At 52.0% G+C, this 57,671-nt stretch carries 29 protein-coding genes (1 of these 29 running past the window's edge); 11 read left to right on the forward strand and 18 right to left on the reverse strand.

The window, feature by feature from the left end; genetic code table 11:
- Window positions 1-792: 792 nt before the first annotated feature.
- The 8 genes from MXE39_RS07670 to MXE39_RS07705 all read right to left on the reverse strand — a co-directional run bounded on the left by MXE39_RS07670 (window position 793) and on the right by MXE39_RS07705 (window position 20,095).
- The gene (locus MXE39_RS07670; protein WP_247073913.1) at window positions 793-4,284 is read right to left on the reverse strand and encodes an AAA family ATPase; all 3,492 of its coding nucleotides are present in this window, start codon (window positions 4,282-4,284) and stop codon (window positions 793-795) included.
- A gap of 129 nt (window positions 4,285-4,413) precedes the next feature.
- Window positions 4,414-9,837: a UvrD-helicase domain-containing protein gene (locus tag MXE39_RS07675; RefSeq protein WP_246978801.1), complete on the reverse strand. Its 5,424-nt coding sequence runs from the start codon at window positions 9,835-9,837 to the stop codon at window positions 4,414-4,416.
- A gap of 206 nt (window positions 9,838-10,043) precedes the next feature.
- A complete protein-coding gene (locus MXE39_RS07680) occupies window positions 10,044-14,336 on the reverse strand; it encodes an exodeoxyribonuclease V subunit gamma (protein WP_246978802.1) in 4,293 nt (1,430 codons plus the stop codon).
- A gap of 1,807 nt (window positions 14,337-16,143) precedes the next feature.
- A complete protein-coding gene (locus tag MXE39_RS07685; RefSeq protein ID WP_246914325.1) occupies window positions 16,144-16,377 on the reverse strand; it encodes an LPP leucine zipper domain-containing protein in 234 nt (77 codons plus the stop codon).
- A gap of 254 nt (window positions 16,378-16,631) precedes the next feature.
- Window positions 16,632-17,201 (reverse strand): hypothetical protein, encoded by a 570-nt coding sequence (locus tag MXE39_RS07690; protein WP_246978803.1) that lies wholly within the window; start codon window positions 17,199-17,201, stop codon window positions 16,632-16,634.
- A 371-nt stretch (window positions 17,202-17,572) separates the two neighbouring features.
- Window positions 17,573-18,127 carry a D-glycero-beta-D-manno-heptose 1,7-bisphosphate 7-phosphatase gene (gene gmhB, locus MXE39_RS07695; protein WP_246978804.1) on the reverse strand — a complete coding sequence of 185 codons (555 nt, stop codon included), beginning with the start codon at window positions 18,125-18,127 and terminating at the stop codon, window positions 17,573-17,575.
- Window positions 18,128-18,433: 306 nt separating this feature from the next.
- Window positions 18,434-19,042 (reverse strand): transglycosylase SLT domain-containing protein, encoded by a 609-nt coding sequence (locus MXE39_RS07700; protein WP_246978805.1) that lies wholly within the window; start codon window positions 19,040-19,042, stop codon window positions 18,434-18,436.
- A gap of 714 nt (window positions 19,043-19,756) precedes the next feature.
- On the reverse strand, window positions 19,757-20,095 hold the full coding sequence (locus MXE39_RS07705; protein WP_246978806.1) for a P-II family nitrogen regulator: 339 nt from the start codon (window positions 20,093-20,095) through the stop codon (window positions 19,757-19,759).
- A gap of 1,082 nt (window positions 20,096-21,177) precedes the next feature.
- Here MXE39_RS07705 and MXE39_RS07710 point away from each other — a divergent pair.
- The gene (locus MXE39_RS07710) at window positions 21,178-21,780 is read left to right on the forward strand and encodes a super-infection exclusion protein B (protein ID WP_246978807.1); all 603 of its coding nucleotides are present in this window, start codon (window positions 21,178-21,180) and stop codon (window positions 21,778-21,780) included.
- 1,062 nt (window positions 21,781-22,842) lie between these two features.
- On the opposite strand, the gene MXE39_RS07715 is transcribed toward MXE39_RS07710, so the two are convergent.
- Window positions 22,843-23,874, reverse strand: a complete 1,032-nt coding sequence (locus tag MXE39_RS07715; RefSeq protein WP_246978808.1) for a ubiquinol-cytochrome C chaperone family protein — start codon at window positions 23,872-23,874, stop codon at window positions 22,843-22,845.
- Between the two features lie 640 nt (window positions 23,875-24,514).
- On the opposite strand from MXE39_RS07715, the gene MXE39_RS07720 reads away from it, so the two are divergent.
- On the forward strand, window positions 24,515-25,429 hold the full coding sequence (locus tag MXE39_RS07720) for a flagellin (protein WP_246978809.1): 915 nt from the start codon (window positions 24,515-24,517) through the stop codon (window positions 25,427-25,429).
- Window positions 25,430-25,845: 416 nt separating this feature from the next.
- Complete coding sequence (locus MXE39_RS07725) at window positions 25,846-26,760, forward strand: flagellin (RefSeq protein WP_246978810.1); 915 nt, start codon at window positions 25,846-25,848, stop codon at window positions 26,758-26,760.
- A gap of 215 nt (window positions 26,761-26,975) precedes the next feature.
- Here the strand turns inward: MXE39_RS07725 and glpX are convergent, their stop codons facing one another.
- From glpX to rpsL, 5 genes are all read right to left on the reverse strand, one after another.
- A complete protein-coding gene (gene glpX, locus MXE39_RS07730; protein WP_246978811.1) occupies window positions 26,976-27,968 on the reverse strand; it encodes a class II fructose-bisphosphatase in 993 nt (330 codons plus the stop codon).
- A gap of 733 nt (window positions 27,969-28,701) precedes the next feature.
- On the reverse strand, window positions 28,702-29,886 hold the full coding sequence (gene tuf, locus MXE39_RS07735) for an elongation factor Tu (protein ID WP_247073915.1): 1,185 nt from the start codon (window positions 29,884-29,886) through the stop codon (window positions 28,702-28,704).
- Between the two features lie 328 nt (window positions 29,887-30,214).
- Window positions 30,215-32,317, reverse strand: coding sequence for an elongation factor G (fusA, locus tag MXE39_RS07740; protein WP_246978976.1), 2,103 nt, complete (start codon window positions 32,315-32,317; stop codon window positions 30,215-30,217).
- Between the two features lie 21 nt (window positions 32,318-32,338).
- The gene (rpsG, locus tag MXE39_RS07745) at window positions 32,339-32,809 is read right to left on the reverse strand and encodes a 30S ribosomal protein S7 (protein WP_246913508.1); all 471 of its coding nucleotides are present in this window, start codon (window positions 32,807-32,809) and stop codon (window positions 32,339-32,341) included.
- A gap of 167 nt (window positions 32,810-32,976) precedes the next feature.
- A complete protein-coding gene (rpsL, locus tag MXE39_RS07750; protein WP_246913506.1) occupies window positions 32,977-33,351 on the reverse strand; it encodes a 30S ribosomal protein S12 in 375 nt (124 codons plus the stop codon).
- 1,405 nt (window positions 33,352-34,756) lie between these two features.
- Here rpsL and MXE39_RS07755 point away from each other — a divergent pair.
- The 8 genes from MXE39_RS07755 to MXE39_RS07790 all read left to right on the forward strand — a co-directional run bounded on the left by MXE39_RS07755 (window position 34,757) and on the right by MXE39_RS07790 (window position 47,048).
- On the forward strand, window positions 34,757-35,023 hold the full coding sequence (locus tag MXE39_RS07755) for a hypothetical protein (protein ID WP_246978975.1): 267 nt from the start codon (window positions 34,757-34,759) through the stop codon (window positions 35,021-35,023).
- 1,048 nt (window positions 35,024-36,071) lie between these two features.
- Window positions 36,072-36,275 (forward strand): hypothetical protein, encoded by a 204-nt coding sequence (locus MXE39_RS07760; protein ID WP_247073917.1) that lies wholly within the window; start codon window positions 36,072-36,074, stop codon window positions 36,273-36,275.
- Window positions 36,276-37,121: 846 nt separating this feature from the next.
- Window positions 37,122-38,867, forward strand: a complete 1,746-nt coding sequence (gene glpA, locus MXE39_RS07765) for an anaerobic glycerol-3-phosphate dehydrogenase subunit GlpA (RefSeq protein WP_246978974.1) — start codon at window positions 37,122-37,124, stop codon at window positions 38,865-38,867.
- Window positions 38,867-40,207, forward strand: a complete 1,341-nt coding sequence (glpB, locus tag MXE39_RS07770; RefSeq protein WP_246978973.1) for an anaerobic glycerol-3-phosphate dehydrogenase subunit GlpB — start codon at window positions 38,867-38,869, stop codon at window positions 40,205-40,207. The genes glpA and glpB overlap by 1 nt, the downstream gene beginning before the upstream one ends.
- Window positions 40,208-40,221: 14 nt before the next feature.
- Window positions 40,222-41,448 carry an anaerobic glycerol-3-phosphate dehydrogenase subunit C gene (locus MXE39_RS07775; RefSeq protein ID WP_246978972.1) on the forward strand — a complete coding sequence of 409 codons (1,227 nt, stop codon included), beginning with the start codon at window positions 40,222-40,224 and terminating at the stop codon, window positions 41,446-41,448.
- 980 nt (window positions 41,449-42,428) lie between these two features.
- A complete protein-coding gene (glpT, locus tag MXE39_RS07780; RefSeq protein WP_246978971.1) occupies window positions 42,429-43,805 on the forward strand; it encodes a glycerol-3-phosphate transporter in 1,377 nt (458 codons plus the stop codon).
- Window positions 43,806-44,828: 1,023 nt separating this feature from the next.
- Window positions 44,829-46,322 (forward strand): glycerol kinase GlpK, encoded by a 1,494-nt coding sequence (gene glpK, locus MXE39_RS07785; protein WP_247073919.1) that lies wholly within the window; start codon window positions 44,829-44,831, stop codon window positions 46,320-46,322.
- 3 nt (window positions 46,323-46,325) lie between these two features.
- Complete coding sequence (locus MXE39_RS07790) at window positions 46,326-47,048, forward strand: MIP/aquaporin family protein (RefSeq protein WP_246978783.1); 723 nt, start codon at window positions 46,326-46,328, stop codon at window positions 47,046-47,048.
- 730 nt (window positions 47,049-47,778) lie between these two features.
- Here MXE39_RS07790 and MXE39_RS07795 read toward each other — a convergent pair.
- The 4 genes from MXE39_RS07795 to rpoB all read right to left on the reverse strand — a co-directional run.
- Window positions 47,779-48,444 carry a hypothetical protein gene (locus MXE39_RS07795; protein ID WP_246978784.1) on the reverse strand — a complete coding sequence of 222 codons (666 nt, stop codon included), beginning with the start codon at window positions 48,442-48,444 and terminating at the stop codon, window positions 47,779-47,781.
- On the reverse strand, window positions 48,438-48,887 hold the full coding sequence (locus tag MXE39_RS07800; RefSeq protein WP_246978785.1) for a DsrE family protein: 450 nt from the start codon (window positions 48,885-48,887) through the stop codon (window positions 48,438-48,440). The genes MXE39_RS07795 and MXE39_RS07800 overlap by 7 nt, the downstream gene beginning before the upstream one ends.
- Before the next feature lie 239 nt (window positions 48,888-49,126).
- Window positions 49,127-53,485, reverse strand: a complete 4,359-nt coding sequence (gene rpoC / locus MXE39_RS07805) for a DNA-directed RNA polymerase subunit beta' (protein ID WP_246978798.1) — start codon at window positions 53,483-53,485, stop codon at window positions 49,127-49,129.
- 300 nt (window positions 53,486-53,785) lie between these two features.
- On the reverse strand, window positions 53,786-57,671 hold the 3' portion of the coding sequence (rpoB, locus tag MXE39_RS07810; RefSeq protein WP_246978786.1) for a DNA-directed RNA polymerase subunit beta. It continues 596 nt past the right edge of the window; only the last 3,886 of its 4,482 coding nucleotides appear in the window; the start codon falls outside the window, past its right edge; its stop codon occupies window positions 53,786-53,788.

The raw sequence follows: 57,671 nt of genomic DNA on the forward strand, positions 1-57,671 counted from the left end.
AATCTGAGCCATGATCAAACTCTTCACTTTAATGATTCGTTTGAAGTGCAACTGTAACCAGTTGCCAGTTTGTTGGCAAAACTCAAAGTTCTTAACTTAAAGAACCCACACAGATTGTCTGTACTTATCTGATTTTTAAAGAACTTCAAAGCGCTGGGCTTTTGCAGCTGATTCGCTCAGTGCGTCACAGCGGAAACGTATTTTAATGATTTTCACCACAGGGTCAACACTTTTTTCACAAAAAATTTAAAAAAATTTTAACTTTCTTCTAAAAATGCGATTTATATCGACTTTTGCAGCTTAACTTTTCTTCCCCTGGGCGTTACGATCAAAAGTTTAAATATGGCATTTTCACCATTTTCTGCCCCCTTAATCCTCTCAGCCTCTCTTTTTTCCCCTCATCTGCCCCTCCTGTTCTTCCTCCTCAACTGGTTTCGTTTTGTTTTCCTCACCTTTCCTCTGTTCTGGTGTCATGCCCATACCTTAACGCTGCGTCGTGCCTCTTCAGCGGCTGGTGTTGTCGCCCAGGTGCCTCTTCAGCGGCTGGTGTTGTCGCCCAGGTGCCTCTTCAGCGGCTGGTGCTGTCGCCCAGGTGCCTCTTCAGCAGCTGGTACTGCTGCACAGATGGCTCTTCTGCTGTAGGGGCTGCTGCACAGATGGCTCTTACACTTCGTGGCTGCTGATAGCAGCCCGGCAGACCTCAATGACCGAAGGCAGCCTTGCGGCTGCCTTCGGTCACTGGTTGCCAGATCAGCGGTGAAGCTGAGCCGGTTTAAGGTATGAAGATGGAGGTCAGTTGCGCAGACGCAGGGCAAGACCGCTGGCGCGCTCAACTGATCTCGCCAGAGAGCTGGACAGAGAGGCCTTTGGACCGAGCAACTGTACAGACTTCTTGGCACGGGTTATGGCTGTATAGACAAGTTCACGGGTCAGAACACGGTTTGGACGATCTGAGAGCATGATGCAAACGCGGTCATACTCAGAGCCCTGAGACTTGTGAACTGACATGGCAAAACCGGACTCGCAGCTGGTAAGCAGCATAGGGCTGATGATGTTCACGTCGAGCACGCTGCGACCATCCCTTTCTACAATACCCATTGGAATGAATCCTCTCAGACGTCGGCCGCCATCATCAAGCCTGATCTTCTGGCGACGGCTCCGGCCGGTTGCGGCTGCGGAGGCAGCTGTGGACGGTGCGGAGGCAGCTGCACCTGATGATGCGGTGGCAGTGTCTTCTGGTGCACTGCCACCGGCGCCGGCCGACGGGGCTGCGCCAGTGGCAGTGGTGGCGTCATCCTTGAGAAAGGCGCAGAAACCTACGTAGCCATTTACCAGGTTGAGGACATTATCGTTTTTAGTGATGAGCACAATCTGTCCCGGGAAGAAGCGCTCTTCATTACCAATGGCGTACTCGCGCAGATAGGTGTTCTTAACCTCATGCTCAATGTGGCGGTTTACCCTGATGTCACCAAAGTGACCGCTGTGGTTGGAGCACAGCACACGGAACTGATCCATGAGTCTGAAAATGCCCTCAAGTTCCTCAGGATCTGAAGAGACCGTGAAGTTGCGGCTCTGCAGATACTCAAGGAAAGGAGCATAGTTGTCGCTGCAGCCTGGACGTACGCAGTTGCGGGCAAAGTGAATACAGAACTCCTCGGCTGCATGGTCGTGACTCAGGCCTGCTGAGGTCCTGATGCCGGCAGCAGCTGCAGCAGCCTGCATAAGAGGATCAGCGCTCTCCCCCTGAGAAAGCAGAGGTACAAAATCAACAGCATGAAGCTTGTCCTGAGCAATAAGATCGAGCACTTCCTGAGTGCGCAGCTGAACAGCATCGCTCTCCTTATCCGCCCCCTCCAGATCAAGAATCCCCTGTACCAGGCTCTCGCGCTTTCTCTCCTCAGCCTCAAGATAATCAAGAATGGTACCTCTGAACTGCTCGTCGGCAGCTGACTCATCCTGATCAAGGGGCTTGTTGACCAGGCTGGCCAGCTGACCGATTTGCGGTACATCACGGGAGCGGTAACTGTACTGCAGTAAAGCCACGTGATCTGCAAGACCGGCAGTGAGCAGCTCCTCAGGTCTGTAGCCTGTCAGATAGCAGATAAAGTCGAGATTCTCTCTGGTGATACGGCTGTCCGGATCGTAGCGCAGACAGGCGCACAGTTCGGCAAGAACTGCACCGGCCTCTACAGAGGAGAGCTGATCCTTGTCACCAAGCATGATTAGCTGACACTGGTTTTCAAGGGCAGCTATAAGACGGTAGAACAGAGCCATGTCGAGCATGGAAACTTCATCGACCACCAGAACATCACATACCAGGCGACGCTCGGCATTGAATACCGGGGTGGCACGGTTAGGAACACTCTTGATAAGGCGCTTTACCGTTACAGCTTCAGTAGGAATAAAAGAGCAAATCTGCTCTGAGCTCATGCCGGTAAGGGCAGCGAGCTGGTCTATGGTCTTACGGATGGACGCGCTCTTGAGCTGACGGGCAATGGACTCACCCATACGGGCAGCAGCCTTGCCGGTAGGGGCGCACATCTTAATCTTACGATTGCGCTCATCAATGCAGATAAGCATCAGAATAATGCGCAGCACTGTGGTGGTCTTACCGGTACCAGGACCGCCTGAAATAACAGAGAAGCGGGAGGTAGCAGACATGGCAGCAGCCACCATCTGCCAGTTGACGCCCGGAACATCCTCCTGTTTTGGGAAGAGAATGGCAATCAGCTCTCTCAGGCGCTCCTTTTTAGCCTCATCAAATTCGATATGGGTGACATTTTTGATGTAACTGGCTATCTGGCGCTCGTAATCAAAGTAGCGTCGTATGTACAAACGGTCCAGATCAAAGACAAGAGGTGAGTTATTCTCATGGGCGCTGCCTGTTGCCACCGAGCGTGACAACAGCTTTTTCAGAGCCTCTGTACCTGATGGAGCATAGTACTGGGCAAGATATATGAACTGTCTTAATTCTTCTGCAGGCTGGTTGCGACGCTCCAGATCAGCTGCCAGATCGCACCAGTGGCTGATGCACTCATAAATGCTGGTAACTGAGTTCAGATTAATACAGATATGGCCATCGCTCATCTGTGAGAACAGAGCAAAGATCACCACATTAAATGACTGCTGATCATATTTGCAGGCCATAGGGAAATGACTTTGCAGATACTCTACAAAAGCCACATCCATACGCTCAATATGAGGACAGCTGCGGGCCAGCTCAACAAGGCCACGGGCGTCTGCCTGGGAGAAATACACGTTAAAACCGGAGCTGGTTTCACTGGACAGAGGAGAGCTTTCATAAGGCTCAAACCAGCTGCGCTCACCGTAGAGTTCCTCAGGGGCATAGCAGAAGCGGGCCATATTGATACGCATCTCATCACGGCGGGCAGCATCGCTGGCAGCTGTCAGCAGCTCACCGGCAGGCTCACGGTTACGAGACAGGGCGCGTCTGACAATGGTCTTTTCCCTGGCGGTCAGAGCTGCATCTTCACGATCCTGAGCAGAAAAATCCAGGTCCTGATGTTTTCTGAGATCGTAGAAAGTCATCAGCTCCTTGAGAGCTGCTCTGTCACTGGCACTGTTTAAAGCTACATATGGCTGATAATCAGAGCTGTACGCCTCATATGATTCATCAGGATACCCTTGGCTATCCTCAGGATACCCGTGGACATCGTCATGATACTGGGGGACATCCTCATGATACATATGAGCGTCCTGATGATACATATGAGCGTCCTGATGATACACATGGCCAGGGTCACCATATACAGGCTCTGACCTGTCAATGCCGTCAAAAAGCGGGCCATCAATGTCCTCAAGGGACTGCGGCTGGCTGGAGGCTGTGCCCGGGCTGGTGACTGGAGCTGTGGTGGAACTGGCAGCATGGAAAACTTCCTCGTTCAGTCGGCGCCTGAACATGGTATCCAAATCGTCCTCACCTTCATTGCTGTCTGCAAAGAGCATGGTCTGACGGCCAGCCATCAGTTCCGTATCAGCTGCCGGAGATTCCGGAGATGCCTGGGAGGCAGGGAACTCAGGTGCTGACGATGCCAGGGATGGATCTGGTGCAGGAGCAGCTGCTGCAGCGGCTGCTTTGGTCTTTGCTCTGGAGCTCCTGGTACGGCTGCCTGATGCGGCACTGGCAGTGCTTTTTCTGGTGCGGGCAGTCCTGGTGGCTGCAGCTGAGCTGCCTGTTACCTTGTCTGAACTTTCTTTGTTTTCAGGGGACATGATTTCCATTCCTTCAGCTGCTGATTGAGGGGCCTGATGATCTCTGGTCATGACAGATTGGGCTCGTCTGAGGTAATCCAAATATTCTGTTAAGGGTTCTGGCGCCGCCGACTGGCCGACCATGCCGCAGGGCCTTGCCGACGTGGCAGGCGGGCCAGCTGGCGCGCTGGGCTGTGGCAGTTAGTGCTCTGCGCCTGAGAGGATCTGATCGAGTTCGTAGACCACGCTGAAATCAAGACGGGTTGAGAATACACCGCTTGAAAGAGCGTCACGCATATAGTTGGCTTTCATGCCGCGCAGGAAGAGGTAGAGCACACTGCCCACGTTGCTGTCATAAAACTCGCGCAGCTGCTCATAGCCGGCATCAAATGGAATGGCCATACGACGCTTGAGATGACGGTACAGAGCCAGGGTGTAGATCATGAACTGCAGATCGTAGCGATGCTTGTACACGGCCGAAATCATGTTATGACGGCTGTAGTCATCATAGCTGTCGCCCAGATAGTTGGATTTGTAGTCAATAACGTAGTAGCGCCAGCAGCGGCCCTCGTCAGAAACACACTGTCTGCGAACCTGCTCAAAGCTGGCATCAGCAAACATTTCAGGATCGCACTCACTGAGATTTGCCACACCATTGAGTCTGGCAGTGCGGGCTGCTTTAAGCTGACGGCTGATGCTGTCAGCGCTCTCACTGTCGAGGCTGGCATAAAGGTCAGGACGCTCACGCAGCTGCAGACGGGCATTGAGATCAAAGCGGCAGGCAAGGTCAATAGAGCCGGTAATAAAACCTCTGATTTCAGAAGGGCTCAGTCTGAGGCCGTTTTTGAGGTACTGCAGATCATGAGGCAGCAGATCGGCTGCCACCCTGCGACAGAGCACGTCTAATTTTGAGCTCTGCAGAAATCTGTTGGACATGAGGAATCTCATCTCACGCTCATAGGAGACAGGCTCAAGATCCGCAAGGGCCAGAGTGTGGTATTTGCCCTGAACAATTGGGGCCTCGACCACATCGTTAAACCACTCGGACAGCGGCTTATGAGTGAGATTACTGTCCTGAGACACCAGGCGCAGTACCGAGCTGTAGCGCGAACTGTTAACCACTTCAGGAACCACATTAAGGTTCAGATGAGTCTGGAAGCCCTCCTGTCTGATCTTTTCAAACTCAATGTGCTCCAGCACATCATGCATGAATGAGCCGGCATTGTTGCCACGCGGGAAGGTGGCATACAGCGGCTTATCAAGAGCAATCTCCTCACGGAAGCCTGTGTAGTTGTGATAAATGCCGCTGTGCCAGTTGCTGTTCATAAGAGCTGACCATGACAGTTCAGGCTTGCTTTGCAGCTCACGGCTGCACTTCTTATTCACGCTGACACAAGGTCCGGTTATGGCCGGGCTGTCATCACAGTACTGCTCAGAGAGAATTGACTGAGGATCATCAAAGTCGTAGCCGCCATTTTGCTGGGCGATGCGGGCCTGTGATGAAGAGTCGGTATCATCGCTGCTGCCGCGATCGCTTCTGTCCTCATCACTGCCATCAGCACCACCTGGATTGGCCGGGCTCTTCACGCCCTTCACAATGCTTGAGAACGAGGCAATGTTAAAGCTTGAGTCAATGGCATTGCGCATCAGGAATGACTGGGCAATGCTCTGCTTATTACTGATGAGCACCTCAAACTGCTCAGCATCGAGCAGCTCCTGCTCATCAGTGAACTCACGGCTGCTGGCACTGCCTGCAGCAGCATCTGCTGCAGGCGCAGCGACAGCGACGCTGTCGGCGGAGGCGACGCTGTCAGCGGCGTCAGCTGCGGCGGGGTCGGTGGTGGCTGAGCTGAGCGGATTGAGCCTGTCAGCGAGGATCTGATAGTCATCGTCCAGAGTTTTGCCATCGAGAATGGTAAAGGCCTCAGGCATGGCTGCAGCAGCATTTAACAGCAGCTGATGATCGGCGCTGTTGCCATGCGGAGCAGGACAGACCATGTTGTCACGGCTCTCGTCAATGACATTGGCAAGATCGGTCCTGCCGTGCATGGCAGCCAGTGATGACGGAATCATGTTGCTGGACAGACGGCTTACACCACCTGTGAAGATAAAGTTTGCATAGCGGGCTCGGGTAATGGCCACATACAGAAGACGGGTGTTTTCACGACGCTCTTCATCTTCGCTCAGATCCTTTGGAGTTGACCTTGACTGCACGGACATAACCTTGCCCGTATCTGCAGGAGTGCTGTCTACCACTGGCAGACTACGGGTAATGTTGACCGTTCTTTGCGGCTCAAAGTCCAGCACCATGTGCTGGGCCTCCTCAGCGTCATAAAACTTGACCGTAGAGGAGTCCCGGCTGCTCTCCCTCTGCCAGATCCACAGATTAGGCATGATGACCACAGGGAACTCAAGACCCTTGGACTTGTGGATAGTCATGACCTTTACCTGGTCCTGCTCAGACTCCAGACGCTTGCGTATGTCGTCAGAATCAAACTCGCTTACCGGACGCTCCAGGGTGGTAATGAACCAGTGCAGCTGTGACTGAATACCCACCTTGTGATTGTGAGCAGACTGAATGATCTCGGCTACATGGGTGTAGTTGGTGTAAAGACGCTCACCTCCTGTCTGACGTAACAGTCGGGTACTGACCTGATGGTCACTGTGATCGGCCCACTGCAGAAAAGCCGGCATAAAGCCATAGACTGCCCAGGTATGAGCACAGCTTTGCAGTATGGCTACTTCCTTTTCAAAACTGTCACCTGAAACTCTGGCCTTGAACTGCTCTGTGGTAAGAGACAGCAGCTGGCTGCCCAGCACACGGCTGACCTTTTCACGGCTGGTGCAGTCACACATAGCCTCCATCAGATACATGAGATCAATGGCCTCAGTGGTAGGCTCACCCTCATTTTTGAGCACTGATGATCGATCAGAGAAATACACGCTCTGAATATTGAGCTTTTTAAAGGCCTGCTGGATCATGTCATTTTCAGACACTGAGCGTACCAGCACAGCAATGTCACCTGACCTGACTGGACGTGACACTCCGTCTTTGACTATTTTGCCGTCATTAAGAATTTTCTTTACCAGCATGGCCGCGCAGCGGGCATAGTTGCCCCTAAGAGCTGCGGCACTGGAAAAGTCGCTGCCTGAATCAACAATATAGGTATTGGCAGGCTGGGAAAACTTAAGTCCACTGAGCACCGAATGGAAAGATGAGCTGCCGCCCTCGGAGGCGGCGTCTGCAGCGGCTGCGCCAGCGGCGTCAGCGCCAGCGTCAGCAGCGGCGGCAGCATCGCTGCTGGTGTCTGCAGCGGCGGCGCTTACCAGGTAGCGCTGCATGTTGTCTATGCTGAAGTCGCGATCGAGCAGCTGAGCATCGCCCTTGCCCTTGCCCGTGGATTTGATGCGGGCATGGAGTCTGTTGGCAAGACCTGAGTTTACCGGGGTAAAGCGGATATTGCTGTCATCAAAAGGATTGATGTTGGCGTGATTGAGCACAGTATCAAAGACAGCATTGCTCGACTCCACCACATCAGGTGAGGATCGGTAATTGGTGTCCAGGGTATAAATACCTTTGCCTGAGGTCAGCTCATCAATCTTGCTCCTGGCCTTAAGATAGGAATTGATGTCAGAGCCACGGAAGGCATAAATCGACTGCTTAGGATCGCCAATGAGATAGCAGTAAGCCCCCTCTTCCAGGGCTTTTTCATTGAGGTAGATGCGGGTAAAGATATTGAACTGAACAGGATCGGTATCCTGGAACTCGTCAATCATGGCCAGAGGATAGCGGGAGCGTATGGCCCATGCCAGGCGGTCACCCATGGCACCACGGCCATTGAGGGCATGATCAAGACGGCGCAGCACATCATCATTGCTCATGACATGCTGTTCCTTACAAAGACGGTCGGTCTCGCGAATCATGCATATTGCAGTAAGGGTGCGCACCATGATGTCGCCGCTTTTGCGCATCACGTCAAAAGGAGCTACGGCTGCCCTGACCTCGTCAAGGAAAAGCGAAACAGGAGCGGTAAACTCCTCAAACACGGCCCTTTCCTCAGGCTGGGCCTTGTTCTTGGTCAGGCTTTCCACTGTATAGACATAGGTGTCGCTTTTAATCTTGCCCTTGAGCAGGAACTCAACTTTCGAGTTGATCTCAGAGGTCATCAAACGCCAGTCTGCATCCTCTCTGAGCTCTTCAATCTCACGGCCGTTTTCAAACTCAATGAGCTGCTCGGTAAGTGACAGCACTTCACCCAGAACAGTAATCATTGGTTTGGCCGGTCCTCTGAGAGCAAATTTGCTGGTGATGTTAAAGGCCGGGCCAAAGTCACAGGTCTGAGGATCAAAGTAGGTACACAGCTTTGCAAAACTGAAGTTTTTGACAAAATCGCGGGCTCGTGAAGTCACCACGTCACTGAGTTGATGGTACATATTCTCCAGAACAGGAATGAAAGCAGTAAACTGCTCTTCCAGATCTGAAGCCGGATCAAAGCTCAGTCCGCAGCCTTTGATAATGCGATCAAAACCGGACAGTTCAAAACCGTAAAAGCCCTCATGAGGTGAAGACAGGCGTACTGAATTGAGCTGATGAATAACACTCTGCAGTCCCTCAGGCTCGGCAGTACCCATCATATTGAGCAGCACGGCAGAACTGTCATTGCGATAGAACAGGCGGCGCCAGACGTTATACCAGGCCTCATGCTCGAGGTCGGCAAGATCGGTTCTGAGCTCAGTATTAAAAGCCTCACCTGACTCCAGAGCATAAATCTGAGTCAGAGTGCTGTTACAGAAAGAGTGAATGGTACAGATAGCGGCCTGATTGATACGACGCTCAGCACGTACCAGAATCAGAGCAGCCTGGCGCAGCGGAGTGTCATTACGATCAAGCAGATCCTCAATAATTGAGGTAATAACATCATCGTGAATATCAATTTTGGCCAGAGCGTCAGCTACCCTGATCTCAATGAGGATATCCTGCAGCTCCTCATCGGAGTAATTGCGGGCCTGACTTAAGGCATGACGCTCCTCATCAATGACATTGCTCTCATCAGCAGCGCCCGCCCCGTCAAGATACTCATAGCTGTCTCCGTCCAGGCCCACGCCATTGCGGGACTTTACTCTTACTGAAGCGGCGTTTTTACCGCTGCTGCCTCCCTTGCCGCTGCCCTTGCCACTTTCCTTGCTGCTGCCACTGCTCTTGCCAGTACCCTTGCCTGTTTTTTTGAGGCTACCGGCCTTTTTCTTTATCTTACGGGCCACATTTTCGCTGTCCATGACTATATTGTCCGAGCGCAGAGCAAGGGCGTCATTGACATGGGACATGGCAAAACTGATGAATTCCTCAATGCAGGTACGTGCAAAGCGGATACGCTCATAAATACGCTGACGCAGGTCAGAGGTGGCTGCATTGGTAAAGGTTACGATGAGCAGCTCGTCTATCTGCAGCGGACGATCAAGATTGTTCTCTTTCTTACCCACACCAAGAAGGGCTCTGAGTACCAGATTGGTAATGGTATAGGTCTTACCGGTACCGGCACTGGCCTCAATGAGCGATGGCTGAGCCATTTTGAACTTCATGACATCAAGAGGCTTTGTTGCTGGTCCTGATTTTCTGCTGCTCATGTCTTGATCCTTATCTGATACTTTCTACTTCCAGCTGATGCCGCTCAGGCATTGCGCAGCGGATATGATGATGCCCGTATTCTGGTGACAGTTATGGCAAGGCACATACCATAACCTTATAAAGATGCATTTGCTCAAACCAGGGCTCCGACCCGGACTGCCAGACTGCAGGATGGCATTGAGCTGGAGCCTGGTGGTGAGCCCGGTTAACTGCCGGCGTTGAACTTAGGGGCCAGTATGGTCAGGTAGTAGTCCAGCCAGCAGCGACTTAGCTGCATGAGGCGTCTGTTGCTTAACATGCTGTCCAGATCGCCATAGAGATAAGTACTGGCAGTATCGTAATCAAAGCTGCTGTTGTCTGAAGAGTTCTCTTTGTTGACCACCACAGGAACACCGTCCTGAAAGACGCACTTCTTGTTGAGTGAAGCCATGCAAGGGAAAGGAGCAGCCTGACCTGCAAGCCAGGCAATAAGCATCATATTGATGGTCACAGCCATTTCATCAGAGTTGAAGCTGTCCAGAGTGAAGACATTACCCTTGTTGTCCACCATGCTGATGGTCCTCAGTCCGCTGTCATAAAGATACTGGGCAACAGCCTCCACTGTCATCTTCATAACCGTGCTGACATTGTCCTTATGATCTCTGGTTAAGGAGACAGTGTCATGCCATGCCGGTACGGCCTCAACCTGAGCCTTTCCTGAGGCACTGGCGCTTCTTGCCTTGCCTTTAAAAGGATCGGCCAGCACCGGACGGCTCATGGCTGCAGCCTGCAGAGTGATGACAAAATTGACCCACTGACCATTGTCACTGAGCATGCTTTCCCTCATGGCTCTGCCTGACTGAGGGTCAGGGCTGACAGCCAGAGAAGACTCCTGCATGCGCGCCAGATCAAGCAGAGGATAAGGACAGACACCATCAAATAAAGAGCGTGGCAGAGTCAGCTGGAACTCACGGTTACCACATTGCATCAGCTCAATATCGCTGTAGGAGGAGATATTGAAGTTCTCCTTGAGAGCTGTGGTCATAATGGTGCTCCTGTCAGCAATCTCGGTGAGCAGCCTGTTCTTGAAAATGCCATAAGGCATGCCGCCAAGACGTGCCTTGTTCTGCAGATAGTTCTCGCGATCCTCCTCTTTGAGGCGCAGCATCTCATTGACAATGATATTGCTGTCAAACCTGTCCATGGAGAAGTTTTCATCTTCTCTTACTGAGGCATCATTACTGTTATCAAGACGAATGCGCAGCAGGTTGCGTACAAAGTAGTCAGACGGCTTTCTGATGAACTGACTTAGAGTGCGCAGATCCAGCACCACTGAGGAGCTGTCGGCCGCCTCAGGGAAGAAAATACCGTCTGCCAGCATTGGAGCACTGTGTCTTGATATGCCGTCAGTCATGATGAAGCCACGGTTAAAGCTTGGAACCTTCAGATCGCTTAATCTGGCTGGAACATCACTGTTAGCCTGCTTGCGCTCGGACCACGAAGGGGCAGTGTAATTTCCCTGGTTGTAGGAGTTCAGATGCTCTCTGATCAGGATACGGTCGAGCACCATGCTCTGACGCCTGCCCTTGGTGACATTCTCAAAGCCCTTTAATGCGCAGCTGTCACATACGTAGTACAGAAGCTCATCGAGCACAATGGACGGATTGAGTACGGTACGGTCAACAGGGCTCTGACCAATATAGGAAAGGTAGAGGCTCTTACGGGCAGAGAGTATGGCCTCAAGGAAGAGGAAGCGGTCGTCGATGCTGCGGGAGCGATCACCACGCTCAAAAAGCTCATTGGAGCTGATGAGATTGAAGCCCGGGGCACGCTCTTCACGTGGGAAGTCATGATCGTTAAGTCCCAGAATGAATACATGCTTGAAAGGCACGGCACGCATAGGAACCAGAGAGCAGAAATTGACCTTTTCTCTGAGGAAAGGACGGAAGTTGCGCTCTGAGGTCAGTCCCTCTCGCAGGGTGGCAGCAAATACAGGAAGATTGATACTTGGCTGATGATCAAGGTGACCAAATACAGTCTTGAGGCTCTCAACTACATTGTGTACCGGAGTCAGCGCTTTCTCCGTCTCTTCAGAGTCATCAAAGAAGCGGCTGGTCAGCATGTCACGCAGCTCCTTGGACCAGGTCTCAGGAGACAGTGAAAGTTCAGGGGTAAAGTAGCTGCGCAGCTCACGCAGGGCCTGAATAAAGTCCCAGAAGCGTCCCAGGGTAACTGCGTCCATACCCTCAATTTCGCTGTAACATGGCATGACATTGCTGTCACCGAGCATGGAGCCCAGAATCATTCGGTCCATGCCCTGCTCAAAGGTTCCAGGAATATTGACCTCGGAGAGCTTTGAGGCATCCTCATCATCAAGGCCCCAGAAGATATTGCTCTCATTAATCCAGCGGGCAATGACATCGACATCATCACGCTCCAGACCAAAGCGGCGGGAGATAGCCTCCTCTGAAAGCAGCTCGAGCACCAGAGCCGATGTAATACGCACAGTTCCTATTTCCAGAAGACGCAGCAGGGCCTGACCTACAGGATTGGCCTCAGTTTCAGTACGGTCGGAAATAACAAAAGGTATATAGTCCTTGTTGCCCTCTTTGAAGGAGCCACCAAAGACAGCCGAAATATGCGGAGCATATTCGTTAATAGCCGGCACCATGACCACGATGTCACGCGGATAGAGCTCTTCACCCTCAATGGCCGCTCTGTTGAACAGCTCGAGCAGAGCATCATGCAGAACCTCTACCTCACGGCGACGGGTATGACAGGAGTGGACGGAAAAGGATCGATCATCATCGGCAATGAGATAGCGACTTGGATGCTGCTCAAGCTCCAGAAGCTGCTTCTGGATAAAGGCCAGCAGATTGCCTCCGCTTACCTCCTCTACTGTCTGATGATTATGAATGGCGTACTGAGACTCAAACTCCTCTTTTACATCAGGCTCGGAGAAACAGGAGATATTGTCAGGCACAGGGTCGCGGTCAAAGAACATATACAGATTGTCTCTGCCCTGACGGCCATAGGAAAGCAGCAGCGGATGACCCTCAACACGTTCACCGGCATTGTCATAAGAGGACAGGGACAGATTGAGAGCCGGGACCTCAAGATAGTTCTTTTTGACCTTGAGCTTGCGCTTGTGGTCATGAATGCTGTGGGTAGACTGCTGAATCATCTGTACGTATTTATCAAAATCGTTACGATGACGTGGGGCAATATCAGCCCAGTACTCACGACATGGGTTGAGCAGCATGACATTGACCGAGCAGTGCAGAGCCAGGGCATCGAGGAACTCGATAACCACACGCTGCAGCGAGCTTACGCCAAAGACGAAGATACGCTCATACATGCCCTCAACATGATCAAAGCTCTTAGTCTCACGCAGTCTTTTGATGAGGTTGTTCATGATCTGGGAGCGATCGAGATTGTGCAGCAGCCAGTCGAACTTTTCCGACTGCTGATCATTAGGCACTATGTCATCGCTGGAGAGCAGATTGAGGTTGTAGCGCAAAGTACACCACAGCTTTATCTGCCAGACATTATTGCGAAAGAGATTTCTTACTCTGTCCACACGCTCGGCACTGACATGCTCACCTGACTTGCCCAGCTCCAGCCCGCCACCGGTATTGTCAACACCATCGGCAAGTGCATCCTCGCCATCAACCAGATTCTGACCGAGCGGACCAATGTCCAGATCATCACTGTCAGCATTGCCACTTGCCTTTTTTATGGCTGAATTAACACCGCTCTTTTCACGGACAAAGCGACGGCACTCCTCTTCAATAAAGAGATTTACAGGATTGGAGATGTCATCAGGATCATTTTCGTAATCATCAAAAGCACTCAGTGGAATACGGTTCCACTCAAGGATCCAGCGGGGACGGTACATCTGATACTGGTCGAGAGTATCTGCAATTTTGGCTGAGAGCTTGTAGGCCTTGTCACCGTAGACATCATCATCAAGATAGCGGCGCAGACGGTAGTAAATGCTGCCAGGACCACGATCGTGGCCTTCATCCCCGGACATGTCGGAGCCCAGGTCATCAGATGATGACAAATAAGAAGAGCGGCTGTCAGCAGCACCAGACCTGCTCTGCATATCCCTTGCTGCAGAACCGGCGCTGAGCACCTGATCACGACGGGCACCATAGGCATCTACTGCAGGCTCGTTTGAGTACCACAGTTTAATCTGGGAGAAGATATTCCAGGTCATATGCTCACGGTCAAAAAGGTCCTGACGTGGAGCATCGGGATTGAGCAGGCGGTGGGTTTCGTAGATGAACTGCCATACCTGTGGATAGTCGCACAGGCAGAAAATATCATTTTGAACAGCGATACGCTGGGAAAGGAAGGTACCCATACCAAGGTTCATTACTACAGCCTTTTCATGGGTAAAAGGGTCACGCAGAGGATACTCTGACATGATCATGGCGCAGATATCGGCCAGGGTTTCCATGTTATTGGACATGTACAGGGAAAGACCCTTTACTGACTGTCTGTCGTTGTTCACAGATACTCCTTTTTGCAGCTGAGTAATAAATCTGGTCCGGTCTGTATATCGACCTGCAGGCAGGTTGCAAAGTTCCACAGCCGGCCTGTAGCCAGCTGCACCTGCCCCCTGGTGCAGTCTGCCTGCCGGCTCTGCGGCCGACCAGGCTGCCCAGGGCGGCTGCAGCCGCCCTGCAGGCAGAATGAGGGCATGGGAATACAGAAAAAAACTGCCAGACCATCATAATATCAGCAAAACCGCCTCGTCCCATAAACCAGCTGTGACAATGTGAGCTGTCTGCTACCCTGCCCATGTCCTCTGGCCCGCCATCCACCCAGGCTACTCAGGCCGGTCGCATCCACCAGCCTTCAACGGCCAGAGTCCTGGTTCAGTCCGAAGCCCATGGAGGCATCATGGCCTGACAACACCATCCCAACCGCACGATAGCTTCAGGCAGACATTGAAAGTGTACCGGCACTGTGCAGCGGCTGATGCAGCCATACCCTGAACCACAGGCCCAGGCATGCAGCATTGATGCGAAGATGATGAAGCCCTGCCATGCCTCTGCACGCCCCTCCTGAGGCCCGATATACCATGCCCATGCGGTGCCGTGCTGACGCAGCCACCGACATGCCCATGGTGTGCTGGCGCAGCCTCAGCCATGACCAGCAACTGAACGATGCTCTGCATCTGAAAAAGAATATGGGCACAATCAGCTTTCATGCACGGCTGCATTCCATGCTTATGTACAGGCCAGGCGCAATAATAGGCACAACTCCAAGCACGCAGCGGAGGCTTACTGTCTTCCCACTCTGCGGGCTGTTCATAATGGCACTTTGTAAAGCATACAGGATTACAATTCTTCAGTGCTGTGGCCTGGTAATAGAAAGATTGATTACGGGCGGGAGTGGAGTAATTGATGTCTGACTTACCGCCAGACTGAGGTAAAGGTGCATGGCCTTAAGGCCAGATGCTGCAGGCAGTGACTGCGATACTTGAAATGAAGAAAGACGGTCATAAGGCAAAGTCAGGTTATGGACTCTCACTTCCAGAAGACCAGACCAGTATGGGTTATTCGGCACGGATCAGCAGTGCTCTGCAAGACTATGCACAGCACAGCAGCGCTCATCACAGAGCCAGATTTGCCTGGGGACCTGGAGTAAGAATTGAGGTGAGCTCGGCAACTGCACTGGTCTATGGCAGCCAATACAGTATGTCCGGGGCTGATGAGCCCTGCTGAGAGTGACGGCACATCTGGATGACGCGATGGCCTGATGTTCAGGTGAAGATCTGACCGGCTGGATGACAGGACAGATAAAGAGCTGACTGGCCTTGTGACCGTATGACTGGCGGTGGGGAAAATGAATGAAGCTAACGGGAGACAGGAGCTGACAAAAGCTGACCGCAGGCGGAAGCTGACAGTATCCGACAGAATGTGGGGGCGACCTGAGGCGGAAGCTGACAGTATCCGAAAGGATGTGGGAGGTGACCTGAGGCTGGAGCTGACAGTATCCGAAAGGATGTGGGGGTGACCTGAGTCTGGAGCTGACAGTATCCGACAGAATGTGGAGGTGACCTGAGGCTGGAGCTGACAGAAGCTGACCGGACAGGAGCGTACGGGAGGCTGAGCCTGCTGGCGGTTAGTTTGTCCCGGTTGGCCTGTTTATTGGAGAGGTTTGTTTTGAGAAGCGACTGGTAGCGATGGACCAGAGCTGTTGAGATGGCCCATAAACGACTAAAGGGTCTGATAACTGAGATCAAACCCTTTAGATTAAAGCTCTATGCCGGGCAGTGCCTGACACAGACGCCAGCTTGCAATCAGTAAAGATTACTTCTTGTAGCGACGGGCCAGGTTGTCTAAACGCTCGTTGGCACGGGCGGCATCAGACTTAACAAAAGCAACGTCGTTAGCTAACTTGGACTGCTGGGTCTTTAAAGCGTCAACGTCGGCTGCAATAGCGTCAACCTTGGCGTTTAACTGGTCTAAAGAAGTGCTGTTGCAACCAGCTAATAAAGTAGCGCCTAAAGCAGCTGCACCTAAAACGGCAGTGAACTTGTTCATGTAAAATTCTCCGATACTGTTCAAACAGAAAACAGCTGACGCTGTTTGGGACCATTCTAATACAAAAGATCCATTATGGGCACATAATCCATGAATAAATACGTCCATGATCCTCAAACCTGACATCAAATTTGTCCATATGTACCAGGATACCGTCTAAAAGGACCCCTTTGTCAGTTTGAGCCTGCCACAGGCTGTGCCTGTATGGTGCACTGCACCATACTGCCTCAAATACTCATGGACTGCCTGAATCATCAGCGGTAGAGAGTGTCTACATACTTCTCAATTACAGGGCGCAGCGGAGTCTTTTCAAGGAACATGTCTCTGATGTACTGAGAACGGGCATTTAAGGTAACAGAGTTGATCAGCTCCAGAGAGGAGGTGTCATACATATCAACATTCAGGCCCACATTGCCCGGGCTTATCTGCGAATCCACCCAGAATACCGGACGGGAAATGGCGATGACATTGCAGTAGTTTTCACGGGCCTTTTCCTGCAGATCAACAGGCTTTACGTCCTCGGCATGAACGGCTTTCATGTCAACGGCGCCGTCGACATTGTACTGCTGCATGGTGGTAACCAGAATTTTGTGCATGAAGCGGCCAGAGTTCTTATAGCGGGTACCAGTATCGGTAATCATGTCACCGCCATTGAAGATACATACTCTGTCAGTTGAGGTCAGCAGATGGGTCTGCTTGTGCACATCAAGATTGTGATAAGGGACATTGGGAATGCTTGTGTTGTTATATCCTGTGCATGAAGCCAGGAACAGAACCGATGCACCCATTACAGAGAGCACAGCTTTACGGCCATTAATCTTCAATTAAATACTCCTAGATCACTTAATATTCCATAATTTGGGACCACAGGTCCTTACAGCAGATCTCTGCAGCAGGTCATGGCAACAGCATGGCCTTTAAGGTGTTTATCTGCTCAGCTGCCTCCGTCTTCCACACTCCAACGTGACGGAACTGATTCTTTTCGGCCCGGCTCATACAGACTAGATGCGTCACAGGCACATGACGGCTGGTCCACAGGTCATGGTCGTTCCTGCAGTCGCACCTGCCGCAGACTCAAAGATGCCGCCAGCACCTGGCAGCATCAGAGCTTATTTATCATAAGGACAGGCATGGGCAGCATCCTGACTGCCCCGGGATGCCCACGGCAGCCCCGGGATGGCCTCTCTTTAAGCCATTAGCCTGCCTGACGGCAAAAAGACATGGCAAACTCAGGCAGGCTGTTGAAAGTCTCAGCCTGAGGGAAATGCTTTAATTCGGTTTCTATATGCTCGCCTACCAGCACCAGACGTTTGACTCCGGCTGCCTGAGCAGCCTGAAGATCTGAGGCATGGTCACCCACCATTACTGAGTTTTCCATATCAAGGTCAAACTCTTTTCTGGCCCAAAGAAACATCTCCGGCTTAGGCTTGCGGCATGAGCAGTCACAGCGGAATTTGGCCACGGTAGCATTAGGATGGTGAGGACAGAAATAGACTCCGTCAAAGGCAGCGCCGACCATAGCAAGCTGCCCCTGCATGAACTCGGTTACAGTATCAAAATCGTCAACTGTATAAAGCCCACGGGCAATGCCCGACTGATTGGTTACCAGAATGGTCTTGTAACCTGCTTTCTTTATGGCAGCCAGAGCCTCGGCCACACCCGGGATAAACTCAAAACGCTCCAGGGTACCCACATAACCATGATCACGGTTAATCACGCCGTCGCGATCAAAAAAAACTGCCTTGTGCACTGCTAACCTCTGCTAATAATCACGCATTGAAAATCAGGAGCACAGCATACTCCCGATCCCTGGTATTGTATCAAATCACTCCTGACCAGAATTGCCCGGCAGCCGCCCCGGCAGCCGCTCCGGCCGAAAGTCAGGGCATGAAGTCCCAGTCACCGTCCATCCCTGCAGCACAGCGCACGCGGCGCTCTGCACCCCTGCGGAGCTGCAGCCAGGCGGCGGATGCAGCCACGCGGCTGTGCGCAGCATGCAGTCCGGCCATCAACAGGCATCAGCAAGATCAGGCGGCCCCTGCTGAGCGGGCAGCTGTCAGTACAGCTGACAGTGCATGAGCTGCTGACGGTAGATGTTGGCGCGGTTGCTGACCTTGCGGGCAGTCTGAATCAGCCATGGCTTGGACTTGTAGGTGCCGCGCTTGTAGCCGCCCCAGCCCTCGTGATAGTTGAGATACTGATTGTAGGCATCAGTAAGAGGGATATTGTTGGTCTTGCGGGTCTTGATCATGTACCAGGCAATGAAATCGAGTGAGTCACCAAAGTCATCGCGGTCTGAAAAGAATGAGCCGGCCTGGTCAACATAGTCGTTCCAGACCTCATCCTGAGCCTGGGCATAGCCATAAGAGGAGCTGCCACGACCATAAGGAATGAAAAGGAACCAGCGCATAGGAGGACGGGCATCATCAACAAAGCCTGACTCCTGGTACATGATGGCCATGGCCACATTGACAGGCACGCCATACTTCTTATGTACCTTGTGAGCTTCGGTATACCAGCTGTCCTTTTCCTGGAAGATGGAGCAGATATTGTCGGGATTGGCAGGAGGTGAGGTAGAGCAGCCACTCATTACCAGAGCGCCTGCCAAGGCCATGGCAGCAGCCAGAGCCTTAATACTCGCTTTCTTAATCTCAATTGCTCTCATCAAAGAATTCCTTTCTCTCGTTTCTCGATACTCCAGCCCCGGCTACCAGAGATTGAGTAGCCAGACAGGGCCAAATCAGGCCCTCAATGCAATCTCTCTATTATAACTTTTTCCCCGTAATCTTCAGTGCGCAACAGCCACCATTGACTGTAAAAATCCCCTTCTGCGCCACCCTCAAGATACACCAGCCAGGATGCCCGCAAAGCCGCCCCACAGGCCAACATCCCAGCCGGGCAATCATCCCACATCCCAGCCCGGCACTCGCCACACATCCCAGCCTGGCAATCAGCCCACATCCCGGCCAGGCAGTCCCCCAATTTCCCTGACTGGCAATCATCCCGGACTGAAGCTCAACTCATAGCTGACCGAAGCTGCAAGCATACTGAACGCAGCCGGTACTTAAGTCTCAAAAACTGCATAGCTCTTGCCGGCTTCCGGGCCAGCTCCCGGGCTGGTCCCATGGACGGCCTCCAGGTAAGCCCACGCTCTGCTCAGTGAGGCCTGTACATGGCCATAGTACTCGAGCAGGTCATTGCCGTTGAGCTGCCCCAGGCCGTGGAGCTGACCCTGGCCGTGGAGCAGGCAAGCCGGGCGTAAAGAACTGCAACTCCGGCAGGCCACAGCCATGAAAAAAGGCCCATCAGTTAAGCACGGCGCGCTGCACGTGCCAGTGTGGCTGATGGGCCTTTTTTTAAAGCGGACAGCAGGGTGCTGTTAGATAGCGTCTTCGCCTTCTTCACCAGTACGGATACGAATAACGCGCTCGACGGAGGATACGAAGATCTTACCGTCGCCAATCTTGCCGGTGTGTGCGCCCTTGGTAATGGCTTCAATGCACTTGTCTACATCTTCATCCTTAACCACCAGCTCAATCTTGGCCTTAGGCAGGAAGTCAACAACATATTCGGCGCCACGGTAAAGTTCGGTATGGCCCTTCTGACGACCAAATCCCTTTACTTCTGAAACGGTCATGCCTGAGATTCCGTTGGCACTTAAGGCCTCACGAACATCATCGAGTTTAAAAGGCTTAATAATAGCAACAATTTTCTTCATAACTGTTTTACGCCGCTTCCCCGTATCCAGAGAGAAAGCGCGCCTCCATTACCTGAGCACCCTGAAGTGCAAAAATTCAACACAGTGACCGTTTCCGGCCCTAAAACTCAACCAGAACAGGATTCAGACCATTGCTGATGACACAGGGCCATCTGCGCGCCTGAGCGCGGCCTGCTGAACACTCCACACCTTAAGCATTCATAATTAATGGCTCATCCCGATCCGGCTGTGATGCGTGTCTGTCCGTCTGACAGCAGCTGCAAGGCAGCTGCAGGTTCATCCTGTACCGCAGGGTACAGGCGGTATCAGCCTGAGTAACGGAAGCTACGCGCAGGAGCAGACCACAACTGTCTGACATCCTGTCGGGTCCAGAAATAACTTTTCAGATCCGTCTTTGAGCAGCTCACCACAGGGGCTGGCTCACAGAAGACGAGCACAGGTTCTGAACCTCTGCAGGAAACGGGTCCTGTAATGAGCACATTAACTGTCAGGGACAGATGCCGCCATGGGCACAAGGAAAACTGGAGTTTATGCCTCCAGAATCCGGCTATATATACGTCAGTACGGTCACAAACTTAAGTCAGAAAAACCATATCTTTATGGATTTTGCACTATTTTAGTGCCCATATGCATATAAGCCCATATAAGACTGTTGTCTGATGCTCAGGGGAGCCACATTTCCCTTGCTGGCAGCACTCTCCTAAAGTCATCACGAGAGTCCTGCTGCCCTGACCATACTTTAAGCGAAATCCGGGATACGCGCATGTCGTATCTGTGTTTTGCCCCCTATCCGGGCACAAAACACCGTTTTGAGCGTTTTCTCAGAGATCTTGCACTGTCACGACGCAGCATAGTTTATACGCTTTTGCCTGAAAACGCCTGACAATTTCCCGACGTCGACAATTAAAATCGCCCTGTTCCGGGCCCTTTATAAAGCCAATAAATGCGATATACAGGCCATTTTCAACAGGTGGCACAGGAGTTGCTCAATCTAGGGAAAATCACAAAATTCCCCAATTTGGGGAACACCTTATTTGTTTTAGTTAGTTGAGCCGATTTTCGATAAGTGGAGTATTAGTACGATGGAAAATAGTCACTCTGTATTCGCTGCAAACAAGACTTTAAACATTGTCATGTTATGGCTGTTCTGCGTTACCGCCTTACTGCTTGTTCTTCCGTTAGAGTCCGTATCTCAGGAGCTGGCCGACCAGGTTGCTGCCAACAAGACCTACCTCTACTTAGCTTTAATCGTTGAGCTGTCCAATTTCATCAGCCAGGCCATCATTGCCCTGATGGGTTCCTGGTTAAACAGCCGCGGCGTAAAGAAAGAGCAGAATGCCATGAAGACCACTGTTGAGGGTCTGGACTTTGCCGAGCGCGCCTTACTGCGTGAGTTCGTTCTCCAGCGCAAGTCTGTACTTTACCTGCCAGAGGCTGAGCCTACTGTACGTTCCCTGACCGACTCCGGTATCTTAAACGTAGTAGGTGACCCTGACGAGAGCACCAGCCGTGTTCCTATGATCATCACCAAGCAGGCCCGTCCATTCATCACCTACCGTGCTATTGGTTTAACCCGCAGCAAGATGAACGACGAGATGCTCGAGCAGATCATGAATGCCCGTCCAGATTTCGCCCGTGAGAAGAAGGTAATGCCACGCGCCTATCGCGGTATCAAGGCTGCCTGATAAGCACCTGACTCACTAACTGAAAAGAAGACGTGTCCCCGGACACGTCTTTTTTCATTTGTGCTCCCCAAAATCAGCCCCCACTAACCCATCCAGCCCAGCCAAATCAGCACCAGCCACCCCATCCAGCCAGCACCACAGCTCCCTCACCCTGCAGGCAAGCAAGACCGGCACTGCCAGCACGGCCATGACCATGGCTCCATTCTCAGTATCCGCCATGGGACTGCACAGTCAGATATAAGCCTCATAATCGGCTTTGCCATTGAGCATAGCCATTGAGCATCCCATCCAGGCAAACGAGGCATCACCAGTCCAGGTATAACCAGTCCTGGCACTCTCTGCCCCTGAAAGACAACAAAGAGCCGATCTCAGCTGACCTCATGGACCATCAGGAAATCCCCTGCTGACTGCTGCCCCCAACTGGATCAAATCACCTTAAAAGCTCCACGGCAGCGCTGCAGCGCGTGCTGACGCAGCATTAGCAAAGCCCATTGTGACTTGCATAAACTGCAGCTCAACATACAGCAAGCGCGCATGCTCATAGCCATAGCGGCGCTCTGTGAGTGCCCTGTGAGTGCTCAATTCAGCCAATGTGCAACTCTGCCTGGCAGTAGCTGCCATCATTTACAGGCATACTTGAGCTCAACCTGCCATTACAGGCCTTGTTTTTAGCAGCGCCATTTTTCAGACAGGGCGTCAAAATTAGACAGCCAGGCCGTTCATACCTGGCTGTACCCATTAATTGGTAATAGAAAAAACCGTTTCCAGGACAATATTAATCGCCCAAGTCCATATTCTGACACCTGGCAATACCTGGCAAGATTACCGCAGGGAATCCATCCTCACGACCATCCAGACTCACACAGCATCCATGCTGACAGGGCATCCCGCCTTACACCGCATCCATGCTGACAGGGCATCCTGCCTCACAGCGCATCAAGCATCACAGCATGCGCAAATCTCCAGATGCAAAAAAGCCCTCCACACTGGCAAGGTGTGGAGGGCTTTTTCTTTCAGGACATTAATCCTCAGAGGTATGGTCCTGCATCATGCGATCAGGGATCAGCTCCTGTTGCCTTGAGCATCTGAGACGTCATTTATGCCTGGTGCCGGATCCATGAGGTCATCATAGAGCTCGCCAGCTGGAGTGTCTTTGACGTCAGAGCAGTCTTCCTCAGGCTCATCTTCTGCCTGCGCAGCAGCCGCTGCGGCAGCAGCGTCAGCGGCTGCGGCAGCACCGGCTGTCCCAGGGGCAGCTGCAGCTGCTGCAGCCTCAGTACCTGTTGATGATGCTGCACTGTGACGTGGGAGGATATTGTCACCAGGCTTTGGACCACGGTACTCAAGCAGGCTTGATGACTGCTTGACGCGCAGCATTGCTACGTGAATGACGCAAGGGACAGTAACACGCCATGCCGGACCGCCAAACTCGATAATAGAGTTGAGAGCTGATACCAGCCAGTCCATTGGCTTTTCAAGGCTGGTAAGCATTCTGTTAACGGAGTTTCCTACAATATTGCCAAGGACAGAGACCAGTTCGGTTACTCCCATGATGCGGGAGATGGCGCCTGATACCAGGCCGGCGAGGAACAGTCTTGCCTTTGGAGAGAGCAGACGGAAATCTCCGCTTTCCAGAGCACTCACTACTATGGCATTTTCCTGGGACGCGTTCTGGTTCTGATACTGACCAATCTCAGCTACCAGCATATTGCGCTGTTCTTCATCCATCTGACCGTACATGTCCTTGAGCACATGAGCCAGCAGACGGCGCTCAAGAGCGAAGATATTGTCCTGCTCTTCAAAGCTGATTTTCAGATGCTCCAGCACATCGCACACTACGGTACGGTAGTCAGGGCCTTTACCACGGCGCAGCATGTTAGCTACTGTATGGCCGCCGAAATTGCGGATTTCTGCACTTATGACATGAGCATAACGGGTATGGTCAGGATAAAAGCGCACAAAACTGTCATCAGTAGTCAGATTTTCGGTACGGGAGGCTGCCTTGATAAACTGCACCAGAGCTGCAAGGTCTTCATTGCTTGCTGCCTGTAAAACAGTGTCCAGATCAGCATCGAAGGTGTAATGGATGCCCATTTTACTGTCTCCTCCTGGTCCCAAAGGACACCTTAAGGTTTAGGCCATACATACCATATTGTATCTAACTTAGCATGACTTACTTAGCTCTGACTCATGACTGTGAACAATATATTTTTCATTGTTGAGCAGCAATCGCAAAACCAGGCGTTGACTGACAAACAAGGCCCCCTATTTACCAGGATGACCGCAGTGACAAAGGTCTCATGGATTTATGGGAGCGTGTGAAGCGGGATCAATTAACAGGAAACAGAATATAGAGAAAGAGATGACACAGATGGCGCAAGACCATTGGCCTGAAGATCTTGCTACATGATTGGACATTATTTTTTGTGTAACAGATATTTAAATATTTTTATCAAATATTTCATGCCCATGTCGCTCACACCCCATAAAGACTCACACAAAACGCCTTATATAAGGTATTGACAATATTTATATATGACATGAAAACCATCATTTGTAATATCTATGATTACTGTGTAAAGGCATAGAATGACTACCAAAATACATTTTTTCGCGTAAAAGTGGCGACAGTCTGTTGAATTACGTTTACATAAGCGATCTGGATGAAGGCGTAATAATCACCTCATAGCTTCATCATCAGAACAGTTTTGTTAAGCAAATTCAGGAGTCCACCATGGCTGTTTATGTAAATACCAATGTGTCCAGTTTGAATGGTCGCCGCTATCTCAATAATGTGCAGAACCAGCTGACTACTACCTACCAGAGACTCTCTTCAGGTCTGAGAATTAATTCTGCCAAGGACGACGCAGCCGGCCTGCAGATCTCCAGCCGTTTAACTACCCAGATTAATGGTTTAAATCAGGGCAACCGCAACAGCTCTGATGGTATCGCCCTGGCTCAGACCATTGAAGGCGCCATGGACGAAATGACCGGCATGCTGCAGAAGATCCGCACTCTGGCAGTACAGTCTTCCAACGGCACCAATACAGCCGAAGACCGCAAGGCCCTGGACACAGAAGTAACTGCTCTGGTAGCCGAAATTGACCGTATCGCCTCTCAGACCAAGTTCGGTGGCAAGACCATTCTGGACGGCGCAGACAAAGGCGTAAACTCTATCTACATGAATGATAAGGGCAGTGTTGGTCAGCTCGTACTTCAGGTAGGTGCAAACAAGGGTGACACCATCTCCTTTGACGTTTCCAACATGAAGTTCACCAAAGCCATGGAGTGGGCTGGTCTTAAGGACGCTAAGATTGGCAATGACTTATTCTGGAATAAGGATAAGGGTCTGCTCCTTTCTACTGCTTCCGGTGCTGCTGCCACCATTGCTGCCATGGATAAGATCATTGGTGCTGTAGATGCTCAGAGAGCTGGACTAGGTGCTATCCAGAACAGGCTGGAATCTTCCATACGCAACCAGGCAAACGTTTCTGCCAACCAGGCCGATGCACGCAGCCGTATTCGTGACGCTGACTTCGCTGAAGAGTCTGCCAACCTGAGCCAGCAGTCCATCATCCAGCAGGCTGCCACCTCCATGCTGATGCAGGCTAATACCCGTCCACAGCTGGGTCTGTCCCTGTTAGGCTAATCGATATTTACCATACTGCTATTAGCTTTCAACCTGTAATCAGGTGAAAGCAGAAGCTCCCTGATCCAGGCGATCAGGGAGCTTTTTCCTTTTTATCTGTGGAAACAGCCACTACCAGGCACACATCCCCTCAGCAAGAAATGAATGCGCACATACATTTGGTAAGAATATAATCGTAACTTAAATTCGATATATAACTGGTTGTTTATATTTATATTCGATACATTATAGATGCCGTTAATGTATCTATATTTTTGTGTAAATACTTTATAAGACTCCCAAAATACATTTCAGGGCGTAAAAATAACAACAATCTTTTGTATTTCGTTTACATAAGCAATCTGGATGAAGGCGTAATAATCACCTCATAGCTTCATCATCAGAACAGTTTTGTTAAGCAAATTCAGGAGTCTGCCATGGCTGTTTATGTAAATACCAATGTGTCCAGTTTGAATGGTCGCCGCTATCTCAATAATGTGCAGAATCAGCTGACTACTACCTACCAACGCCTCTCTTCAGGTCTGAGAATTAATTCTGCCAAGGACGACGCAGCCGGCCTGCAGATCTCCAGCCGTTTAACTACCCAGATTAATGGTTTAAATCAGGGCAACCGCAACAGCTCTGATGGTATCGCCCTGGCTCAGACCATTGAAGGCGCCATGGACGAAATGACCGGTATGCTGCAGAAGATCCGTACCCTCGCTGTACAGGCTTCCAACGGTACCAATACCACCGAGGACCGCAAGGCCCTGGACACAGAAGTAACTGCCCTGGTAGCCGAAATTGACCGTATCGCCTCTCAGACCAAGTTCGGTGGCAAGACCATTCTGGATGGCGCAGACAAGGGCGCAAACTCTATCTACATGAATGATAACAAGAGCATTGGTCAGCTTGTTCTTCAGGTAGGCGCAAACAAAGGTGATACCATCTCCTTTGATGTTTCCAACATGAAGTTCTCCATGGCAATGGAATGGGCCGGTATTAAAAATGGTCAACTTGATGGTAAAACTTTCTGGGATAAAACCAAGGGTCTGCACATGTCTACTGCATCAGGTGCCGCCCTTACCATCGCTGCCATGGATAAGATCATTGGTGCCGTTGATGCTCAGAGAGCTGGACTAGGTGCTATCCAGAACAGGCTGGAATCTTCCATTCGCAACCAGGCAAACGTTTCTGCCAACCAGGCCGATGCCCGCAGCCGTATTCGTGACGCCGACTTCGCTGAAGAGTCTGCCAACCTGAGCCAGCAGTCCATCATCCAGCAGGCTGCCACCTCCATGCTGATGCAGGCTAATACCCGTCCACAGCTGGGTCTGTCCCTGTTAGGCTAATAAATACCATTGCCTGTCAGGGATGACTCCCTGAAAGCATAAGCCTCCTGGCATACCGACAGGGGCTTCCTGTTTATCAGTGCCTGGGATGAAACATATTCCAGGCAAGGCTCTTTCCCCATTAAGAAAAAAGCCCGCTGCATGGTTAGTGCAGCGGGCTTTTTTATCCGTGATGGTCAGCCTTTGGGTTTGTGGGGGAGCTGGCCCTTGATGGATTAGTAGCTGATGGAGCTCATGGTGGAGAGCTTCTTGCGGTTGTGCCAGGCCTCGATGAAGCGCTGGGTACCGGTGCGGCCACGGGTGGTCATGGAGGAGGTAACAGCGTATTCACCACGGTAGTCAACGCCGCGCAGCAGGTCGCCCTCGGAAATACCGGTAGCAGCAAAGTAGCAGGCATCGGTGGTAATGAGATCATCTACGCTGCGGATAGTCTTGAGGCAGATACCGTCGGCTTCGATAGAGGCCTGCTCCTCAAGGGACAGAGGGTTGAGCTGGGTGAGCATCTGGGCACCAGTACCCTTAATGGCACAGGCAGTAATTACGGCCTCCGGGGTGCCGCCAATACCCATGAGCATATCGATGCGATGACGTGGGTCAGCAGCCATTAATGCGCCGGCTACGTCACCATCGCTGAAAAGGTGGACGCGGGCACCGGCAAGACGCAGATCCTGAATCAGACCGGTGTGACGTGGCTTGTCCAGTACGAATACGTTAATCTCGTGAGCAGGCTTGCCAAGAGCCTTGGCTACGTTCTGTACATTGTCCTTAACTGGAGCGTCGAGGTCGACCACGTTGGCAGCCTCCTTGCCTACCACAATCTTCTTGCAGTAGAAGGAGTGACCAGGGTTGAACATACCACCCTTGGCAACAGCACCAATTACGGAAATGGCGTTTGGACGGCCAAAGGCAATAGCATTGGTACCCTCGATTGGATCTACAGCGATATCAAGCTCAGGGCCGTCGCCAAAACCTACGCTCTCGCCGTTGTAGAGCATAGGAGCGTTGTCCTTCTCGCCCTCACCGATGATTACGGTGCCACGGATATGTACTGACTGGAAAGCAATACGCATGGCTGCTACAGCTGCACCATCGGCTTCTTCCTTGTCACCACGTCCATAATGACGGGCAGCAGCAAGGGCACCAGCCTCAGTTACACGTACTAAATCCAATGCCAGATTCTTGTCAGCCAGATGTGGGATATCAACCATAACAACCTCTTGAAAAAACTACTTGTCCCGCCATGGGTCTGCAAAACACAGCATACTGATATGGGCTGTGCAGACTGCGAAAACGGGAGTGCAGGAAAGTTTCCTGCCATGGGGCCATGCTCGTGATGTCAGTGTGCTTTTTCAGAAAAACAAGGCACAGAGCACGCCAGTGCGCATAAGGATAGTACAGCATTGTGCTGACGGAGCGCTGGCACAGCCAAAACAAATTCTAATGGCTCATAACATAGCCACTAATCAAATATTAGACCGTGAGCAATATAACAAAACTGAATCATGCATCTGCCTGATTTTGTCAAAAACTGCGTCACTGGCTGTTTTACCTGCATAGCAGAGCTTAAAGGCACTGATAAAAAGCACCAGGCCCTGCTCAGGCGGGGGCATTCTATCACACAGAGGCAACAGCGGTGCACTTTGTGCTTTTGCACACAACGCACTGCTGTTAACACTGCTGCTATTAGCGCTGCCGTCCAGGTCAGTGCCATGGCAGGCCGTAGAGGCGGACGACAGATTCTCAGTAGCGCGGCTGCAAGCTGACTGCAGCGGCTGGCTCAATGGCAGACATTGGCTGACGCCGAGCCAGGCGGTCAATGGGCTGCCAGCAGCTGAGCGTTGTGAGCGGCGCTGATTCTGGATAAAAAAAGCCGCAGGGGAAACCCTGCGGCCTTTTTCAGTCAGCAAAGCTGACTGGAGCATTCATTACCTGAGGTAACAATTACTCGATGATGCTGCCTACAACACCGGCGCCTACGGTACGGCCACCCTCACGGATAGCGAAGCGCTCACCAGCGGCCATGGCTACTGGGTGGATTAAGGTAACGGTCATCTTGGTGTTGTCACCTGGCATAACCATCTCTACACCCTCGCCCAGGTCGATAGAACCGGTGATGTCGGTGGTGCGGAAGAAGAACTGTGGACGGTAGCCCTTGAAGAATGGGGTGTGACGGCCGCCCTCATCCTTGGACAGAACGTATACTTCACCGTCGAACTTGGTGTGTGGGGTGATGGAACCTGGAGCAGCCAGAACCTGACCACGCTCTACGTCCTCACGCTTGGTGCCACGTAATAAAACACCAACGTTGTCGCCAGCCTGACCCTGGTCTAACAGCTTGCGGAACATTTCAACACCGGTAACAACGGTCTTGGTGGTCTCACGGATACCAACGATTTCAACTTCGTCAGATACACGAACGATACCACGCTCTACACGACCGGTAACTACAGTACCACGACCGGAGATGGAGAATACGTCTTCGATTGGTAATAAGAATGGGTGATCGATGTCACGCTTTGGCTCTGGGATGTAGGTGTCTAAAGCATTAGCAAGCTCAAGGATCTTGGCAACCCACTGCTCTTCACCGTTTAAGGCGCCTAAAGCGGAACCACGGATAACTGGGGTGTCGTCGCCTGGGAACTTGTACTCGGAGAGCAGCTCACGAACGTCCATCTCAACCAGGTCGAGTAACTCTTCGTCGTCAACCATGTCGCACTTGTTTAAGAATACGACGATGTATGGAACGCCTACCTGACGAGCTAACAGGATGTGCTCACGGGTCTGTGGCATTGGGCCGTCGGTAGCGGCACAAACTAAGATAGCGCCGTCCATCTGAGCAGCACCGGTAATCATGTTCTTAACGTAGTCGGCGTGGCCTGGGCAGTCTACGTGAGCGTAGTGACGGAGCTCGGTGTCGTACTCAACGTGAGAGGAGTTAATGGTAATACCACGGGCCTTCTCTTCTGGAGCGTTATCGATCTGGTCGAAAGCTCTTACTTCACCACCGAACTTCTCAGCGAGAACCTTGGTTAAAGCAGCGGTTAAAGTGGTCTTGCCGTGGTCAACGTGACCGATGGTGCCTACGTTTACGTGTGGCTTGGAACGGACAAACTTCTCTTTTGCCATTTTGATCTACCTATAAAGTGGGTACCTGGTACCCTTACTCATTTTGAATTCTTGACAGGGAGCCCTGTAACAGCTGTGAACACAGCGGCCTGTGGCCGGTTTGCGAACTCAGCTCACTTCAGGCGTATCCCTCAAATTTAACAGATTATATCGCAGTATGGCCTTAAAAGTCCGATTTTTGCCCGGCACGGACAAATACGGTCTCAAATTATGTGAAAAGTCAGGGACAGCATTTACTGCCCCCAACTTTTGGATCAGGGCCATGGCCCAGGCCGACCGGATATTTCCTCCGGTCTGCGCAATCTGATTTTATGCTGTCAGGTTCCGATTACTTGGTCTGACGGGCAGCGATAACAGCGTCGGCGATGTTCTTAGGAGCCTCAGCGTAGTGACCGAACTCCATTACATAGGAGGCACGGCCCTGAGTCTGAGAACGTAAGTCAGTAGCGTAGCCGAACATCTCTGCCAGAGGAACCATGGCGCGTACAATCTTGCCGGTAGGGCCGTCTTCCATGCCTTCTACCATGCCACGACGACGGTTTAAGTCGCCGATAACGTCACCCATGTACTCCTCAGGAGTGTCAACCTCAACCTTCATTAAAGGCTCTAATAAGGCTGGGGTAGCCTTCATAAAGCCAGCCTTGAATGCCATGGAAGCGGCAATCTTGAAGGCCATTTCAGAGGAGTCAACTTCGTGGTAGGAACCGTCGTATACAGTAACCTTAACGTCAACGACTGGGTAGCCAGCCAGAACACCGTTGGCGATCTGCTCCTGAACACCCTTGTCAACGGCTGGGATGTATTCCTTAGGAATAACACCACCAACAACCTCGTTGGCGAACTCGTAGCCCTTGCCAGCCTCGAGAGGCTCGATACGTAACCAGCAGTGACCGAACTGACCACGACCACCGGACTGACGTACGAACTTGCCTTCCTGCTCGACCTTGCCACGGATGGTTTCACGGTAGGCAACCTGAGGCTTACCTACGTTGCACTCAACCTTGAACTCACGACGCATACGGTCAACGATGATGTCCAGGTGTAACTCACCCATACCGGAAATAATGGTCTGGCCGGATTCCTCGTCGGTGTGTACCTTGAAGGATGGATCTTCCTGGGCAAGACGGTTTAAGGCTAAAGCCATCTTTTCCTGGTCAGACTTGGTCTTAGGCTCTACAGCTACGGAAATAACAGGATCCGGGAACTCCATACGCTCCAGGATGATAGGAGCGGACTCGGCGCACAGGGTATCACCAGTGGTGGTCTCCTTTAAGCCGATAGCGGCAACGATGTCACCAGATAAGATTTCCTTGATTTCCTGACGGTTGTTAGCGTGCATCTGAACCAGACGGCCGAAACGCTCACGCTTGCTCTTTACGGAGTTGAGCACGGTGTCGCCAGAGTTGGCTACACCGGAGTAGCAACGTAAGAAGGTCAGGTTACCAACGAATGGGTCGGTGGCAATCTTGAAGGCCAGAGCGGAGAATGGAGCCTTGTCGTCGGTCTTACGCTCGTCTTCCTTACCGTCTGGGGTCTCACCCTTAACAGGTGGAACGTCGGCTGGGGAAGGCAGGTACATTACAACAGCGTCGAGCATTGCCTGAACACCCTTGTTCTTAAAGGCAGAGCCGCAGCACATTGGAATGATTTCGTTGCGTAAGGTACGGGCACGTAAGCCGGAAATGATTTCTTCCTCAGTGAGCTCCTCACCGCCGAAGAACTTGTCCATTAAGGCCTCATCAGCTTCAGCTGCAGCCTCAACGAGCTTGGCACGCCACTCTTCAACTTCTTCAACCATGTCAGCTGGAACGTCCTTGTACTCGAAGGACAGGCCCTGATCAGCCTCGTTCCAGTCAATGGCCTTACGCTTTAATAAGTCAACAACACCAACGAAGGAGTCTTCCTTGCCGATTGGGAGCTGAAGTGGAACAGGGGTACCCTTTAAGCGGGTCTTGATCTGCTCAACAACGCGTAAGAAGTTGGCACCGGTACGGTCCATCTTGTTAACAAAAGCAAGACGTGGTACGCGGTACTTGTTGGCCTGACGCCATACGGTCTCAGACTGTGGCTGTACACCGCCTACGGCGCAGTAAACCATTACAGCACCGTCGAGAACACGCATGGAACGCTCTACTTCGATGGTAAAGTCTACGTGTCCTGGGGTATCAATGATGTTGAAACGGTACTGCTTGTCAAACTGACCAGCCATACCCTTCCAGAAACAGGTGGTAGCTGCAGAGGTAATGGTAATACCACGCTCCTGCTCCTGCTCCATCCAGTCCATGGTGGCAGCACCGTCGTGAACCTCACCTAACTTGTGGCTCTTACCGGTGTAGAACAGAATACGCTCAGTAGTGGTGGTCTTACCAGCGTCAATGTGGGCACTGATACCGATGTTACGGTATAAGTTAATAGCTGTAGTACGTGCCATTTATTATGAAAACCTCTTGTCTTACCAGCGGAAGTGAGCAAAAGCCTTGTTGGCTTCAGCCATACGGTGAACGTCTTCACGCTTCTTAACAGCAGAACCCTTGTTCTCGGAGGCGTCCATCATCTCACCGGCTAAACGTAAAGCCATGGTCTTCTCGTGACGCTTGCGGGCGGCTTCTACTAACCAGCGCATGGCTAAGGCGTTACCACGGGCTGGACGAACTTCTACTGGAACCTGGTAGGTAGCACCACCAACACGGCGGGACTTAACCTCAACAGCTGGACGAATGTGGTCAAGGGCTTCCTCGAACAGGGCGAGGTGTTCCTTGCCACTCTTCTCAGAAATGGTGTCTAATGCGCCGTAAACAATGCTTTCGGCAATAGACTTCTTACCGTCTAACATAACAACGTTGATGAACTTGGCAAGAAGCTCAGAACCGAACTTTGGATCAGGCAGAATCTTACGCTGACCTACAACACGACGTCTTGGCATTTATAAATTCCTCGTTTCTTCAGGGTTATCCAAAACAAAAAAGAAAGTTTTTAACGAATTTCCACTGCCCGTGCTCATGCATCAGAGCAGGGAACAGTTCACCAGGAAAGCTCTGTTCTCAGTGAACTTTCGTTGGCTTCGTTTGGCCTTACTAGGCGGGGAGTCGATTAAGCCTTAGGCTTCTTGACACCATACTTAGAGCGGCGCTGCTTTCTGTCCTTAACACCGGCACAGTCAAGACGACCGCGCAGCACGTGGTAACGAACACCTGGTAAGTCGCGAACACGACCACCACGGATCATTACTACGGAGTGCTCCTGAAGGTTGTGGCCCTCGCCACCGATGTAAGAGGTAACTTCGTAACCGTTGGTTAAACGCACACGGCAAACCTTACGCATAGCTGAGTTAGGCTTCTTAGGCTTGGTGGCGTATACACGAGTACATACACCACGCTTCTGTGGGCAGGCTTCCAAAGCTGGAACTTTGTTCTTTGGAACTGACTTCACACGTGGCTTGCGTACTAACTGATTGATAGTAGCCATTAAATAAAATCTCCTGTTAGTCTCTGAGATATCAGCTCAAAGACAGACTTTACTGTATTCCTGTCGCCCTGTTCCCAGGAAAATCCCAGGTTCTTAAAGGGGGCAAAACAAGATCCACGTATTCTAATACTCCACAAAAACCAGATCAAGTGCACAAAACAAAAATTTTGTTGCACAAAGATCCCCATGAAAAAGCCATTTTTACTGGCTGAACACCTGCTTAAATTCAGCTGTTCATCCGGGTGTCAATCCCATGCTCTTACCCCATGAGATGAAATTCTGCCCATCGCCCGCGCAGTCGAAATACCGCTCAATACGTGCACTGTAAGGCCGCTGACAGTAATCCATTACAGCCCCATCCACGCATTCCTGTCTGTAAGACAGACCTGAAAAGACGTCGTATTCCAGCTCCGTTAAGAAGTGAAAACGATAAATGTACAAATTAACCTTTTCTTATTAGCCCGCTGTTAGCAAAACATTAAGGCAAGGTTCACCCCTGGCATACCCTCCGGCTTCCAGCCGCCCCTGTGGATCACAGCTCCCACTCTCACTGCTCCAGCACCTTCACCTGCCTCCGGCAGTGACCACCATCCTCTTACTACTATTGATGCTTTGCAGCAGCAGCAGCCGATTTACTCTGCTGATGCCGCCGCTGTGTCCTGCTAATGCCGATCTTGCTGTTGCCATTAATGCCGGTACGCTGATTACAACAACCAAGGCAGATCACAGCATAGTATCCCCTACCTTGCTCTACTCAGATGACATGCATACAGTCAGGCGCCTTAGCCCAGCTATGGCAATATGACGACGGTATTAACCCAGCTATGTTCGCCAGATGGAGGTCTTAGCCCAGCTGTGGCTGTCTCTATTCTGGCAGCTGCCGTGGACCTGCAGTGGCAGTCTCCATTCTGTCATATGCCGTGGGCCTGCTGAGGCAGTCTTTCAGCTGCCGAGGGTACGCTGCAACAGTCAGTCAGCGGCCATTGGGCAGGTATAACAGTGTGAGTGGCAGCATGAAACCTTGCTTTCGTGAGCAGAGGCAGTAGTAGGTAAACAGGCTGGGGGTTCTGGGTAGGTGTCTTATGAGGGCCGTCATTTGATTGCTGAGGCCCCCTTAAGCCCTGCATCATGTTGATTAGTATTCTGTTGAATGGATTTGTGACAGGACTGCAGCCTGTTCTTTCTCTTTATATAGTAAGTAGAGTATGTCGCCCTTTTGCAGTAGTGAATCTCTGCAACATATGTGATCCATATGCCAATGCCCGGCGATAGTCCGTGCCTGCAGTTACAGCCCTGATATAATCAGATCAGGGCTGCCCGAGCGTTCCAGCCTTAACCGGGTCAGACAGCAGATTAACAGTCAGGCTTCTGCCCAGGGCTTAACATTAAGATCCGGAACTACGCCATGCTGCATCTTGTCTTTAATATCAAAGCTCTGAATAAGGTCAAGAAAACCATAACCTCATTTGATCAGGTTGTTCTTTTCTTTGAGGGTCGCAGCTTCCTGCTTGACAGCGAACGTTACCTCAGTGACTACCTCAATAACAGTGATATCACTCCTGCCAATACCGATGCCTGCAATGCCATGATTGCTGACATAGGCAAGCCAATCAGCTCTACTGAGCTTAAAAACCACCTCAACGAGGCAAGCTCAATCAAGAGCACATACTGACTCCCTATTACACTCCCCATTCTCCTCAGATTCCAGCTTCCGCCACGGCCTGCAACAAAACCACCAGGCCAGTGCCCCCTTCTTTTCACCTGTCTATCGCTGACCGCATGTTCTCAACTTCAGTCTCATCCCTGACTGCAGGCGCTACGTCCTCGTCTTCTCTTCATTTCCCATATTCCGGCATTGCTGTAGTGCTGCTGTTATAAGGCTGCTGCTATAAGGCAGCTCCCCAGGTATCTCTGCCACTGTCAGTTGTCCCATGCCGGAAGGTCCTTTCACAATCACCTTCTGTGCAGGTGCCGGGCATAATATCTGTCACACGCCATTGCTCTGCTATCTTGCAGCGCCTGTCAGCTATGGCGCAACAGAGCACAACTCAATTACCCTTTCTGACCGCTCATACCTTTATACATATGCATGAAACTGAAGTGAGAAATTGGGCATGCCTCCATGCTCCAGCAGCCATTACCACTCTTACTCAGTATGGCATCGCCATGTTCAGCGCAGCTGTGCCGGCTTTCTGGAGGCAAATGTCTGGAGGCAGTCTGGCCTCGTGGAGGCTCTCTGGAATGGGGCTCCCTGGAGGCGGCTTTCTGGAGGTAGCCTGTCCTCGTGGCGGCTCTCTGGAAAGAGGCTCCCTGGAGGCGGCTTTCTGGAGGCAGTCTGTTCTGGCGGAGCATGAGGAGTATGGGAAGCTTTTATACGTGCAGGACCCCGGGGAGCTGCAGGCTGAAATTCTGGCAGCGGACGGTACTGTACCTGTCATGACCTGAAGCTTTGCCCTGCATGCCACATGGTTATGGTATGAGCATATTGTTGTATGCCACATGGTTATGGTTACGGTATGAGCAAAGTGCTGTCTGCCCTATTCACATTTGCTGGTGTGGGTCATATGCATTTTTACCTGACAGACACTTTTGCTATCAGTCAGGAAACTATCCCCATAAATACGGTGTAAATAATTTTGTAAAGCACGTCTTAATACGGTCTGGGAGCTATGTGTGGGCGGTTAACTGCTTCATGGCTCTGGTTAGCCAGAGCTGAAAAGGTGTCAGTAAAATTGGCGGTCTGTTTAAGGAGCTGGCAGATTTGGCAGGGTTCAGTAAATGAAATCAGTGCCCGGGTGGATGAATGGGTGGATGAATGGGTGCATGTTGCGGGGCTTGAGCTGTTTTTTTTTGCTGAAATCTCGCGTTTAGCCGGATTTTTCCGGGTTTTTGGGGCATTTTTGCCAACGTTTGCACTGATTTGAGATCAGCTGCGCTTGTTGCTGTAGTACTTGAGTTTCAGAGGACTTTATAAACTGGCTGTGTGAGGTTAGTGGCGCGGGGTGGGGTTTGGCAGTTTTTTGATGATTTTGGGCTGATCTGGGGTCATTTTTGAGTGTTTTGCGGGGATTTTGGGCTGTTTTTTGTGAAATTGCAGAGTATCTGGGAATGTGCGGTGCAGTGATTTTTTGATGCTGCTGGACGGGCCTGGGGCGATTGTTAATGAGATGAGGAATGTCTGGGGACGGGTGGTCGGTTTTGGGGGGTTTTTGTGTGTTTTTGGGCAGATTTTAGTGATTTTAGCGATTTTTATGGTGTTTTTGATGTGTCAAGCGGTGAGTATGGTCCGGCTGCTCAGTCAGGGTATAAAAACGTTGTCATTCGGGATTGAACTTCAGTTATGTTACAGAACAACAGTAACATGGATATGAACTTTTGCGCACAAATACACAATATTAATATTTGTCTGTTCTGCCTGGTTGATTTGGCTGGCCATTGATTTTTGCTATTTTTGCCGGAAATTCCTGGGTTTCAGATGTATGGGAGGGAGATACTGAAAGTACGCTGTATTAATGAGACAGGATGGTTTAAAAATGATCAAAATTTGCAACAAAGGGGAGTTTTGGCAGTTTTTTCCGTGTTTTGGTAAAAAATGGGCGCAAGATTCTATGGGCACTTTGATATTCATGCAAGCGATATTTTGCATGAAAATACAAGTGCATTAAAAATATGTGATCTGAATCTTAGTCTGAACAGGGATTCGTCAAAAATCTTTAGGCTGTTTTCCAGGCCATTGGTTATGATGATTTTCGTATTTTGGAGGGCAAAACATGTTGCAGACTGATGTGGTGATCATTGGTGGCGGTGCCACAGGTGCAGGTATTCTGCGTGATTTATGTTTGCGTGGTGTAAATGCTGTTCTCGTAGAGAGAGGCGACCTTGGTTGCGGTACCAGTTCCCGTTTCCATGGTCTGCTCCACTCTGGCGCCCGCTACGCCGTAAAGGACATGAATGCGGCTATTGAGTGCATCGAAGAGAACCAGATTCTCCGCAAGATTGCTTCAGCCTGCGTTGAGCCAATTTCCTCCATTTTCATCCGTACTCCAGAGGACGATCCTGAGTACGAGGGTCTGTGGGTAGATGCCTGTGCCAAAGCCGGTATCAGTGCAAAACCGCTGACCATTGAGGAAACCCTCACTCTGGAGCCAAACGTTTCCCCTAAGATCAAATCAGCATATCTGTGCCCAGGTGCAGCCATCGACGGCTTCCGCCTGCTCTGGCACATCTTCGACAGCTCCATCAAGCTTGGTGGCAAGGTTCTTACCTACACCAATGTAGTCGAAATCAATTCATCCAACGGTGTCATCGAAGGCGTTACCGTTCAGGACAAGTTCACTAAGGAAACTTACAAAATTGGCTGTAAATATCTGATTAATGCCTCAGGCCCATGGTGTGCCCAGGTAGCTGGACTTGCCGGCATTGATATCAACATCAAGCCATCCAAGGGTACCCTCATTGCCTTTAACCACCGTATCAGCACCAATGTAATTCACCGTCTGCACAAGCCTTCGGACGCCGATATTTTCGTACCTCATGGCACTGTAACCATTCTGGGCACTACATCCATTGATGCCAGCCCTGATGACAACTCCACCTCACAGGATGAGGTCAGGGCCATGATGGAAATCGGCCGCGCGACCTTTGAGAATCTGGACAAGTACCGTATCCTGCGCGTCTTTGCAGGCTGCCGTCCTTTATATGCAGGCGACGACAAGAATGCCTCCGGCCGTGCTGTTTCCCGTGACTTCGTAGCTCTTGACCACGGCACCCGTGACGGTCTTAAGAACTTTATGTCCGTATGTGGCGGCAAGTTCACTACCCACCGTCAGATGGCCGAAAAGGTCTGCGACATGGTCTGCCCTGTTCTTGGCAACCACGCAAAATGCGTAACAGCTACTGTACCTCTGGCACCTGAAGCTCCTGCTGATGTTATGGAGCGTGCTGCCAAAGTATTCCCTGCCTACGGCATGCAGCTTTCTGAGAACCGTCAGGGCGCTGAGCGCTTTGCCCGCATTGTTTCCCGCATTGAGCAGGATATTGAGCAGGGCGAGATCATCTGCGAGTGCGAAAACGTCACCCGCGCCGAAATTGAAATGGTCGCTCAGGAGCCTACCACCCACTCCATCTCCGATCTGCGTCGCCGTACCCGTCTGGGCATGGGCACCTGCCAGGGAACTTTCTGTACCTACCGTGCTGTAGGCACTGTTCAGGAAGTATCCGATCGCTGGAGCAATAATACCAAGGAACTGTTCAAAGAGTTCCTCGAGGCCCGCTGGAAAGGCATCCGTCCGGTTATGTGGGGCAATCAGATTAAGGATGTTGAGCTTACCCGTGGAATTTATGAGGTATCTCTGAACATCAACCATGAGGATGACACCTTCCTTACTGAACACAACAGGTCTGGTGAATGCTGTGCCGGGCAAAGCAAAGGCACATGCAGTGGCAAGGAAGTTCAGAATGACGGCAGTACTGCCGCAAAAGACGGCGCCAGTGCCGCAGTACAGGAGGGCAGATAATGGCTGAGGTTATTGTTGTTGGAGCAGGTATCTCCGGTTTACTTGCGGCCTGTTATGCAGCCCGTGCCGGCCACAAGGTCAAGGTTCTTACCTACGGTCAGGGTGCTCTGACTGTTGCCGGCGGCATTATCGACCTGTACGGCTATGACAAAAACGGCAATCTGGTTACCGATCCTCTGGCCCATATTGCTACTTTAAAGAAGCCACACCCTTACGCAATTATGGGTGCAGCCCGTGTCGAAGAGGCACTGGAGGCTTTCAAAGAGCTCACCGCCTCCCAGAACTATATATATGTAGGCGACGGCCACCACAATCAGAAGGTTCCAACAGCCATTGGCTCATTCAAGCCATCCTGTCTGGTACCGCCAAGCATTCAGTCTGATGCCGTGTTTGCACGCAGCAAGATTGTGGTCGTAGGCTTCGAGCTGCTCAAAGATTACTACCCTAAGTTAATTGCCAAAAATCTGCAGCACTTCTTCGGTGACAGCAAGAAAGTATCCGTACGCCAGGTAACCATGAACTGGCCGGTAGGTCGTGAATACCGCGACGTAAGTGCCCTTGATCTGGCCCGTGAGCTTGAGACTCCAGTAGGCCGCCTCAATTTTGTAGAGCAGCTCAAGGCTCACTGCGATGCAGATACTACCCTGATTATCCCTCCAGTTCTGGGTGAGCGTCCTGAGATGTCAGCCGCCATTCAGGCCGAGCTTGAGGAGCGCCTCAATACTCACATGGTAGAGGTTTCCTCCATTCCGCCTTCAGTAACCGGTCTGCGTCTTGACCGTCTGCTGCGCAATGCCTGCTTTAACCTGGGCGTTGATATTGTGGAAAAGGGTCAGGTTATCGGATTTGCCTCCATGGCTGATGACAGGACTGATCTGCCAGCAGACAGGGCAGCAGCAGCCCGCAAGGTCTGCGCCCGTCTCATCACCGGCGGCTTTGGCCATACCCATGAATATCAGACAGATGCCGTGATTATGGCAACCGGCGGTTTCTTCAGCTCAGGTCTGATTACCCAGATGGGCCGCATGTATGAGCCTGTCTTTGGCATTGAAATCAAAGTTCCTGAAGATCAGAAGGACTGGTCTCACCAGTACCTCTTCTGTGGACAGCCTCAGCCTTTTGCAGCCTATGGCGTCAGCGTAAACGAAAACATGCAGCCAGTTGATGCTGCCGGTGATGTGCTCTTCACCAATGTTCAGTTCGTAGGCCGCAGTCTGGCTGGTTACGATTTCTGCTTTGAAAAGTCCGGCAATGGTGTAGCCATTACCTCTGCCTACCATGCCGTAAAACAGCTCGACGAAATCCTTGCCCAGCGCAAGGTTGTCTGCGACTCACTTTAACCGGAGGGTGAACTATGGTTCCTAAGATTAAGCATGATAATCCTGATGCATGCATCAGCTGCAATATCTGTCTGACCTCCTGTCCGGTCGCCAAGGCATCCCGTCTGTACCGTGGCCCAAAGCTCAACGGCCCGGCACTGACCCGACTGCGCAAGCTGGTTGAAGAAGACGATCCAATGGTCCAGTACTGCTCCAACTGCAAAAACTGCGACCGCGTCTGCCCATCAGGCACATCAATTTCCGCTTTCAACATGAAAGCCCGTGCTGAGTATTTCAAGCACAACAAGCATGACATGGCTGACATGATTCTCGGTAATAACGAGACCATGGGCAAGCTTATGACCTCCATTCCTTTCGTTTCCGGTCCTGCTGCCAACCTTGGTATGAAAGTGGCCCGCATTACCGGCATGATCGAAAAAATGGGTGTTACCTCCAAGGCCCCTCTGCCATCTTATGCCAAGGTTAATTTCCCATCTCTGTTCAAGACCATCAAGCAGCCAGGCTGCACTGACAAGGTCCTGTTCTTTCCGGGCTGCTATGTCAATTACAACGAGCCACAGCTGGGCGCTGCCTTAATTGACATTCTCAACCGCAACAATGTTGAAGTGCTCTGGGATAAGAGACTGATGTGCTGCGGCTCCCCTATTCTGTCTACAGGATATCTGGACAAGGTAGAGAAGCATGCTGTTAACAACATAGCCATTCTCAAGGAGTATGCCGATAAAGGTATCGACATCATCACTACCTGCACCACCTGCTCCCTGTTCTTAAAGCAGGAGTATGAGGAGCTCTTTAATATTCCAGGTGTGCATGATTATGCCCACCACGTCTATGACGCCATGGAATATCTGATGATGCGCAAGAACAAGGGTCTGCTCGCCAGCAGCTTCGGTACCGTCAAGGCCAACCTTTCCTACCACACCCCTTGCCATCTGAGAGTTCAGGGCATGGGCCGACCAGGTCTTGAAGTAGTACGCCAGATTCCTGGTGTTGAGGTTGAGGATCTGCAGGCTGGTTGCTGCGGTCTGTCCGGTGTTTATGGCTACAAGAAGGAAACCGCTCCTATTGGCTACGTCATCGGTACTAACCTGCGCGACAGGCTGACCGTATCAGAGGCCGACTACGGTATCTGTGAGTGCAATATCTGCCGTCTGCAGATGACCAATGGCACAGGCAAGACCGCCCGTCACCCTCTGTACGTGGTACAGGAATCTTTTAACCAGAGCGCCGGCAGGCAGTAAAGCCAGCTCTTGCCAGGCCCGATCAGGCCCGTCCCGGCAAGGCATGTACTGCCATGTCCTGCCCTGTCTGACCGTCCCGACCATCTCCAGTCTGGCCAGGCAGCTGAAATGCGCTGCAGTTTTTTCCGGGCGTGCGCCTTTAATAATGCAGCTGATCAGCAGTCGATGCTGCAGCTGCTGGTGTGCCAGCAGCCACACAATTTGTGCAGCATCAGCTGCACTGCATGGCCCGCCTCCTGAAAACGGGCCATCACATGCTTAAGACCGCCTGGTGCGGTAAGACACAGAATTTCAGGCAGCGTGCTGCTGCCTGTGCGGCATTAAACAGCAGGGACTGCAGTCCCGATGTTTGTTACTTCCAGAGTATGTCCCCTGGGAGAAAGTGCAGTGTGCCGCCCTTCGTGAGTTCAAATGAGAGACTCCCGAAGCATAAGGACTAATCCAACCTGAAACAAAGTAAGGCTCCGCAGGAGCCGTAGCGCAAGCGCCAGCTGCTGCGGGCCTGACTTTTTTCCGGTTGCTTCACGTGCATTTTGTTTGCTGAGCACGTTGACTGAATTGTGGTTAAGCCAGACCGCAATCTGGCCTCAGGCAGAGCAGTTGTCAGCGCCATGGCGCCGTACGACTGACCTGAATAAGAAGATGACTTTCAGGAGTTTGTTTTTCCTGTTCCCCTGTCAGCTCACCTCTTATCTGAGTGCCTGAATTACTCCAGTTTATGGGGTTGTTGGCTGTTTCTTGTTGTTGATATGCACCCGTTATCTGATGCGTGTAAGACGCCTGGGATTACAACTGCCTGACCCGGCAGTTATAAAATTACGAAATCATGTTCGTAACAAAACAATTGTTCCAGGCCGGTTAAAGGTCGAAATTAATGGCTATTCCATCAAAATCTTGACCGGCACTGTTGAGTGAGCTCAAGTCAGAAACGCCTTATTCTTCTACTTTTTTAAAGTTACAGGGGTGCAAGGAGTAATTGAATGATCTCATTTTTAAAGCCGGCACCGCACATAGAGCGACTGCCTGCTGATCAGATCGATCCACTGTACAAAAGATTACGCTGGCAGATCTTCATCGGCATATTTGTCGGTTATGCAGCCTATTATCTTGTACGAAAAAATTTCGCACTGGCCATTCCTTACCTTCAGGAAGAGGGATTTACAAAAGCCGATTTAGGCTTCGCTCTGTCAGCAATTTCCATTGCATACGGCTTTTCCAAGTTTATTTCCGGATCTTTCTCTGACCGATCAAACCCTCGTGTTTTCTTACCACTGGGTCTGATTCTGTCAGGTGGCATCATGCTGCTGATGGGACTGGTTCCATGGGCTACCTCTTCTATCACAGTAATGTTCGTACTGCTGTTCCTGTGCGGCTGGTTCCAGGGTATGGGCTGGCCTCCATGCGGCCGAACCATGGTTCACTGGTGGTCCCACAGGGAGCGTGGCGGCATTGTATCCGTATGGAACTGTGCTCATAACATTGGCGGCGGTCTGCCACCTCTGCTGTTCCTCTGGGGCATGTACCTCTTCAGCGACTGGCACAGTGCTTTCTACATGCCGGCTATCGGTACTTTCATTGTGGCCGTATTTGCCTACATAACCATGCGTGACACCCCTCAGTCATGTGGTCTGCCACCAATTGAGGAATACAAGAACGATTACCCTGCCGACTACTCTGAAAAGAACGAGCAGGAGCTGACTGCCAAGCAGATCTTCATGACCTATGTTTTCCCTAACAAGGCCCTGTGGATGATCGCTTTTGCCAACGTATTCGTTTACCTGCTGCGCTACGGTGTTCTTGACTGGTCCCCTGCCTACCTGCGTGAAGTAAAGCACATGACCCTCGACACCTCTTCCTGGGCCTACTTCTTCTACGAGTATGCCGGTATTCCAGGCACCCTGTTCTGCGGCTGGGTATCTGACAAGGTATTCAAGGGCAACCGCGCCATTACCGGTGTTGTCTTCATGGGTCTGGTAACTGCAGCAACAGCTCTGTTCTATCTCAATCCAGCTGGCAATCCTGGCATTGACATGCTGTGCATGATTACCATCGGCTTCTTAATCTACGGTCCAGTTATGCTGATCGGTCTGCACGCCCTTGAGATTTCTCACAAGAAGGCTGCCGGTACCGCTGCAGGCTTCACCGGTCTGTTCGGCTACCTCGGTGGTTCCGTAGCCGCATCTGCTCTGATGGGCTGGACTGTTGAGCACTTTGGCTGGGATGCCGGTTTCGGTATCTTAATTGGTGGCTCTTTAATCTCTGTCCTGCTGCTTCTCATCACCTCTTTCAGTGAGAAGTCCCAGAAGGCTCAGGTTGCTGCTGAAGCCGCTGCCGAGAATGCTGAGCAGAACAAGTAAGCAATCCGAATAAATCATTAACCCAGGTGGTTTTACACCACGTTCCCCGGGATGCACGCTACAGTCCCGGGGCTCTGCAGGTAAACCATCAGAAGGTCCCACGGCTATGCAGCCCCTGGCTGCACCAGCCCTGCGGGCAGCAGCTCCGGCGCCAGCAGCGCCAGCACTGCCATGCCCCAGGCGTAAAGTAGAGTTTGCAGCCTGCAGCACCGTCAACAGGGAGCTTTGAGGCGTTTTGAGCTGTTTTCCTTTTTGAGGAGTTTTAAGACCTTTGTGGCGGTTTTCAGGATCTTTTCCTGTTTTTGATGGTTTTTCGAGTTTTGAGGAGCTATTTGGCTCAAAGATGTGTCTTTTTGTTATTGCAGTGAGCACATGGCTATGCCCGGGCACACTGCAATAACAAGAGGATATGTCATAAACATGATGAGTGCGGATGCTGGTTTTTATTCCGCACCTGTGGCGCACAGAGCAGCCATAGCAACTAACAAGGCCCCGGGTCACATGCTGTAAAAGGGGCCACCTTACAGATATTCAGGCTGCCACTGATGAGCAGCCGTAACAATTAACAAGGCCCCGGATCACACGCTGAAAAAGGGGGCCCGCGTACAGATATTCAGGCTGACACTGATAAGCAGCCTGCGGCCAGGACAGTAATAGCGGATCAGAGGGGCTCTGCAGCCATGCAGTACGGCTCATGATCACTGTCCGGGTTAAACGGCCCTTAAACACCTGCCGTTTGGCCGCAACCATTTTGCATGCACCTGAGGATGAGGATGCCTTAAAGGTGCTGCACCAGTCTCCTGTACACAGCTGCAGGAGCATGAGTAACCACATCTCAGGCTACAGGTCTGGTGCTGCGGTTACCATACTCACCATAGAGGTGAGAATGTCCTTGCTACTTTAAGTACTAATGTTTTTTCTGTAGCGCCCCTGTGTTCGTGGAGGACAAAGGGCTAGTCCCGTCTGAGCACCTGTCCTGATGTAACACATGTTTTTGGATTGTTTAACTATTGAGGAATTACTATGGCCAAGTATGTAATGGCGTTAGATGCAGGCACCACCAGCAACCGCTGCATTTTATTCAACCAGAAGGGCGAAGTGTGCTCAGTAGCACAGCGTGCCTTCACTCAGTACTTTCCAAAACCAGGTTGGGTTGAGCACGATGCCGACGAAATCTGGGCCTCTCAGCTGGGTGTAGCTGTTGAAGCCTTAAACAAGATTTCCGCCAAGGCTGAAGATATCGCTGCCATCGGTATTACCAACCAGCGTGAAACCGCCATTGTATGGGACAAGAACACCGGCGAACCTGTCTACAACGCCATCGTCTGGCAGTGCCGCCGTACCTCCTCCTACTGTGACTCCCTGAAAGAGAAGGGACTTACCGACAAGTTCCGTGAGAAGACCGGTCTTGTTATCGATGCCTACTTCTCCGGTACCAAGATCAAGTGGATCCTCGATAATGTAGAGGGTGCCCGTGAGCGTGCTGAAAAGGGCGAGCTGCTCTTTGGTACTGTTGATACCTGGCTTATCTGGAAGCTGACCAAGGGTAAGGTTCACGTAACCGACTACTCCAACGCCTCCCGTACCATGCTCTTCAACATCCAGGATCTGTGCTGGGATGAAGAGATCTTAAAGGAGCTGGGCATTCCTCGCTGCATGCTCCCTGAGGTTAAGCCATCAAGCTGCGTATACGGCACCACCGACTACTTCGGTGGCGAGGTCAAGATCGCCGGTGCTGCCGGTGACCAGCAGGCCGCTTTATTCGGTCAGACCTGCTTTAACGCAGGTGAGGCCAAGAACACCTACGGTACCGGCTGCTTCCTGCTCATGAACACCGGTGAAAAGCCAGTATTCTCCAAGAACGGTCTGGTTACCACCATTGCCTGGGGCATTGACGGCAAGGTCAACTATGCCCTCGAAGGCTCCATCTTCGTTGCCGGTGCCGCCATTCAGTGGCTGCGTGACGAGATGCGTCTTATCGATTCCTCCATTGACTCCGAGTACATGGCCTCCAAGGTTAAGGACACCAATGGCTGCTACGTAGTACCTGCCTTTACCGGTCTGGGTGCCCCACACTGGGATCAGTATGCCCGTGGCACCATCGTCGGTATTACCCGTGGCGTGAACAAGTCCCATATCATCCGTGCCACCCTCGAGTCTCTTGCCTACCAGACCAATGATGTTATCACTGCCATGAAGGCCGATTCCAACATTGATCTGCATTCTCTGAAGGTTGACGGCGGTGCCTCTGCCAACAATCTGTTAATGCAGATTCAGTCTGACATCATCTCAGCTCCGGTATTACGTCCTAAGTGTGTAGAGACCACTGCCATGGGTGCTGCCTATCTGGCCGGTCTTGCTGTAGGCTACTGGGCTTCCAAGGAAGACGTTATCCAGAACTGGGCTATCGACAAGGTATTTGAGCCATCCATCAGCGAAGATGATCGCGCCAAGCGCATCAAAGGCTGGAACAAGGCCTTAACCTACTCTCACGGCTGGGCAAAAGATGAGGAATAAACTATGCTTCCATATATTGGCGAATTTGTAGGCACTGCCCTTCTGATCCTCCTTGGTACCGGTGTAGTAGCCAACGTTATCCTTAAGAAATCCAACATGAATGGCGGCGGTGTAGTAGTTATCACCATCGCATGGGGTCTGGCCGTTATGATTCCGGCCTACATCTTCGGTGCTGCCTCAGGTGCTCACTTCAATCCGGCCCTGACCGTAGCTCTGGCTGTCAATGGCACCTTCCCATGGGAAATGGTTCCAGGCTACTTTGTAGCTCAGATGGCCGGTGGTTTCCTCGGTGGTGTGCTCACCCACACTCTGTTCAAGGACCACCTGGATGCCGAGGAAGACGCCAAGACCAAGCTGGGCGTCTTCTGCACCGCCCCATCCATTCCTAACTACTTCCGTAACTCCATGTCCGAGATTATCGGTACCTTCGTTCTGGTATTCGCCATTCTCGGTATTGCTCAGGTTGATGGCATTGCTACCGGTCTGGATAAGATCTTCGTATTCGGTATCATCGTGTCCATCGGTATGTCCCTGGGCGGTCTGACCGGTTACGCCATTAACCCTGCCCGTGACATGGGCCCACGTCTGGCTCACTTTGTCATGCCAATCAAGGGCAAGGGCGACTCCAATTTCCGTTATGCCATGGTTCCATTCCTTGCTCCATACGTAGGCGGCATCCTGGCCGTACTGGTATACAATGCAATCCCATGGCAGATTGGTGCCTAAAACAGTACTTAAAGTAGAAGAAACTATTTAACAGAGGGGCTTCGGCCCCTCTTTTTTCGTCCCCAAAACTAGACCACCGACCCTACCGCATTTCAAACTGGTCGACCCACAAACCACGGCCGCACTTCAAGCAGGTCCACCCTCCAGCCCCGGCCGCACTTCAAACTGGTCCACCCAGCCAGCCCCGGCTGCACTTCAAGCTGGTCAACCCACCAGCCACGGCCGCACTTCAAACAGGTCCACCCACCAGCCACGGCTGCACTTCAAACTGGTCCACCCACCAGCCCCGGCCGCATTTCAAAATGGCCATCTCCACCCGGCCAGACCGCCCTCTCAAACTGGTTACCGCTCGCACCTGACCGCACTGTAAACTTGCCAGGCCCTCAGTAACTACAGCTCAACTCAACTAAGCCCAAACTGCTCAAAACTCGCCATTTTCTTCAAAAAACGCCCAATTTCCCTCAAAAATGCACGTTTTTCCACCATTTTCTTAAAAAGCTGCACTTTCTGAACTCCCACTACTCCACCTACTGAGCAACCTCACGTTGCAGGAACATCCACTGCTATCCTCTGCCAGCAGCTGCCGCACCTGCTATGCGCTGGTAAGTGCCGCAGCTCTGTTTCTGCTGAGCCTGCGCTGACAACTCATGCAGTTGCACGCTGGTACTGCGCAAAGCGCTCTCTAAAAGTACTTTATAAAGTGTTTTATTTAGAACCGTTCGGCACCGCTTTACACGGTAATAATGTGTCGGCTGTCAGCCATGACAGCTCGTACCTGATCGGCCCCCTCTACCTTGAAGTATGGCATGAGCGCGCTTACTGCGCTGGCTGCATTTATCTCGCTTGCAGCACGGGCTGCATCGGCGCTGCACTGTGCAGTGCAGCATTCTGCGGTGTTGCTTTCTGCAACTGTGCACTCATCGGAGCTGCCCCCTGCAATGCCTGGGAAACCAGACTGAGACTGGCAGGCGTCACCGGCTGATATGTCCAGCACCATGCAAGGTATGTCATACAGATCAAGCTGGCCCATTTTTCTGATGAGCTCTTCCCCCATTAGTTCGCTCAGATGACGGGTCAGTGAGCTGGTGCTGACGGTGCTGGTGCCGCAGGCGGTTGTTGTGGCGGCGGCGCTGGTGCCGCTGGCGGTTGTTGTGGCGGCGGCCTGTGCATGATGTGCACTGGTCAGGGCGCATGCATCAACGAACATAATCGCCCTGACCTCGAGGTCCAGGTCGGCGGCGTTGAGCAGCAGCTGCAGCCCATGCTCAAAGCTGTTGATAAGCTCGGTGCGGGACAGAGCCTGCCCATCGGACTGCTCGTGTTTGTTGAGCAATAGCTCGCTGGGGGCGGTCTGAGTTGTGGTCAGGCTTTCAAAGACGACGGTGAGATTTACCATACGATTACCTTGTGCTCCTTGCTGTTCATAAGGGCCAGCAGCTCCATATAGCCTGTAAGGCTGATGCCTGGCGCTACTGTGGTTTCATCGAGGCCATACTCGCGTGCTGCCCGTCCGCAAACCAGCAAGGTGGTGCCACGTCGGGCAGCAAGCTGCTGGTAGCCAGCAGCCAGAGCGTCCAGCTGTGCTGCCGCTGCAGGCGCGACGGCCTGGCTGTCTGGAGCGGCGGCCGGATCGGCTGGCGCAGCTGAGGCAGCTGCGGTGGCTGCTTGGGTGATCTGGGAGGAGGGCTGTGGTGAGGCCATCGGGGCGGCAGCGCCCATGAAAATCAGGGTGCGCGGCTGGTCCTGGGGCAGGGCCTCTTCAATGAGGCGCTGCAGGGCTGTGTGGGCCTCGATGCAGGTGCAGGGCGCGTTGATAATAAAGGATAGTGGCTGGGTCATGGTTCAGGCCTTTATCAAAAAAAATGACCATGGATCCGTGATGGAACCATGGTCATCTTAGCAAATCCCTGAGCTTGCGTGGCCGGCAAGGCCGGGGCTGTCAGGCTGTTGCCTGACGTGCCACCGGCTTTGGCCGGGCTTGGGCTCCGGGGCCCTGTGGGCTCCTGAGGCAGCGCCGTAACAGCCGGACCGCAATGTCCGGGTTGCCAGGTGCTGCCTGCAGGAAAGAGTGCTGTCAGTTAGATGCTGTCAGTATTGGCGGTGTTCAGGGCAGTAGCATAATTCAGGCTGTCCAGAGCCTCACCAATCTGCTTTTCAACCTCATCATTGGAAACGTTGTTGTCAAAGACCTCGCTCTTGAGACGGGAGCGGGCAATCTCCTCACGACGCTGCTGGTGGTACTTGAAGCCGGTACCTGCAGGAATGAGTCGACCTACAATTACGTTCTCCTTGAGACCACGCAGCTCGTCAACCTTACCGGCTACGGAAGCCTCGGTCAGCACGCGGGTGGTTTCCTGGAAGGAAGCGGCAGAGATGAAGGACTCGGTGGACAGGGAAGCCTTGGTCAGACCCATGAGGACGTGACGGTAGAGAACTTCACGCTTGCCCTCGGCACGCAGACGCTCGTTGACGGTACGTACGTAGGCAACTTCAGCCTGCTCATCCTTGATGAACTCGGTGGAGTCACCCGGATCCAGAACCTCACACTTGCGGAGCATCTGACGAACGATAACTTCAATGTGCTTATCGTTAATCTTTACACCCTGCAGACGGTAAACGTCCTGAACCTCGTTAACGATGTAGTTGGCAACAGCGTTAACACCACGCAGACGTAAGATGTCGTGTGGTGACTCTGGGCCTTCGGCGATCATTTCACCCTTCTGAACCTTTTCACCCTCGAATACGTTGAGGTTGCGGTTGAGGTTGATCATCTCCTCGTACTGGGCCAGTGGCTGTCCAATCTCATTTACAGTACCTGGCTCCGGAGTAATGATGAGACGACGCTTGGACTTGGTCTCACGGCCGAAGGAAATGGTACCGGAAATCTCAGCCAGAATGGCAGGCTCCTTAGGAGAGCGGGCTTCGAACAGGTCAGCAACACGTGGCAGACCACCGGTAATATCCTTGGTACCACCGGCCTGCTGAGGAATACGGGCAATAATGTCACCGATGTTAACCTCGGCACCGTCCATCAGCTGAACAATGGCCTTACCCTGAAGCATGTACTGAGCAGGTACGGTAGTACCTGGGATCATTACATCATTGCCGTCGGAGTCAACAATCTTAACGGCTGGACGCTTGTCCTTACCCTGAGATGGACGGGCGGCAATTTCACGGACCTCGATAGAGGAAATACCCAGAGCCTCATCTTCCTTCTTATCAACGGTAATACCCTCGATAATGTCGATGAACTTCAGGCGGCCGTGCACTTCAGAAATAATTGGGTGGGTGTGCGGATCCCAGCGGGCAACAACAGTGCCGGCCTTGACCTCGTCGCCATCCTTGATCTCAAAGATAGCGCCGTATGGGATCTTGTGGCTTTCCTTGGAAGCACCGTTCTCATCCATAACCAGCAGCTCGGACTGACGGGAAGTTACTACTTCCTTGCCATCGGTATTGGTTACGGTCTTGGAATTAAGGATACGGATAGTACCTGAATTCTTTACAGTAGCACCGGACTCGGCAACAGCACGTGATGCAGCACCACCGATGTGGAAGGTACGCATGGTCAGCTGAGTACCTGGCTCACCGATGGACTGGGCGGCGATAACACCAACGGCCTCACCGGCGTTGACGATATGACCACGGGCAAGATCACGGCCGTAGCAGCGGGCACAGACACCGTACTTGGTATTACAGGTGATAGGTGAGCGAACCTTTACGCGCTCAATCTTGTAATCCTCAAGCAGGGAGCAGCACTTCTCATCAAGCAGAGTGCCGGCTGGCAGCAGGACTTCCTTGGAGCCTGGCTTGAGCACGTCATCGGCCAGGGTACGGCCCAGAACGCGATCACGCAGGTTCTCAATAACGTCACCACCGGATACATGTGGAGTAATCTCCAGACCCTCGGTAGTACCGCAATCGTCCTCGGTAATAACCAGATCCTGAGCCACGTCAACCAGACGGCGGGTCAGGTAACCGGAGTTAGCGGTCTTCAGAGCGGTATCAGCAAGACCCTTACGGGCACCGTGGGTGGAAATGAAGTACTGCTGTACGTTCAGACCTTCACGGAAGTTGGCGATAATCGGGGTTTCAATAATGGAACCGTCTGGAGTAGCCATCAGACCACGCATACCGGCCAGCTGACGAATCTGAGCTGGTGAACCACGGGCACCGGAGTCAGCCATCATGTAGATGGAGTTGAAGGAAGCCTGCTTCTCTTCCTGACCCAGGATATTGGTGGCGTTCTCAACGGACAGGTTGGCCATCATGGCCTTCATGACCTTGTCGTTGGCGTTGGACCAGATATCGATAACCTTGTTGTAACGCTCGCCCTGAGTAATCTGACCGTTGTCGAACTGCTGCTGAATGGAAAGAACTTCCTTCTGGGCAGCGGCGATAATGGTCTGCTTCTCCTTAGGAATGAGCATGTCGTCCACACATACGGAGGAGCCGGAGATAGCAGCGTTGCGGAAGCCGGTGTACATGACGCGGTCAGCGAACATGACGGTATCCTTAAGGCCGAGCAGACGGTAGCAGGTGTTTAACAGACCGGCAATACGCTTCTTGCCCAGTGGCTGGTTGGATACGCGGGTAAACCAGTCTTCGTGGCTTAAGATCTCACGCATGTTCTCCTGAGATACGCCCTCTACCGGAGGATCGATGTAGTCGTAGGACATACCGCGTGGCAGGATTAAGGACAGAATGGCACGGCCGATAGTGGTCAGACGCAGCTCATTGCGATCCTCAAGCTCGCCGGTCTCAGGGTTCTTGATGCTGAAGTTGATGCGGCAGGCTACACGGGCCTGCATATCAGCGATACCGGCCTTATAAACGCGCTCAGCCTCATAGGCATCAGAGAGGATCATACCCTCGCCACGTGCACCGACACGGGACTTGGTCATGTAGTACAGACCCAGAACCACGTCCTGTGCAGGAACGATAATAGGATCACCTGAAGCAGGAGACAGAATGTTGTTTGTGGACATCATTAACGCACGGGCTTCAAGCTGAGCCTCGAGAGTTAACGGAATGTGCACAGCCATCTGGTCACCGTCGAAGTCAGCGTTAAAGGCTGGACATACCAGAGGGTGCAGACGGATGGCCTTACCTTCGATAAGAATCGGTTCGAAAGCCTGAATACCCAGACGGTGCAGGGTAGGAGCACGGTTTAACAGTACTGGATGCTCGCGGATAACCTCGTCGAGTACATCCCATACGATTGCGTCCTCACGCTCTACCATCTTCTTGGCAGCCTTGATGGTGGCAGCGTGACCACGGATCTCCAGACGGCCGTAGATGAATGGCTTGAACAGCTCCAGAGCCATCTTCTTAGGAAGACCGCACTGGTGCAGGCGCAGGTTAGGACCACAGGTAATTACAGAACGACCTGAGTAGTCAACACGCTTACCGAGCAGGTTCTGACGGAAGCGGCCCTGCTTACCCTTAATCATGTCAGCCAGTGACTTTAATGGGCGCTTGTTGGAGCCGGCAATGGCACGACCGCGACGGCCGTTATCCATTAAGGCGTCAACAGATTCCTGAAGCATACGCTTTTCGTTGCGTACGATGATTTCAGGGGCAACCAGGTCAAGCAGACGCTTTAAGCGGTTGTTACGGTTGATCACACGACGGTATAAGTCGTTGAGATCGGAGGTGGCAAAACGGCCACCATCAAGTGGAACCAGCGGACGAAGATCTGGTGGCAGCACTGGCAGCACAGTGAGGATCATCCACTCTGGCTTGTTGCCTGAGTGTACGAAAGCCTCCATGAGCTTTAAGCGCTTGGCGAACTTCTTACGGCTGGACTCAGAAGAGGTGTGCTCGAGGGCCTCACGGAGATCAGAGATTTCCTGATTGAGGTCCATCTGCTGCAGGATCTCGAGAATGGCCTCAGCACCCATCTTGGCGCTGAACTCATCACCGTAGATCTCAAGAGCATTCATGTACTCTTCTTCGGTTAACAGCTGGCGGGTTGCCAGATCGGTCATGCCTGGATCGGTAACAACATAGCTCTCGAAGTAAAGTACGCTTTCAATATCGCGCAGCTTCATATCGAGAATCAGACCGATACGGGATGGCAGTGACTTTAAGAACCAGATATGGGCAACTGGGGAGGCAAGCTCAATGTGACCCATACGCTCACGGCGTACCTTGGCCTGAGTTACTTCTACACCACACTTGTCACAGATGGTGCCACGGTGCTTTAAACGCTTGTACTTGCCGCACAGACACTCGTAATCCTTGTTAGGGCCGAAGATCTTGGCACAGAACAGGCCATCGCGCTCAGGCTTAAAGGTACGGTAGTTGATGGTCTCAGGCTTCTTAACCTCACCATAAGACCAGGCACGGATCATCTCTGGCGATGCCAGACCAATCTTGATCGCGTCAAAATCCTCAAGCTTCTGCTTGAGGGCGTTGTTGCTGCGGTTTGCCAGTCTGCCCAGGGATTCGGAAATCTCGAGGTCAATGGCAAAATCGTCGTCCTTCTTAGCGGCCTCTGCCTGGGTATTAAGGCCCTCTAACAGGACCTCATCCTGACCGTTTTCTTGGATACTCACAACAGTTTCTCCTGCGAAGTGATGATCGGAGGCTGACAGCATGCTGCAATAGGGCGGATCTTAATCCGGGCTCTGACATGAGCATGATGTTGCAGAGGTCAGCCTCTGCCAGGGCAGCCACAACCATGTCATGACTGCCCGGAAACTTCCCTGAATACTTACAGGGAAGCGCGGCAATTAGTCTTTGCGAACCAGGTCAATGTTAATGCCTAGTGAGCGGATTTCACGCAGTAATACGTTGAAGGACTCAGGGATGCTGGCCTCCATCTTATATGCGCCGTCGACGATGTTCTTGTACATCTTGGTTCTGCCGTTTACGTCGTCTGACTTGACGGTCAGCATCTCACGCAGAGTATAGGCAGCACCGTAAGCCTCAAGGGCCCACACTTCCATTTCACCGAAGCGCTGACCACCGAACTGAGCCTTACCACCCAGTGGCTGCTGGGTAACCAGAGAGTAAGAACCGGTAGAACGTGCGTGCATCTTGTCATCCACGAGGTGGTTGAGCTTGAGCATGTACATGTAACCAACAGTTACCTTACGCTCGAAAGCACGGCCGGTAGTACCGTCAAACAGAGTCATCTGACCGGACTTAGGCAGGCCTGCCAGCTCAAGGAGCTCCTTGATGGACTCTTCAGAGGCGCCGTCGAATACAGGGGTGGCAACGGTCATACCGTCACGCAGGTTCTCAGCCAGTACATTTACTTCGTCATCAGACATGGAAGAAATGTCCACCTTCTGAGAGGTGTCACCCAGATCGTAGATCTTCTGTAAGGTGGCACGCAGCTCTTCCATGGCACGGTTCTCAACGATCATCCTGTCGATGAGCTGACCTATACCCTTGGCAGCAAGACCAAGGTGAACCTCAAGCACCTGACCGATGTTCATACGTGAAGGCACGCCCAGAGGGTTGAGCACGATATCTACTGGCATACCGTTCTCGTCAAATGGCATGTCCTCAATAGGGCAGATCTTGGAGATAACACCCTTGTTACCGTGACGACCGGCCATCTTGTCACCAGGCTGGATGCGGCGCTTAACAGCAAGGTATACCTTGACGATCTTCAGAACGCCTGGAGTGAGCTCATCACCGTCGGTTAACTTGTGACGGATTACGCTGAACTTCTCCTTGTACTCGGCACGGTATTCCTCAAGACGGTTGGCAATGTCTTCAAGCCAGCGGCTGGCCTGATCATCATCAACCTTCTGGCTGAAGATATCAGCATCGGTAAGCTTGTCTACCTGAGCACGGGTATAACCGTTCTTGACCAGAATGTTACGGGCCTGACCTAACAGACCTTCGGTCAGATAGGCAAACTCTTCGTCCAGATCCTTACGGGCCTTTGCCAGCTGCATCTCTTCGATTTCGCGGGCACGGGCATCCTTCTCAACACCTTCACGGGTGAATACCTGAACGTCAACTACAGTACCGGATACACCGTTAGGTACGCGGGTGGAGCTGTCCTTAACCTCGGAAGCCTTCTCACCGAAAATGGCGCGCAGCAGCTTCTCTTCAGGGGTCAGCTGGGTCTCACCCTTAGGGGTTACCTTACCTACCAGAATGTCACCGCCTACAACCTCGGCACCGACATAAACGATACCGCTCTCGTCGAGCTTGGATAAGGCTGCCTCACCTACGTTAGGGATATCAGCAGTGATTTCCTCAGGACCGAGCTTGGTATCACGGGCAATACAGGAAATTTCCTGAATGTGAATGGTAGTCAGACGATCCTTGGCAGCTACACGCTCAGAAACCAGGATGGAGTCTTCGTAGTTATAGCCGTTCCATGGCATGAAGGCGATACGCAGGTTCTGACCTAATGCCAGCTCACCAAGATCGGTGGAGCTGCCGTCAGCCAGTACGTCACCGGCCTGTACGCGCTCATTAATGCTTACGCATGGACGCTGGTTAATACAGGTGTTCTGGTTGGAACGGGTGTACTTGATCAGGTTGTAGATATCTACACCTGGATCGGCTACGCCCTGAACCTCATCCTCATTGACACGTACTACGATACGGTTACCGTCAACGTGCTCAATGGTACCGCCACGACGGGCAATAATGGCTACACCGGAGTCTACGGCTACGGCACGCTCCATACCGGTACCAACGAAAGGCTTTTCAGAACGCACTGTAGGTACGGCCTGACGCTGCATGTTGGCACCCATCAGAGCACGGTTAGCGTCGTCGTGCTCAAGGAACGGAATCAGAGCAGCAGCTACGGAAATAACCTGCTGAGGAGATACGTCCATGAACTGAACATCGCTGGCGCGACGTACTGTGGACTCGCCCTTGTAACGGCACTGTACGTACTCGTCGATGATGTTGCCATTCTCGTCGAGATCGGTATTGGCCTGAGCGATAACGTACTGACCCTCATCGATAGCTGAGAGGTACTCAAAGTCCTCAGATACGTGGTTGTTGTTTACACGACGGTATGGGGTCTCAAGGAAGCCATAGTCGTTGCAGCGGGCAAACACAGCCAGAGAGTTAATCAGACCGATGTTTGGACCTTCTGGAGTCTCAATTGGACATAAACGACCGTAGTGAGTTGGGTGTACGTCTCGAACTTCGAAGCCGGCACGCTCACGGGTCAGACCGCCAGGACCAAGGGCGGAGATACGGCGCTTGTGGGTAACCTCAGATAATGGATTGTTCTGATCCATGAACTGAGATAACTGAGAAGAACCGAAGAACTCCTTGATGGCAGCGGAAATTGGCTTGGCGTTGATCAGATCCTGTGGAGAAATGCTGTCGAGGTCGCCCAGAGACAGACGCTCCTTAACGGCGCGCTCAACACGTACCAGACCGATACGGAACTGGTTTTCAGCCATTTCACCAACGCTGCGGATACGACGGTTGCCCAGGTGGTCGATATCGTCAATGGTCTCTTTACCGTTACGGATACGTACCAGGTAACGCATGACCTTGATGATGTCGTTGTGGGACAGAGTACCGCGATACAGATCGTCCTGAAGCTTCTCCAGAACCAGCTTGGTGCCCTTGCCGGTAGTAACCTGGCCTGACAGCTGGGCAACATTGGTGGTGCGGCCCTGCAGGCGCTGCAGAGGGAGGATTACGCAGCGATCGAGATCGATGGCATCCTTGCCCTTGACAGCAATGTGTACATTCTTGAATACGAAGCGGTCAGCGGCCTTGACCATTGGGTCAGGATTGGCCTTGTAGAGCAGACCGTCGAGGAAATCGAGCAGCTTGTCAGCGCTGCGCTCAGGAGTGACATTAGGAATGCACTGAGCATCAGCCTGATCGAGGTTGTTGCGGATTACGGAAATCAGCTTAGGGTAGGCAATGTAAACATTGTCATTGACTACGTAGACACCGCTCTCCTCGCTGTTGAGAGCAAAGTTCTCATCAGCAAAGGCACGCTCCAGGGCGCTCTTGACACGACCTGACTCGACAAAGCGGGAGTCAAACTTCATACGGCCTACGGAAGACAGGTCATAGCGGACCTCGTCAAAGAACAGACCGTTGAACAGGCTTTCGGCAGCTTCGCTGGTTGGTGGCTCACCTGGACGCATCATCTTGTAGATTTCAAAGAGAGCGGCCATACGATCGTCCTCATCAGAGGTCAGATCGCGGGTAGCATCGCCACGCAGGGTATCAGCAATGAAGGCGCCTTCATCAACCTGAGAGGTGAAGAGGATTTCAAACTGCTTGAGACCAAGTGAGGCCAGCTGAGGCAGCTTGTCCTGAGTAATTTCGGTGTTGGCACCCAGAACAACCTTGCCGTCCTTGTCCATGTAGTCACGGGCCAGGATCTTGCCGATCAGATACTCGGCTGGAATCTCGATGAACTTGACACCGGCCTTGTTGAGCTCACGGATGTGACGGGCAGTAATCTTCTTGCCGGACTCAACCAGAACCTTGTCCTCAAGACGGATCTCAAAGGAGGCAGTCTCACCACGCAGTCTTTCCGGAACCAGTTCCATGTACAGCTTGCCATTCTTGATTTCAATGGCAACGGTATCAAAGAACATTTCCAGAATCTGCTCGGTGTTATAACCAAGAGCACGCAGTAACACAGTAGCAGGCAGCTTACGG

The sequence above is a fragment of the Anaerobiospirillum sp. NML120511 genome, assembly GCF_023050955.1.
Classification (GTDB): Bacteria; Pseudomonadota; Gammaproteobacteria; order Enterobacterales; family Succinivibrionaceae; genus Anaerobiospirillum.

What these genes read in the sequence shown, in the direction of transcription:
- MXE39_RS07670 (WP_247073913.1), bottom strand. Translation starts at nt 4,284, where the DNA reads ATGACCAGAGATCATCAGGCCCCTCAATCAGCAGCTGAAGGAATGGAA.
- MXE39_RS07675 (WP_246978801.1), bottom strand. Translation starts at nt 9,837, where the DNA reads ATGAGCAGCAGAAAATCAGGACCAGCAACAAAGCCTCTTGATGTCATG.
- MXE39_RS07685 (WP_246914325.1), bottom strand. Translation starts at nt 16,377, where the DNA reads ATGAACAAGTTCACTGCCGTTTTAGGTGCAGCTGCTTTAGGCGCTACT.
- MXE39_RS07700 (WP_246978805.1), bottom strand. Translation starts at nt 19,042, where the DNA reads ATGAGAGCAATTGAGATTAAGAAAGCGAGTATTAAGGCTCTGGCTGCT.
- MXE39_RS07705 (WP_246978806.1), bottom strand. Translation starts at nt 20,095, where the DNA reads ATGAAGAAAATTGTTGCTATTATTAAGCCTTTTAAACTCGATGATGTT.
- MXE39_RS07710 (WP_246978807.1), top strand. Translation starts at nt 21,178, where the DNA reads ATGGAAAATAGTCACTCTGTATTCGCTGCAAACAAGACTTTAAACATT.
- MXE39_RS07715 (WP_246978808.1), bottom strand. Translation starts at nt 23,874, where the DNA reads ATGGGCATCCATTACACCTTCGATGCTGATCTGGACACTGTTTTACAG.
- MXE39_RS07720 (WP_246978809.1), top strand. Translation starts at nt 24,515, where the DNA reads ATGGCTGTTTATGTAAATACCAATGTGTCCAGTTTGAATGGTCGCCGC.
- MXE39_RS07725 (WP_246978810.1), top strand. Translation starts at nt 25,846, where the DNA reads ATGGCTGTTTATGTAAATACCAATGTGTCCAGTTTGAATGGTCGCCGC.
- glpX (WP_246978811.1), bottom strand. Translation starts at nt 27,968, where the DNA reads ATGGTTGATATCCCACATCTGGCTGACAAGAATCTGGCATTGGATTTA.
- tuf (WP_247073915.1), bottom strand. Translation starts at nt 29,886, where the DNA reads ATGGCAAAAGAGAAGTTTGTCCGTTCCAAGCCACACGTAAACGTAGGC.
- fusA (WP_246978976.1), bottom strand. Translation starts at nt 32,317, where the DNA reads ATGGCACGTACTACAGCTATTAACTTATACCGTAACATCGGTATCAGT.
- rpsG (WP_246913508.1), bottom strand. Translation starts at nt 32,809, where the DNA reads ATGCCAAGACGTCGTGTTGTAGGTCAGCGTAAGATTCTGCCTGATCCA.
- rpsL (WP_246913506.1), bottom strand. Translation starts at nt 33,351, where the DNA reads ATGGCTACTATCAATCAGTTAGTACGCAAGCCACGTGTGAAGTCAGTT.
- MXE39_RS07755 (WP_246978975.1), top strand. Translation starts at nt 34,757, where the DNA reads ATGCTGCATCTTGTCTTTAATATCAAAGCTCTGAATAAGGTCAAGAAA.
- glpA (WP_246978974.1), top strand. Translation starts at nt 37,122, where the DNA reads ATGTTGCAGACTGATGTGGTGATCATTGGTGGCGGTGCCACAGGTGCA.
- glpB (WP_246978973.1), top strand. Translation starts at nt 38,867, where the DNA reads ATGGCTGAGGTTATTGTTGTTGGAGCAGGTATCTCCGGTTTACTTGCG.
- MXE39_RS07775 (WP_246978972.1), top strand. Translation starts at nt 40,222, where the DNA reads ATGGTTCCTAAGATTAAGCATGATAATCCTGATGCATGCATCAGCTGC.
- glpT (WP_246978971.1), top strand. Translation starts at nt 42,429, where the DNA reads ATGATCTCATTTTTAAAGCCGGCACCGCACATAGAGCGACTGCCTGCT.
- glpK (WP_247073919.1), top strand. Translation starts at nt 44,829, where the DNA reads ATGGCCAAGTATGTAATGGCGTTAGATGCAGGCACCACCAGCAACCGC.
- MXE39_RS07790 (WP_246978783.1), top strand. Translation starts at nt 46,326, where the DNA reads ATGCTTCCATATATTGGCGAATTTGTAGGCACTGCCCTTCTGATCCTC.
- MXE39_RS07795 (WP_246978784.1), bottom strand. Translation starts at nt 48,444, where the DNA reads ATGGTAAATCTCACCGTCGTCTTTGAAAGCCTGACCACAACTCAGACC.
- MXE39_RS07800 (WP_246978785.1), bottom strand. Translation starts at nt 48,887, where the DNA reads ATGACCCAGCCACTATCCTTTATTATCAACGCGCCCTGCACCTGCATC.